Raw genomic sequence first — 57,671 nt, forward strand, 5'->3', positions numbered from 1 at the left:
CCGTTCTCGCCGTAGAGGGGCTTGGGCATGAAGGTGGCGTGCAGCCCGTGCTGCAGGGCGATGGTGCGCACCACGGACCGGAAGGTGGCGATGTTGTCGGCAGTGGTCACGGCGTCGGCGTACTTGAAGTCGATCTCGTGCTGCGACGGCGCCACCTCGTGGTGGGCGGCCTCGATCTCGAAGCCCATCTCCTGCAGCGTCAGGACGATCTCCGCCCGGACCTCCTCGCCCTTGTCCACCGGCGCCAGGTCGAAGTAGCCCGCGTGGTCCAGGGTCACCGGCCGGCCCTGCTCGGCCGACGGCCGCTCGAAGAGGAAGAACTCGGGCTCGGGGCCGACGTTCATCACGTAGCCCATCTCCGCGGCCTCGGCCACGACGCGCTTGAGGACGTACCGGGGGTCGCCCTCGAAGGGCGTGCCGTCCGGGTTGTAGACGTCGCAGATCAGGCGCGCGGTGCGCCGGCCCTCCCGGGTCTTCCAGGGCAGGATGACGAAGGTGGCCGGGTCCGGCCGCAGGTACATGTCCGACTCCTCGATCCGGACGAACCCCTCGATGGACGAGCCGTCGAACATCAGCTCGCCCGCCAGCGCCTTGTCGATCTGCTCCGCCGGGATCTCCACGTGCTTGACCGTGCCCAGGATGTCGGTGAACTGCAGGCTGATGGTGCCGATGTTCATGTCGCGGATGGCGGCCTGGATGTCACCAGGGGACATCTTCTTCATGCCGGTTCCTCCTCTCAGTGGTTGACCCAGCCTTGGGCCGGTCCGGGCGACTAGCGTCCGACGACGGTCCGTTGTGGCGATGCCGTACGACGATCCTTGGTGTGGACCCAACACCCCCCTTCCCCAGGGCGCTCCGCTGCGGCTCCTCCCCTGCTGCCGTCAGCGGCCAGGATGACGCGCATGGTGTGAACGTTGTGCCCCTGTTGCAGGAGCCACCGGATGCGACGCAGCTGCCGAATGTCCCTGGCCGTGAGCAGGCGTTGTCCCGAGGGACTGCGTGCAAGGCGGACCAAGCCCTTGGCCTCGTAGTACCGGATCTGCCGCTGGGTCAGTCCCGTCAGCCGCTCCGCCGCGCCCATGGTATACACGTTCCCTCACCTCCTCGAAACGACAAAGCCCCTGCAGGACGAACCTGCAGGGGCACCGTTGCCCACCGGATCGCCGCCACACCGTCGTGGCAGCCGCGTCAAGATCTGGTGCCAGTATATGAGGCGGCTGGCCCGGTGTCAATGCCTCCGGGCTCTGCCGCGGGCCGCCGCGGCCGCTTGCCGTGCCGCGAAGGCCCGTGGCCCCGGAACCGGCGCCGTGCCCCGACCGCCGCGCTGCGGCGGGACCGCCCCACCCGCGCCCCGTCCGCCCCGCCGCACCAGTTCCGCGCAACCCGCCGCGGACGGCCTGCCGTCCCAGGACCGCTGCGCCCGTTCCGCGACGGCCCGCCGCGCCCGGACCGCTCCGCCCATGCCGCGACCGCCCCACCGTGCAGGGACCGCTTCGCTGTGCCGCCACCGCGCCACCCGTGCCGGGACCGCTCCGCTGACGCCGCCCTCGCCACGGGGGCGCCGGGCCCGGCACCGGCGGCTCCCTGGGCTTTTCGCCGAGGTCCCGTCCTAGGCGTGGACGCGGCCGTTGCCGTTGCCATTGCCGACAACGTCCACGTAGAAGGGAATCAACGTGATCAGCACCCCTTCGCTGTAGACCAGCTCACGCAGGATCTGGTTGGCGGTCCCGTTGTGGAGGTAGGCGTCGAAGGGGTCGTTGGTCACGATGACGGGAACCAGCAGGTTGATCACCGTGCCGGGTTCCTCCGCCAGCCGCCGGTCCAGGTAGGCCCGCAGCGGCTCGACCAGGTTGCGGTAGGGCGACTCCAGGATCTCCAGGGGGATGCCCCCTGTCCGGTCCGGCCGCCACTCCCGGCGCAGCTGCTGGGCGTAGGCCGGGTCGACCGCCACGTGGACGGCGACCACCTCCTGGCCCAGGCGGCGGGCCACCCGGGCCACATGGCGGATCACCGGCGTCAGGGCGCCCACCGTCAGGACCACCAGCATGCGGCCGGGCCGGTCGATGCGCAGCCGCTCCACGTCCAGGGCGGCCACCCGGTCCAGGAAGCGCCGGTAGTAGTTGCGCACGGACAGGAAGTAGCCCACCAGCACCGGGATCAGCAGCACCGCCACCCAGCCGCCCAGGGCGAACTTGGTGATCACCACGACGGCCAGCACGACGGCGCAGGCGACCGCCCCCAGGCCGTTGATCGCCAGGGGCCAGAGGAGGCCCAGCCCGGGCAGGCTGGGCCGGCCGGGTCGACCCCACCGGCGCACCCGGGTCCCGTGGTCATCCCCCACCCCCGCCGTGGCCGCGGCGATTCCCCGGCCGGGGCCGGCGTCCGGGCGCTGCCCTTCGTGAACGGCAGTGGTGGGAGCCGCGGCCGTGGTGGAGACCATGGCCCGGGGCTCCCCGCCCCCCTGCCGGCCGGTCTCCCCGTGACCGGCCGGGCGCGCGATCCCGACGGCGCCGCCCAACCGAAGCGCCGCCTTCCGCCGGCTCCTCGCCGCGGCCCGTTGCTGGGCGGCCGCATCCCGGCGCGCCCGCAGCTCCCGCAGCCAGTGGACGACCATCCCCGTCTGGGACAGGGTGAAGGCGGTGAAGACGCCCACGGCGTAAAGGGGGATCAGCCGGTGGGTGCTGCCGCGGAAGAGGACCAGGAGCAGGCTCGCGGCGGCCGCCAGCAGGATGATGCCCAGGCTGTGCACCAGGGTGTCGCCCAGGTTGGCGAAGCGGCGGGAGACGTAGCCGTCCCGGGCCAGGATCGCCAGCAGGCGCGGGAAACCGGCGAAGGCCGTGTTGGCCGCCAGCAGCAGGATGACCATCGTCGCCACCACGACGGCGTAGTACACCACGCCGCCGCCGAACACGGCCCGCGCCATCTGGCTGAGGACCGTCTCCCCCTCCCGCGGCACCACGTGCAATCCGGTGGCCAGGACCATCAGCCCGGCGAAGAGGACGGCCAGCAGGGTCCGGCCGAGGGCCATCGTCCGGGCCGCGTTGCGGGCCTCGGGCTGGCGGAAGGCTTTGACCCCGTTGGCCACCGCCTCCAGTCCCGTCAGCGTAGCGGTCCCCGACGCGAACGCCCGGAGCAGGAGGAACCAGCTGACGCCGGCCCCCGCCCAGGGGAGATGGGCCAACCGCAGGCCCTGGGCCGGGTCGACCCCCGGATGCCAGGCGCCCCGGGCCAGCTGAACGAGCCCGGTGGCCACCAGCCCGCCCATCACCAGGACGAACCCGTAAACCGGAATGGCCACGGCCGTGCCCGACTCGCGGACGCCGCGCAGGTTCAGCCACATCAGGATGAGCACGGCGATCACGCCCAGGGCCGTCTCGTGACCTCGCAGGGCCGGCACGCCCGCGGCCAGCGAACCCACGCCGGCGGCCACCGACACCGCCACGGTCAGCAGGTAGTCGACCAGCAGGGCGCCGGCGGCAACGAGGCCGGCGATCTCCCCCAGGTTCTCGCGGGCGACGGTGTAGGCCCCGCCGCCGGCGGGGTAGGCGTGAATGATCTGGATGTACGACGACGAGACGATGAGGATCAGCAGCACGATGGCGGCGGCCACGGTGAGCCCGTAGGCCATGCCCGCACTGCCCGCCGCGGCGAGGACGAAGAGGATCTCCTCGGGGCCGTAGCCCACGGAGGAGAGGGCGTCGCTGAAGAACACGGCTAGCCCGGTGAGCACCGGCAGCCGCTCGAGCTGGTCCTCGTCGGTCCGCTTGGGACGCCCGAGAAGCAAGCGCTTGACGCGCCGGATCACCTCCGGCACGGGCGCACGCCCCGCCCCCCGGCGGCGACCGCTCACCGCGGGGCCAGTAGGTTTACCGACCATCGACCCATGCGCCTCCTGCAGCCACGCCTGCGGGGTTAGCTGTCGGGTTCGGGCGGCCGCAGTCGCCCTACCGGCCCCCGGCGGCGGGCGGCCTGCGGATCGGCCGGTTTCCGCGTTGCGCCCGATCCGCGCCGCCGACCGGGGACCAGACTCACCCCGGAAGGTGGGTCCCCCGCTCCCCCTTTTGGGGATTCGGCGTTCCGGCCGAGGCCGTTCGCAGCCCAGCGACCGTCGAACGGCCTCCATGTCCTTGAGTGTGTGGCGCAAGGGCCGAACCTTGTCAATGGGCCGCTTCCTCTTCAATCGGCCGCTTCCTCTCGGGTTAGCGGCCCGGCGCCAGGCTCTCCAAGAGCCGAGCCGCCACCGCCACGGCCGGGTTCGGCGTCCCCTCTTCGGCCGCACCCACCTGGTGGACGGCAATGACCAGCACGTAACGGGGTTCGCCGCCGCCGGCCGGCGCCGCCCACCCGGCAAACCACCGCCAGCGGGCACCGGCCTCGCCGCCGGACACCTGGGCGGTTCCGGTCTTGCCCGCCACCGTCCAGCCCCGGACGCCATCCAGGGCGTGGGCGGTGCCGGTGGGATCGGAAACCACCCGGCGCAACGCGTCGCGAAGGATCCCGGCCGTTGCGGGACTTATGGCGGCTGGGCCCTCACCGCCGGCCGGGCCGGAGCCGGCGGCCGGTTCGTCCCCCTGCGCCCCGCCTGGGGGCAAGGGGTTGAGGACGAGCCGCGGCCGGGCCATGGTGCCGTCGCGGACGAAGGCGGTGTACATGGCGGCCAGCTGCAGCGGGCTCACCTGGACCTCCCCCTGGCCGTAGGCGCTGTCCGCCAGCTGGATCTCGGACCGGATCCCACCTTCCCCCGCCACCTGGCCCGCCCCCACGGGCAGGTCGAAGGGGAACTCCGCCCCCAGCCCGAACCGCGCCAGCCCCTGGAGGAACCGCTCCTCGCCCAGCGCCAGACCGAGCCGGGCGAAGTACACGTTGTCCGACCACACCAGCGCCCGGATCAGGTCGACCCGGCCGGGCGGATGGGGCACCCGGCGGACGTAGTAGTCGCCCCAAGAGGGGTCCTTCTGCCATGCGTCCGGGCTCGGCCCGAAGTCCGTGTCGGGGGTTGCGACCCCCGCCTCCAGGGCGACGGCCGCGGTGAAGGGTTTGAAGGTCGAACCCGGGGGCAGCGGCGCCAGCGCCTTGTGGAACAGGGGAGCCCTGCTGTCGCCCGTCAGCTGTTGCCACTCGCCGGCGGTGATGCCGTCGGCCAGCCGGTTGGGATCGAAGGCGGGCCGGCTGGCCAGGGCCATCACCTCACCGGAGGACGGGTCGAGCACCACCGCGGCGGCCTGGCCGTCGAGCCGCCCGTTGCCCCCCGCCCAGCGGGAATCTCCCAGGATCGCGTCCAGGGACTCCTCAAGGGCCCGCTGCACGTCGAGGTCCAGCGACAAGCGCACGTCACGGCCCGCCTCCGGCTCGCGGCGCACGATTTCCGGGCCTGCCGACCCGTCGGCCCGCTCGATCCAGATCCGGCCGCCGCGGCGTCCCCGGAGCTCGGCCTCCAGGACCCGCTCCAGCCCCTGCTTGCCGATGGCATCCGCCGGGCCGTAGCCGGCCTCCCGCCGCTCGGCGGTGAGTTCCTCGGCGGTGATGGCGCCGATGTAGCCCAGGGTGTGGGCGGCCAGGGCGCCGTGGGGGTACCAGCGGGCCGTCTCGCGGCTGGAGCTGATGAGCACGCCGGGGATCGCCAGCAGCTCCTCCTCCGCCGCTTCCGCCCGGGATTCCGGCCAGGTCACGATGGGGACGAACAGGTCATCCCGGACCCAGGGCTGCGCCAGTTGCTTTTCCACGGCCGCGGGGGGAACGCTCAGCACCTGGGCCAGCCGTTCAGCCGAATCCGGGGCCATCTTGCCCGGGACCAGGCCGATGGCGCGGGCCGGTTCGTCCAGGGCCAGAGGCCGGCCCTGGCGGTCGACCAGGCTGCCCCGGCGCGCGGGCAGGCTCTGGGCCCGCACCTTGTCGCCCTCCTGGAGATCGGGAAAGATCAGGGCCGGTGTCCAGTGGAGGCGCCAGCCCTCCTCCTCCCGCACCAGCCGGGCGGTGTACGACTGGCTGAACTCCCCGGCCAGGGCGGTCTGCCAGCGCACGTCGAAGGCGAGGGTGACCTCCTCCCCCTCCGGGCGAAAGTCGTCGGGCAGGTTGACTCGAGCGGTCAGGCCCGTGCGCTCGATGCCCTCCTCGATTCGGCGGTAGCGGTCGATGAAGTCCTGCTCCGCGATGGCCTCGCGGCTGGCGGCATCGAGGAAAGCATACATACCGGCGTAGTCCTGCTGTTCCCAGGCGTCCAGGTACTGGCGCAGGATGGCGTCGGGACCCGGCGCCCGGCTGCAGCCGGCCAGGGCAAGGACCAGCAGCAGGCACGATGCCCGAAACGCCAGCGGCCACCGTGGCCGGCGCCCTCCGCCGCCCTTGACCTGGTTGGCAGTCATCGCCCGCCCGCGTTGTCCAATCCGCACCGTCCTTTCCCCCCAGGAAACCGTGCCGCCTACCTGTCACCCGCCCTAGGTCGTCCCAGTTGTCGCCAAGCACAGGACCTTAGTCCTGCTCCGGTAAAGGTCCCACCGATTCGAACCAGGCCCGGAGGAAGCGGACGGCCATCACCCCGGTTTCCGCCCGGGTCGCGAGGTCGTCAGGATGGAGGAACCCTTGGCCGTCGCCTCGGACGACCCCGGCCAAAACGGCGGTGGCCAGGGAACGTCGTGCCCACGCGGGAACGGAGGCCCGGTCCTGAAACCGGGCAAGGACCTGTTGCGGATCGACTGGTAAAGAAACCCCCTTGGTTTCCAGGGCCCGCCCCAGCATGACGGCCAGTTGGAGTCGTGTCAGCTGCTCGTTAGCACCAAAGTATCCCGGCCGCAATCCGTGGGTCACGCCCGCCCGGTAGGCGGCGCCCACCCATCCAGCGGCCCAGGTGTGACGGGCATCCCGAAACCCTTCCGCAGCGTCAGGATCGGGGTCGAGCCCCAAGGCACGGCTCAGCATCGCAACAAACTCAAGCCGGGTGATCGGCCGATCCGGGGCAAAACGGGTATTCCAGGGGTCGGTCCCCTGTACGATTCCGTGGGCGTAGGCGGCCTCGATGATGTCCTCGGCCCAATGCCCGGCCATGTCCCGAAATCCAGCTTCCAGGGCAGCAATGACGTATGTGCCCGGATGTTGGGCGGTAAACCGTACCCTATCGTCACTGGCCCAGGACGGCCGTGCTGTCTTGGTACCCTCCGGGCTAATCCTCCACACGGCCACGATATCTTGCTCCCCTGACCATGCCATGGGTGCCGAGAAGTACACCGGCACCGGCCAACGAGCCGGGACAATCTCCTCGCCCCCGGAACCGCGTACCTTCCACCGAACCTCAAACGCACCGCCTGCCGGTCGTAGGCCACTTGGGGGGTCGGCCAACTGAACCTCATCCACCTCGATCGCGAAACGTACGGTCCCTTCGGGCTGTCGATCGAGATATGCCTTAAGTTCGGGGTCCACCTCCGACCAGCGTCCCAGATCAAGAAGGTCCGGCCTGACGGCAAATGCCATATTCTCTACCTGAAGCTGTAGATCCTGACCCCGTTCCCGCAGCAGGTCTTTCACCTGAGGATCAATAAAAATGGTTCGATTCGCCGGGAGTTCAATGACAATTGGTTTCCCAGGTTCCGTATGGTCCTTCAGGGTGGACTCGGAAATCTCAAAGTAGTCTGATGCCGGCGGCCGTGGCGTGACCGCAGGTGGTTCTCCCGGAGTTGGTGGCGGGGGAGTAATGGGCGGCTCGCCGGAAGTTGGAGGCTCAGGGTCAGTCCCAATGACAATCGTCCCCAGGTCCGTCACGACGTTGGACTTAACATCTGCCACGATGTGTTCTTCTTGTCCCGCGTATCGGACAACCCAGTGGTGGTGCCCGACCGGGGCAGTGACGGTAAACTCCCCAAACTCGTTGATAACCCATTGCAACGGGCGCTCGACGCTTTCGCCATCAGCAATATCGACCTTCTCAGCAACCCCTTCGAGTTCGTCGAGACGAAAATCGTTTCTTGGGCCAACGAGTTTTGCTTTCACCGTACCAACAGCATCGACAGGGCGGATCGTGAAAGTATATTCTCCGGAGCTGTCATCCAAATCAATTACATCCCATATCACCATTCGAGCGGACCCAACGATAACAGGAATCTCTACAAGATACCGGCCGGAAGGAAGGGCCAGCTGTCTATCGAAGCTGGGGTTATGAAATGGTTCATTCAGCGTGACCTCCCAGCCCTCCGAAAGGTGAAGAAAAGTTACCGCACCATTCAATTGCGTTCCGTCCGGTGGATCGGACACCTTGACCGCCACCGAACCCCGAATTGGAGGTACGGTCAATTCCGTAACCTGTTCTGTGCCGTCAACATTGACAACGAACCCCTTAAACTCAATGCTCGGGTAAAAATGCTCACGACCCGAGAACTTGTAGATTCCCCTCTCTAGTGCCATTCTGACGGAGAGTGGGGCCCCGAACCGTCGTCTAACCATACGAATGATAACGGCATGATTGGAATCAGCAGAAAGCGAGACTTCCGCCGCGTTCACCTCATCAGACAAATTGACAACCACATTGGCGTCGGTCTCACGAGTTGGGGCGACAGTTTGTATTGAAATATAGTTGGGACGCTCCGGATCTACCACGAGGCCTTCAAACACTTCGCGAAATGAAGCATATTCATACCCCTCGTCGTCCCTGAGAGAGTAGGTCAGATCCAACGTATAGGTTCCCGGCTGAACCAGCAAAAACCGAAACCGCCCATCTTGTTCCGACACTGTAGAACCTTCGATGCTGTACCCCCTTCTCAGGGAGAGAGTGACACCGGGAAAAGGCTCACCAGAAGGCGATAATACGACCCCTTCTAGTACACCAAGTTTGGTTTCCGAAGCCGCTTGCATTGGACCAGGAACCAGCGTAACGACCAAAGCCGACAAAAGAAACAAACTGATGTATTTCAACCGGTTGACTGGCCCTCCCACGTTCCAACCCCTCCGCAACCATGTGGAGATTTCCCGTCGCGATGCTAGTGTACATCACCAGGCATGACAACTCTTGTCATACCCATTGGATGTCGAGGGGTTGCAGGAAAGGCCGCCGAACCGGATGATCCACTCAAACCGCTCTTTTATAGGGTACGAGGCAACCCTCCGCCTGCCCTCACGCCGGGCCCTCGTCCGCCCGGCGGCGCTGGGGCGCGTCCCCGGGGGCCGGTTCGTCCGCATGATTCAGCCCTTGGGCCTGCATCGGGTCGGCGGACCACGCTCCCGCCGGCGCCCCGGCCCCGGCCCCGGCCCCGGACCCGGCGGTTGCCGCAGCCCGCCCAGGCTCCAAGGCACCCTTCGCTGGCACGGGCTCGGTTGCCTCCCCGGGCTCGATCAGGTGGACCGTCTGGGTGGGAAAGGCGAACTCGATGCCTTCCTCGGTGAACCGCCGGTATATGGCCAGGTTGATGGCCTGCTGGATGTCCATGTACAGCACGTAGTCGGGGTCCGTCGCGAAGTAGACGAACTCGAAGATCAGGGCCGAGTCGCCCAGCTGCTTGAAGTGACCGCGGTCGAAGCGCACCTGGGGCTGGGCCTCGATGATCTCCCGGACCAGGCCGGGGATGCGCTCCAGCTTCTCGACGGGGGTTCCATAGGGGACGCCGACGCGGAACTCGACCCGCCGCTCGGTCATCCGCTTCATGTTGCGGATCCGGCTCTTCAAAAGGTCGGCGTTGGCGATGACGATCTCTTCCCCGGTCAGGGCGCGGACCCGGGTCGTCTTGATGCCCACGTGCTGGACGGTGCCGGCGAAGTTGTCGACGACGATGAAATCCCCTACCACGAAGGGCTTGTCGAGGACGATGGAAAGGGATGCGAACAGGTCGCCGAGCACGTTTTGCAGGGCAAGGCCCACGGCGATGCCCGCGATGCCGAGGCCGGCCACCAGGGCGGTGATGTCCATCCCCAGTTGCCGGAGCACTACCAGGATGACGATGGTCCACAGGCCGACCCGGGAGAGAAGCTGGGCCCCGGCCAGGGCCGCCGCCACCTCTTCGTCGTCGCCGCGGGACTCGAAGACCCGCGCCAGAAAGAACCCGATGGCGTAGTTGGCCCACAAAGCGACCTGCAGGATCAGCACGATGGAGGTGATCTGGCGGATCCGGAAGGCGACGGGTTCGGCGATCACCAGGGCCTGCGACCCGGCCCAAACCGCCACCGCCAGCAGGGTGATGATCCCCGTGCGCCGCTGCAAGAGCTCGACGGCGAAGTCGTCCCAAGCGCTGGCGGTCCGCCCGGCCAGCCGGGCCAGCCGGCCTGCCAGCCGGTCCCGCACCAGGATCAGGACGGCCAGCACGGCCAGGCCGATGGCCAGGGCCAGCAGCCAGCGCCAGACAGGGTTGCCCAGGATCGGCCAGCGGGTAAAGGGCGCGGCGGCCATGGCCAAGAGATCCATCTCGCCCATCACGGTGCCACCTCCCCATCCACCATCCTTCGCAACGGTCGCCCGGCGGGCGGGCCTCGGGACCGTGGGAAACGCATCTAAGCAAACCTTTCGCCCGTGGAGCCTCCGTCGCCCGGCACGGCCTCCCGGTAACCGCTGGTGATGGGATAGCGCCGGTCCCGGCCGAAGGCCCGGGCGGTGATCTTGGGCCCGGGTGCCGCCTGGCGGCGCTTGTACTCGCTGCCCGCCACCAGGTGGACGACCCGGCGCACGGCGTCGGCTGGGAGCCCCCGGGCCACCAGGCTGGTGGCGGGCAGGTCCTTCTCGACATAGCCTTCGAGGATGGGGTCGAGCACCGCGTAGGGCGGCAGGCTGTCCTCATCCTTCTGGCCGGGGCGCAGCTCAGCCGTGGGCGCCTTCTCCAGCACCGAGCGGGGGATGACTGGTCCCCCCGGCCAGGTGTTACGATAGGCCGCCAGGCGGTAGACCAGGGTCTTGGGGACGTCTTTGAGGGGCGCGAAGCCGCCGGCCATGTCTCCATAGAGGGTGGCGTAACCCGTGGCCAGCTCGCTCTTGTTCCCCGTGGCCAGGACGAGCCCGCCGAACTTGTTGGCCAGGGCCATGAGCAGGGTGCCGCGGATGCGGGCCTGCAGGTTCTCCTCCGCCACGTCGAAGGGCCGGTCGCCAAAGAGGGGCGCCAGGGCCTGGCGGAAGGCAGCGAAGACCTCCCCGATGGGAATGGTCTCCAGGCCGATCCCCAGGTTCCGCGCCACCGCCTCGGCGTCATCCAGGCTGGCTGCGGAGGTGAAGGGCGACGGCATCCGCACCCCCGTCACCTGTCCGGGGCCCAGGGCGTCGGCCGCCAGGCAGGCCACCAGGGCCGAGTCGATGCCGCCGCTGAGCCCGAGCCACGCCCGCTGGAAGCCGTTCTTGGCGAAGTAGTCCCGCAGCGCCAGCACCAGGGCGGCGTAGACTTCTGCCTCCCCCTCCAGCACCTCGACCCGCCGCTGCGGCAGGGGGGGCTTGGGGCCGGCGACCGGCCCGCCGGCGGCCGCCCCGTCCCCCGAGGTTGCCGGCGGGTCTCCCGGGCCTCCCGGGGCGCCCGGGGCGCCGGCGGGTTCCAGGTCGACCCGCTGGACCCGGGCCGCTTCCTCCGGGCTCGCCGGCATGTGGCGAAAGCGCGGCTCGTGCCAGCGGGCCACCGCCGCCGCGGCCGGGTCGTAATCCCAGAGGATCAGGTCTTCGGCGAAGGGACGGCCCCGGGCCACGATCTCCCCCGCCGGGCTGACCACCAGGCTGTTGCCGTCGAAGACCAGCTCGTCCTGGCCGCCGACCAGGTTCGCGTAGACGATGGCCACCCCGAAATCGGTAGCCCGGGTGACCAGGAGCCCCTCCCGTTCCCGGGGCTTGCCGATGTGATAGGGGGAGGCGGACAGGTTGAGCAGGATCGCCGCCCCACCCGCCAGGGCCTGCTCGCGGATGGGGCCGTGGGGATACCAGAGGTCCTCGCAGATGCTGACGCCCAGGGCGATCCCGCGCAGCCGCAGCACCAGCGCCCGCCGGCCGGGGGCGAAGTAGCGCTCCTCGTCGAAGACGCCGTAGTTGGGCAGGAAGCGCTTGCAGGCCACCGCCCGCACCCGCCCGCCCTGCAGCACCGCCGCCGCGTTGTACAGGTCCCGCTCGCCGTGGACGAACCCGACCAGGGCCACGGGCCCGCCGGCCAGTTCCACCGCCAGCCGGTCCAACTGCCGGCGGGTCGCGTCGACGAACGCGGGGCGGAAGACCAGGTCTTCAGGCGGGTAACCGGTCAGGGCCAGCTCCGGGAACACCACCAGATCGGCCCCGGCCCGGCCGGCTTCGGCGGCAAACCGGGCCAGCTTGCGGGCGTTGCCCTCCAGGTCGCCCACGGTGCTGTTGACCTGGGCGATGGCGATGCGCAAGGGCGCAGCTGCTGGGTCCAAGGCGGTTCCTCCCCGGCGTGGAAACTATGGAAGGAGTTCGCCTGTAGTGTAGACATCCCCTGGGACGGGGTCAACGCGAGGGGCCCGCCCACCCGGGGGCGAGGGTCCGGCGCGCAGACCTGCTGGGGCCGGGAGCCCGCTTCCGGTTCGTTCCAGCCGGGAGGAACCGGGCGGGTTCTTCCTAAAATCTCATGCGACGGTGCGGGACAAACTACCGCCGGTGGCAGCGGTCGACCAGGCCAACCAGCACCGCCGAGAGGGAGGGGATGGGTGATGCGTTACGCCTTGCTGGCGCCGCCGCGGGACGACTTCCTCGGCCGCCTGCTGTCCGGGCTGCGCGGTGTGCTGGACCTGCACGGCCACCAGCCCACGACCGCCGACGACCCCGACCTGGGCCTGGCCATCCAGGTGGCCGACCCGGCGGATCCCCGGCCTTTCCGCCGCCAGTCCCGGGGGACCTTCGTCGTCACCCTGATGGAGGGGGAACCCGGGGACAACCTGCTGCAGCGGGCCTACCCCTATCTGGTCCGCACCCTGTCGAACCTGCTGATCTACGTCATCGACCAGGACGGGCACCGGTCCCTGCACTTCATCACGCCCGAGCTCGGCCACTACCAGATCGCCTACGAGGCCCGCAACGAGGGCGCCTTCTTCGAAGAGGTGTACGAGCGGCTGCGGCCCCTGGCCCAGTCCCGGTTCGTCCTGGACAACGTGTTCGAGCCGGACCTGCCGGAGGCCTTGTGGGACGGGAACGAGACGACCCGGGCCCTGGCCCGGGCCGGGCAGCGCCTGGCCGCCCTGGACCTGCTGCCGGCACCCTTCCCCCTCGAGCAGTACCTCTCGCCGCGGGACCTGCGGCACCTGAAGCTGCTCTACGGGATCGGCGGGTTGAGCTACGGCAACCTCAGCGCCCGCCACGAGGGGAACACCTTCTGGATGAGCGCCAGCGGCATCGACAAGTCGCGCATGGAGGTCGTGGGTCGCGACATCTTGCTGGTCAAGGACTACGATCCCGAACGGCAGGCCATGATCCTGAGCGTGCCGGCCGACCGGGAGCCGCGGCGGGTCTCGGTGGACGCCATCGAGCACTGGATGATCTACCGGGAACACCCGGAGGTCCAGGCCATCATCCACGTCCATGCCTGGATGGACGGCGTGCCCTCCACCGAGGCCAATTACCCCTGCGGCACGTACGAGCTGGCCACGGCCGTGGCGGAGCTGGTGCGGCAGGCGCCGGACCCGGCGGCGGCCGTCATCGGTCTCAAGAACCACGGCCTGACCATCACCGGGCGCTCGCTGGAGGACATCTTCGAGCGCATCGAGGGACGGATCCAGCGGCAGGTGCCGATGAGCTAGGCCGGCCCTGCCTCGCCGGCCCCTGCCGGGAGAGGAGGCCCGCTCCATGAAGGCCCTGGTCTACCGGCTCTCCCTGCCCCGGGTGGCGGTGGCCAAGCTGTTGGGCCACCGCTGGCCCTGGCTGGTGTACGGCCCGGCCGGTCCGGTGTCCTACGCCGACTGGCCCGACCCCACCCTCCCGGGGGACGACTGGGCGGTGGTGGCGCCCCGGCTGGCGGGCCTCTGCGGCTCCGACATCGGGGTCATCGCCGCCCACACGAGCCCTTCGGCCTCGCCCTTCAGCTCCTTCCCGGCGGTGCTGGGCCACGAGGTGGTGGGGGTGATCGCCGAAGCGGGCGCCCGCGTGCCCTGGCCCGCCGGCACCCGGGTGGTGGTCGACCCCTCCATCTCCTGCACCATGCGGGGCCTGTCCCCTTGCCCCCAGTGCCAGCGGGGCTTCCCCTACCTGTGCCAGCACTGCACCGACGGCGACCTGGCCCCCGGGTTTCTGGTGGGCTACTGCCGCGACCTGCCCGGGGGCTGGGGCGAGCGGATGCTGGCCCACCAGAGCCAGCTCCACCCCGTGCCCGACACCCTGTCGGACGAACGGGCCGTCCTGGTCGAACCCCTGGCCATCGCGGCCCACGGCATCCTCCGCCATCCGCCGGCCCCCGGCGACCGGGTCCTGGTGATCGGGGCCGGGACCATCGGCCTGGCCACGGTGGCGGCCCTGCGCCTGCTGGGGTATGACGTCCCCGTCACCGTGGCGGCCCGGCACGGCATGCAGGCTCGCCTGGCCCGGGAGCTGGGGGCCGCCCAGGTGGTCCCTCCCGCCGAGCTGGGCCGGGTCGCCGTGGAGGCCGGCGCCCGGGCCTTCCGGCCCATCCTGGGACGCGACGTGTACCGGGGCGGGTTCGACCTGGTCTACGACTGCGCCGGCACCCGCCGCTCGCTGGATGACGCCCTGCGCCTGGCCCGGGAGGGCGGCACCGTGGTCCTGCTGGGGGCCGCCGGGGAAATCCCCCGGCTGGACTGGACCTTCGTGTGGATGCGGGAGCTGGAGATCGTCGGGGCCGTGGGATACGGCCTCGAGCAGGTGGGCGGCCGCACCGTCCACACCTTCGACCTGGTGCTGGAGGCGCTGGCCGCCCATCCGGATCTGCCCGTCGAGCGGATGGTCACCCACCGCTTCCCCCTCCGCCGCTACCGGGAGGCCTTGAAGGCCGCCCTGGACCGGCGGTCGTCGGGGGCGGTGAAGATCGTCTTCACCCCGAACGAAACCTGACCACCTTCTCGGAATCGGTTCGTACTAGCTCGCGCCCAGCCGGGCCGGGGACGCACCGGCTCGACCGGGGCAGCCGGCCCCTTGGCGGCTCCAGCCCGCTGGAGCAGGCCCAGCCGGTCAAGAGGCCGGCGGCGGCGGCCTTCCGGCTGGTCCGGACGGTGCCGGCCGGCGACGGGCTGCCCCGCCGGCTACGCCCCCGGCTGGGCCGGTGCCCCGGGCGCCTCCCCCGCCCGCCTCCGGGCCAGGGACCGCAGGTAGTCGAGGACGTCGCCGTCGATCACCCGGTCGCCGACCACCCGCTCTTCGAAGTTTTCGTTCATCTGGAAGGTTCGCAGGGCGGACCGGGTGGGCTCGTCGAGGACGCCCGTCAGGGGGCCCTGGTAATACCCGGCCGCCTGCAGTAGCCGCTGGACCTCCCCCACCACCGGCCCTTCGAGGGGAACCTGGCGGGACGGGTCAGGGGTGCCGAAGTAGAGCCGGTGCAGCCGCATCAGGCGGTCCAGTTCCTCGATGGGCTGCAGGTGGTCGTCGACCCGCAGGTCAAGCCAGCGGTCGTTGAAGCCGCCGTAACCGCCCCGGGGCTTGACGACCAGCAGGGCGGCCGACTGCTGCCCCCGGCGGTCGCCACCCGCCGCCTGGGCCGCCCGCAGAGCCTCGATCAGCCGCTCCTCCATGGGCAGCCCCCGGTCGCGGGCCGCCTCGTAGGCCCGCGCCATCTCGTCGACCACCGCCGGCCCGGCCAGGATGTTCCCCTGGCAGGCGTAGCCGTCCCCTACCCGGTGGCCGGCCCACTCGAAGCAGGCCTTTCCGGTGTAGGCCGCCGCCCGCCCCTGGGCGTCGACCACGCCCAGCTGGCGGTGGTCCCGGTCGGGGTCGGCCTCGACGAGCCGCCCGACCACCTCCTCCGCCGGCAGGCCCTGGCGCAGCAGGGCCAGGCCGTCCGGCCCGTAGGCCACGTTGGCCCAGGCCTGGGTCGCCACGGCCCCCGTCCCGGCCTCGGCCCAGGGAACCACCGCCCCCACGGCCAGGAACTTGGACTGGACGCCGATCCCCCAGACCTGGGCCTCGGGGTCGGCCGCCACGATGGAGAAGGTGGCCACCCACGGCGTTCCACCCGGCGTGCGCCGGCTCCGGCCTGCCTTGCTCCGGTCGTGGTCGACCAGCGCCAGGATGTCACCCGCGGCACCGGCCCCGGAGCGACCGGCCCCGGAGCGACCGGCACCGGTCCTTCCCATGCGGTCCTGCATCGCCATCCCCCCTCGTGGGGCGACGCCATCGCCCCGCGCCCGGACGGATCCCCTGACGCCGGGCGTCGGGTGCGCCGGCATCGCCCGTGGTTGCCCCCGGCCCCCGCCGCCTCACCCGGAACAGGAGCCCGAGGCGGGCCACCGGGCCCCCGCCCCGATGGCCGCCGGCCCCATCTCAGTCGGCGGGCATGATGTAGCGCAGGCCCCACGGCTCCCACTGCCGCGCAAAGGCCTCAGCCCGGGCGTAGCCGACCGTGCGGCCGGTTTGCACCCAGTAGCCGTCTTCCCGGGACGGGTGGGGCGCCACGTACATCCGGTACCCGGTCACCCGGGTGAAGGAGGCCGCGGCCTTGGCCGCCTCAGCCCGGGTGCGGTAGTACCCGCCGCCGATGTGGTATCCGGCATGGCGCACGTAATACACGATCCGCCGCACCAGTTCCTGCCCGCTCAGCCCGCGCTCGCCGCCGTTGATCCGCGGGATCTCCATTCCCAGGCCCCATCGCAGGCGCCGGGGCCGTGCCGCAAGACAACCCACGCAAGGGTCTGAATCAAGGGCCGCCTCCGGCATGTCCCGAAGCTCGGGGCATGTCCAGAATGCGAAAACAAGAGCAATACCTCGATATCAAATGATTGGGGACGATTTGGCAAGATAATTCAAGGACAGCGCCCTTGCTTTCTGACGCACTTTGTGGTTAGCCGCACCGCCGGTTTTGACCTTCCCTGACCAACCTGCATACGGTGAGGGTGGAAGGCCGGCCCAGGCCGGGCCCGGGCGGCCGGCGCCGGTCTCCCGCCGAAATCCCAACGGCGAAAGGAGGGCGGTTGCGATGATGGGTGTTCTCGGTTGGGTGGCCGCCATCGTCGTCGGTCTGATCCTTGGTTGGGCCGTGAGCCGCTACGCCATCGGTGGCCGCCAGTTCCCCGGCAACCTGCCCGGCTCGCTGGTCACCGGCGTGGTCGGTGGCGTCCTGGGGGCCTGGATCCCGGGCAACTGGGGCTGGACCCTGGACGGCGCCAACATGATCGCGGCCATCCTGGCGTCGGCGGTCCTCACCTGGCTGGTCGGCTACTTCGGCGGCAAGGAAGAGAGCAAGTCGGCGGGCACGTCCAGCTAATCAGACGCCAGGGCGGCACCGGGAACCCGGGCTCCCGGTGCCGCCTTTTCAGTGCCTGTGTCTGGGTTCCGGTGGAACGGTCCTCAGACAAACGGTGCCGCGGCTTGCCCCGCCCTGTCCTACCGCTTGGTCTCCGGCGCCACGGCCCGGATCGTGTCGATCCACCACACGCCCCGGTCGCCCTTGCGCACCGGCTGGATCAGCAGCACCTCGTACTCGCGCCCATCGTGCTTGACCCGCACCACGGCCCGCCCTTGACCCGAGTCGACCTGGACCAGGGTGAACTCGTCGCTGTACGGGTCGAACCCGTACAGCCCGCCCTGGTGCCGGACGGCGTCCACCGGGTCCAGCCGCCAGAGGTTGGCGCCGCCGTCCACTTCCTCCTGCCACCCCCGCACCAGGTCGGGATCGACGGGCTTGCGGCCGGTCTGGATGGCGCGGGAGCGGACGTCGTGGATCACCCAGATGCCCTGGTCGCCCTGTTCCCGCGGCTGGATCATGTGCAAGGTGTAGTAGCTGTTGCCGTGCCGCACCCGCACCAGGGCCTCGCCCAGGCCGGAGCCCTCGCCCCGGTCCGTCCGGTGCAGGAGCACGTACTCATCCCAACCGTAGAATCCGTAGGTGGTCGCCAGGTAACGGGCCGCCTCCACCGGGTCGGTCAGCCACTGCATCCGCCCCTGGACGACCTCGTCCTGGAAGAAGTTCATCACCGCGTCGTCGATCTCCATCTGCCAAGGCGTCCAGCCGCCGTCCGACCCGGACGAACCGGTCCCTGCGGCGTCGCCGGCGGCCCGGGCCTCCGGCTCGCCCTGCGCGCCGGCGGCGGCCGGTTCGTCCGTCACGGTGGGATCGGGCACGGCGCCTTCAGGCAGCGGGCCGCCGGGGACGATCATCAGCCGCTCCAGGGGCTGGTCGATGGCGATGTGGCCCGCCAGGGTCTCCACGGGCTTCCCCTCGACCAGGATCTGCACGCGCCGGATGCCGGGGATCCCGGTCAGGGTCTGGACGATGGCGTGGATCGTCACACCCTCCCCGTAGCTGCCGCCCGGGTGGTTCTTGATGAACTCCTCGGAGAAGTTCACGTAGGCGGTTTGCTGGCTGTCGTCGACGGAGACGGACAGCACCCGGGTGCCCTTGGGCAGGACGGAGACGAAGGGCGAGTTGGCCGGCGGCTCCAGCAGGTTCTCCAGGGCGATCCGCGCCAGGTCCGCGGTGCGCTGGGGCCGGTCGACGGTGCGGCGCCAGGGCCAGGGATCCAGCAGGCCCGACCGGGAGCCGTAGAACAGGGTGATGGTCACCCGCTCGTCACCGGGGTTGGGGACGATGGCCGGCGTCCCCTCCAGGTCGCTGGATGCCATCGGGAGGCCGCCCTGCCCACCCGAACCGTCCGGGGCGATGACCACCTCGTTGGGACCGCTCCCCACGGCCGGGTGCCCGCAGGCGCTGAGCAGGAGGGCGATCGACAGCAAAAGGACGGGCACGACAGCCTGCGCGCGGCGCCGCTGGGCCCGCCCCGGCCGGTTCGTCCGTCCAAAATGGGGAAAAGCGTCTCCGATGGACACGATGGCCTCCCCTCCAGATGCCATCGTATCGCCCTGGCGTTACGCACCCTTATCAGCAAAGTGTCGGAAAGGTTGCAAAAACGATGTTTCCCTCACCGTTCCGACTCCGGATCCCACGGGTAGACGATCCAGTCGTCGGTCTCCTCGGCATAGAAGTCCGGCCGGCCGGAAACCACCGAGCGCTGGGGCTTGTAGTGCATGACGGCCACGGCGGGACGACCGCCGGCCTCCTCCACCCGGTGGCGCACGGCGGCGACCGTGCGGCCGCTGTCCCAGACGTCGTCGACGATCAACACGCGCTTCCCCTTCAGGTAGGGGTCGGGCGGGAACTGCAAAAAGGTGGGGCGGTCCAGGGTCTCGCCGACCCCGGTGTAGAACATCACGGCGGCGACCAGGATGTTGCGCATGCCGGTCTTCTCGCTGATCAGGCACGCCGGGACCATGCCTCCCCGGGTGATGACCAGCATGGCATCGTACTCCTCGATGCGGATCTGCTGCAGGAGGCGATCGACCAGCTGCTCGATGTCCTGCCAGGTCAGGTATTTCTTCACCGGCTGTCCGATGGCGTCCACCCCCTCGCCGCGCCCAGGACGGGAGCCGGCGCGGCGGCATCGCAAGGCGTCGAAATTGGTTTCATTTTAGCCCATCGGCGGCGGGGCGCGAATCCTCGCCGCCTCCGGCGGCGCCCGCCGGCCCGGGGCTCGCCAGCGGCCATTCGACCACGGGCCAGTACAGGCCGAAGACGCTGCCGCGCCCCACCTGGCTCGCCACGGCCACCACCCCGTCGTGGAGGCGGGCGATCTCCCGCACGATGCTCAACCCCAGCCCGGCACCGGAGGCGTCGCCGCCCCGCGCCCGCGCCCGATCGACCCGGTAGAACCGCTCGAAGAGGTGGGGCAGCTCGTCGGCCGGGATGCCAGGCCCGCGATCGACGACCCACACCCAGGCAACGCGGGCGCTGCGGCGCACCGCCTCGTCGTCGCCCACCACCCGGAAGGCAGGGCCGGCTTCGGGCCCGGTTCCCGCGCCCGGGCTGCCGAGGCCGGCGGGGCTCGGGACGGCGCCGGGGCCGCCCGGGCCGGATTCCGCCGCTCCCGGCGCCGCCGTCCCTTCCGCCGGATCCCCGCCAGCGGCGGGCGCGGCGGGCGGCCGGTTCGGGCTGGCCGTGGAGGAGGTGGGCGGCTGGCCCCGGTCCCCAGCACCGGCGGCCGGCTCGCCGGCGGTGGCCGCGGCCTGGACGGCGCCGGCCTGGAGGGCGCCGGCAGCGGGGGCGGGCCGGGCAGGAGCGGGCTCGCCCGGGCCGGCAGCTGGGGGGCCCCCGGCGCCGTCACCGGCGCCACCGGGGGGCTGGGCCGGGGCGGCCGGTTCGTCCGACCGGGCCAGTTCCGCCGCCATGGCGCGCCCGGCCGAGTCCGGATCGAAGCCCGCCTGCTCGCCGAAGACCACCCGCACCAGGCCCGGGCCCCCGTACTTCATGGCGTTCTCCAGCAGGTTGGTGACGGCCCGCTCCATCTTGGTCCGGTCGACCAGCACCTGGGGGTTGCCGCGCCCCTCCAGCCGGATGCGGCAGCCCAGCCGGCGGGCCTCCGGCTCCAGCCACCCCGCCACCACCGTCACCAGCTCCGCCAGCGGCACGGGCCGCAGGTCGACGGTCTCCTTCTCCCGGTCCAGCCGGGCCAGGGTGAGCAGGCTGGAGGTCAGCCGCGCCAGGCGCTCCACCTGGTCGTCGATGTCGCGGAGGAACTCGCGGTAGTCCTCCAGGGTGGCGTCGGGGTCGTGGATCAGGGCATCGGTCAGGGTCTTCAGGGCGGCCACGGGCGTGCGCAGCTCGTGGGACGCGCTGGCGATGAAGTCGCGCCGGGACTCGTCGATGCGGGCCAGGTGGGCCGCCATGTCGTTGAAGGCCCGGGCCAGCTGGGCCAGCTCGTCCCCGCCCCGGGCCGGCACCCGCTCGTCGAACCGGCCGCGGGCGATGCGCCCCGCCGCCCGGGCCAGCTCCCGCAGCGGCGCCGCCAGGTAGGCACCGAACAGGTAGGCCACGGCTCCGGCCCCCAGGGCGATGAGGGCCCCCAGCTGCACCATGCGCCGGCGGATCTGGTCCACGGCGGCAAAGACGTCGGTCACGTCGGTGGACAGGACCACGGCGCCCGCGACCCGGTCCCCCGCCCCCCGGACCGGGGCCGCGGCGTACATGGCGTAGCGCCCGTCGGGCAGCCGGCGCACGCCGGCCCGGCTGACCCCCTGCAGGGCGCTGACGATCTCGATGTGCTCCAGCCGGTGGCCGACCAGGCTGGCGTCGGTCCCTGCCGCGGTGTCGGCCAGGACGAACCCGGCATCATCCACCGCCAGGAGCCGGCCCAGGTCCTGCAGCCGCAGGGCCGCCACCTGATTCGCCAGCCGCTCCCGGTCGCCTTCGGCGATGGCGTCGCCCAGGCTGCCGGCGAAGAAGGCGGCCGTCGCCAGCGCCCGGGACTGGCGGTCCCGCAGCAGGACCCCCTGGGTGGTGTCGCTGGCCACCTGGACCGTCACGGCCAGGCTGGTCAGGGTCACGGCCAGGAGCGCCAGGATGATCTTCCAGCGCAGGGACAAGGCACCCGTCTCCCGATGGGGACATGGATCGCCGGCCGCCCGGAGGGGCGTCGCCGGCCGGGACCAGAGGAGGCGTCCCGGACGGGGGCTGGAGGGCCCCTGGACCCGCGGCGGGCCCGATCCGGGGCGGACCTGAACGGTGGCCGGTTCCACCCCCTACCGGCCGACCCCGGTCTCGGGCGCGGCCCCCTCGCCGCCCAGGCGGCGGGCGATCTCCTCCGGCTCGGCAAAATAGTAACCCACGCCCCACTTGGTGCGGACGAACACCGGATGGGCAGGGTCGGGCTCCAGCCGCTCCCGCAGGCGCCGCACCGCCACGTCGACGGTGCGGGTGTCGCCGGCGTAATCGTAGCCCCACACCTGCTCCAGCAGTTGCTCCCGGGTGAAGACCCGGCCCGGCCGCTGGGCCAGCACGACCAGGAGGTCGAACTCCCGCGGCGTGAGCTCCACGGCCCGGCCCTGGACCGTCACCCGGTAGCGCGCCCGGTCGATGCGCAGGGGCCCCCGCACCAGGACCTCGCCCTCGGCTTCTTCGGCCCGCGGGGCGGCCCCCGCCGCCTGCGGGCCACCGCCCTCGGGCGTCCCCCGGCCCACGGGCGCGGCAGCCCCGTCCGGGCGGGCGCCGGGCTCCGGCCGGGGGTCTTCGGGCCGGACGCCGGCCCCGGCCCGGCCCGGTGCCGCGGGGGTGCCGACGGCCAGGCCGCCCACCGGCTTCATCCGCCGCAACACCGCCCGGATGCGGGCGATCAGCTCCCGGGGATTGAAGGGCTTGACCACGTAATCGTCGGCGCCCAGCTCGAGGCCGACGATGCGGTCTACGTCCTCGTCGCGGGCGGTCAGCATGATGATCGGCACCTGGGAGGTCTTGCGCACCTCCCGGCACACGGTCAGCCCGTCGATCTCGGGCAGCATGAGATCGAGGATGATGAGGTCGATGCCGCCCGCCGCGAACCGTTCCAGCGCCTGGCGCCCGTCGGTGGCCACCTCCACCTCGAAGCCCGCCTGTTCGAGGCTCCGGCGCAGGCCCTTGACCAGGGCGGCCTCGTCGTCCACCAGCAGGATCCGCTCGGCCACGGCACCGCCTCCTTCCCGTCACCAACGCTAGCGCAGCCGGGCCAGTTCCGGAACCAGCGCGTCCAGGTCGTCCTCCGCGCCGGCCGGGACCGCCGGATGCGCCGGTGGAACCGTCCCCGGGTGCAAGGCGCCGGCCACCGCTCCCGCCACGGCGGCCAGGACCGGCGCGGTCCCGGGGGCCGCCGCCGCGCCGGCCGTCTCGGCCACGGCCCGTTCGACCCCGCCGGCTGCCGCGGCCAGGACCAGCGCGAAGGGGATGGCCCGGCTGGCCTGCCCGTCGGGCTCCCAGCGGCTGCGCAGGATGGCCCCCAGGCCCCCCGGGGGGACGGCGGGCCCGCGGCCGGCCAGGGTCAGGCGCAGGGTGTCCAGGCCGTGGGCCACCGCCGCGGCCGGTTCGTCCCCAGACGCCATGCCGCTTCCCGCGGAAAGGCCGACCGCCAGGGAGGCGGCTTCCCCGGCGCAGTCCAGGGCCCCTTCCGGCCCCTCCCCCTCCACCGCGGCCGCGACGGCGGCGGCCACGGCAGCGGCCGCCGCCAGGGTCGCCGGCGCCGGCGCGGGGCCGTTGAAGTGCGCCGCTGCCGTGCGGACCAGGGTGAGGGCATCCTGGACGAGCCATTCCAGGTCGTCCGGGCGGTTGATCAGGCCGGCCACCACGGCCCACAGGGCGGGTTCCAGCGGCGCGGGGGAATCGGGGCGCGGCGGCGGTCCCGAGGCCCCGGCGACGCGGGCGGATGGATCGCCTGGCGAACGGGGCGCGGCAGCGGAACCCCTCGCGGCCAAGGGGGAAGCCGCGGGCTGCCCGGCGGGCTCCCCCTGGCCGCCGACGGAAGGAGGCCGATCCGCGGCATCGAGGGCCGGTTCGACCCGGCCCTCATGGGCCGCCACCAACCGGGCCAGGGCCAGGAGGCGCCGTCCGGCCGGCCCGGCGGCGGGAGGAGGCGGGGCCTTAAGGCCTGCGGCTCCAGACGGCGCCGCCAGGGCCCTGCGGCCCACCCCCTCTCCCCACAGGGCCGCCCCCAGGGCCGCCCGGATGCGCAGGTTCGTCGACCCTTCCACTGCCGGCCACGTCAACGCTCCATCCCACCTCGCCGCGGCCTTGTCCCCCGGCCGGCAACCGGCCCAGGGGCCACCGCGCCCCGCCGGCGGCACGGGGCCGGGGCTCGCCGGCCGGCGGCGCGGGGCCGGTGCGCGTCGTCGATTGGTGCTCGTCGTCGGTCCTTGTGGGCTTCGCTACGGGGTCGGGCCTTCCTCCCCGCCCCCTTCGCCTTCGCGACCCGCTGCATCCCAGCGGGCCCGGGCCGCCTGGATGGCGCCCCGGGTGAGGGCCGTGGCGTCGGTGGAACGGTCGCCCGGCGGCCGGCCGTAGATCCCCGCCGCCCCCTTGCCCATGGGGAAGGCGTGGGGCCGCAGGGTCGCCTTGAGGCGCGGGCGCGGCCGCAGCTCGGCGGCCGCTTCGAGCCGCCCGCCGGCCGCGATGCCGGCCGCCTCGTCGCGAGCGGCCTGGGCGTCGCCCTGGGCCTGGGCGTCGCCCTGGGCCTGCCCGGCGGGAGTGCCCGGGCCCGTGGCCGGCTGTGCGGCCGTCGTGCCCTGCCCCGGATCGCCACGGCCGCTTGCAGGCTCGCCCCCTGCGGGCTCGCCGCCGGCGTCCCCGGCCGCCGGGCCAGCCGCCGTCAGGGTGGATCCCAGGTTCGCCCGCACGCTGGGGTCCGCATTGGGCCCGGTGGCGACGGACAACGCCGCCTCGGGCGTCAGGGGCACCGGGGCGCCCCCCACCTCCTGCACCAGGGCTGCGTCCTCACGTTGGGCGACAGGCGCGCCATGGCCGCGGACCGCATGAGTCGGGCCGGCCGGCCCGGACGCCTGCTCAGGGGAGGAAGCCGCCTGCCGCGGGGCGCGGGCCTCCCCCGCCGGCGCGGGCGGCGCCGCCACGTCGGCCGCCGGGTCGCCCCGGGTGCTCAAGGGGGCCGGCGCCGGTTCCTCCGCCGCCTCCCAGCGCACCGTCCCCGCCTCCACGCCGGCGGGCTGCGTCCGGGCGATGGGTTTGCCCTGGGAGCTCGGCGAGGGCCGCCGGGTCAGCTGCTGGGCCACCTGCCGGTCGACCCGGCCCTCGGCAGGCTGGTCGGGCGCGTAGGCCACGGCCTGCGGGGCCCCCTGCTCCCCCACGGGCAGCAGCTCCCGGGCCGCCGGCACCCGCCGGACGCCCTGACGCCGGCGGGCGTCGAGATGGCCGGCCTCCTCCAGGGCCTGGCGATCCGGCGCCAGGGGCTCGGCGAAGGCCGCCCGGTGGCTGCCCCGGTTCGGCTTGCCGTAGAAGAGGTCGGGGCGGCGCACCCACAGGGACTGGCGGATGTCGTCCTTCTGGTTGGGTCCCGGCCCGGTGACCGCACCGGTCTCGCCGGCCACGCCGCCGCCGGTTCCACCGCCGGCGCCGGGGCCGCTGGTGCCCAGGCTCCGGGTCCGGTTGGCGCCGGCCCGGCCCGGACCGGGCGTCCGGTCGGCCCCCTCTCCGGCCACCTGGTAGGCCGGCAGGGGGATGGGACCGGTGGGGCGCCCTCCGGCCCGGGCAGCCCGCAGGCTGACAGGCCGGGCCTGGAGCGGCTGGGGGATCAGGCGGCGCGCGGCGCGACCTCCCCCTGGCTCGCGCCCGCCGGCCTCCGCAGGGCTTGCGGCTTCCCCGGTGGGGGCCTGAAGGCCGGGGCGGGCCCCGGCGCCGCCGTGGACCGCGGGGCGTTGGGCCTCTGGATCCTGGCGGGCGTCCCCGCCGGCCCGCTCCCCGCCGCGGCGGATCTCGGCGGCGGGTCGGGGCGCCACGGGGCGGCGGGGCCCCCGGTCGGAACCGTTGCCGCTGGTGGACTTCGCCATGCTCTCCGCTCCTCGACGCAACCCCGAAGGGGCTTGGTGCACGGGGACCGTTGGTCCGCCGTCGTCTGCAAGGAGTATGCCCCTCCGGACCGGCACCGCCGGCGGAGCGACCGGCCGCCGGCGCCACCCCGCCGCCGGGCGGCGGCCCCGGCCTGGACGGCGCGGGCGGGGTGCGGCAGGGGCTGTCGGGTCGCCGGCCCCCAGCGGGCGAGGGCGCGGCGGCACCAGGTGGGGACCGGCCCCGGTGGGGGAACGACGGGCCTGCCCATCCCGGTGGACCGGCTGGCCCCGGAGTGCAGGGGGCGCCGTCCCGGTGAACCCGTTGGCCCCGGCGGCCAGGGGACGCCGTCCCGGTAAACCCGCGGGCCCCGGCGCGCAGGGGACGCCGTCCCGGTGGAGCGGATGGCCCCCGAGTACGGGGGCGGACACCGGGGCCGAGCCGGGGCGCCCGAACACGGGGGCCCGGCCGGTTCGTCCGGCCGGGCCCCGTCGGGGTCCTTGAAGTCTCTGTCGCTGTCGCAGCGGTGTACGCCGCCGGCCGGCGGCCCGCTGCCGGCGGCCGCTCCCGGCCGGGGACCGGCGCCACCGGGCGTAGCGGGCGCGGGCTACTCGGGTCTCGGGCGTTGGTGCCGGCCACGCCTCGGGCGGCCGGTTCATCCCGCGGTGGGGATGCAGACGACCTCGCCGGGCCAGATCCGGTCGGGGTTGGTGATCTGCGGGTTGGCGTTGATCAGGTCCTCCAGCTCGACGCCGAAGCGCTGGGCGATGGCGAACAGGCTGTCGCCCGGCTGGACCACGTACTGGATGCCCGCGCAAGACGCCGGCGCCCGCGGCACGCAGACCACCTGGCCCGGGAGGATCAGGTCGGGGTCGGCCAGCTGGGGGTTGGCGGCGATCATCGCCTCCACGGGCACCCCGTTGCGCTGGCCGATGCTGAAGAGGCTGTCACCGGGCTGGACGACCACCAGCCGGCCGCCGGGACACCCGGGCGGCGCCGAGGGGATGCAGATCCACTGTCCCGGGACGATCTGGTCCGGGTCGACGATCTGGGGGTTCGCCAGGATGACCGCGGCCAGCGGAACGCCATAGCGCTGGGCCAGGAGGAACAGGGTATCCCCCGGTTGCACCTGGACCAGCTGGCCGCCCGGGCACGGCGGGGCGCCCTCGGGCGCGGGGCCACCCTGCGGAGCGGCGGGTGGCTGCTCAACGGGCGTCTCGGCCGGAGCGGGGGCGGTGGAACCGGCCGGACCCGGGGCCGGCCCTTCCGTACCCGCGCTCGTGCCGGGGGCGGGCCCTCCCGTGCCCCCCTCAGGAGGCGTCCCGGGGGCCGGCGCCGGCGGGTTGCCGCCCCGGGTCGGGGCGCCGCCGGCCAGACCGCCGGAGGATGGGGCCGGCGGGTTCCCGCCGCGGGTGGGGGCGCCGCCGGCCAACCCGCCCTGGCCCTCCGGCCCGGCGGGGGCCGGCGGGTTGCCACCCCGGGTCGGCGCCCCGCCCGCGAGACCGCCCTGGTTCGGGTTGCCGTCAGGCATAGGGTCGATCCCTCCTCGCGTCCTCAGTCGCTGGGAGTGCTCCTTTCACCCTACGCCCCGGCTTGCCAGGTGGTTCCCCTGGCGGCGGCCCCGGGCCGGCGCTGCGCCGGCTCGGGCCGTGCCCGGCTCAGGTTGCGCCCGGCTCCGGCCGCGCCCGGATCGGACCGCGCCCAGTTGGAGCCGCGCCCGGTCTTCGGTCCGTGCCCCGGGTCCCCTCACCCGCCCCCCGCCAGCCGCACCAGCAAGGGCGCGACGATCAGCGCCGGAAGGAAGTTGGCCACGGGCAGCCGCTTGATCTCCAGAAGCCCCAGGCCGATCATCACCACCAGGGCCCCGCCGGCCGCCGTCAGCTCGTTGAGCATCGCCTGGTTGATCCAGGGGCTGATGAGCCCCGCCAGGAGGGTCAAGCCGCCCTGCACCCCCAGCACCGTGGCCGCCGACAGGGCGACGCCCACGCCCAGGGCGGGCGCCATGGCCAGGGAGGCGAACCCGTCCAGGGTCGCCTTGACGGCCAGGAGCTGATAGTCGCCGGTGAGCCCGTCCTGGATCGATCCGAGAAAGGTCATGGGCCCGACGCAGAACAGCAGGCTGGCCGCGATGAAGCCGCGGGCGATGGCCCCCTCCCCGCCGCCGGGAAGGCCCGGGCCCGAGGCCGGTTCGGCGGAATCGCGCCGATCGCCGGCCACGGCAACGTCCACGGGCTGGGGCGCCGCCTGGGCGGCGGCTGGTTCCACCGCCGCGGCTGCCCGCGGGCGCGCCCGCCCGGGGGCTGGAGCCCCTTCCACCGCCGCCCCTTCACCGCTCGGCCGCGGCCGGGCCAGGGCCCGTTCCACCGCCCGGCCCAGCTGTTCCAGCCGTCCCTCCAGGTCCAGGGCCGTCCCGACCAGGCCGCCCGCCAGGACCGACCCCAGGACGATCAGGATGTTCCCCGTCGCCCGGGCCATGTCCAGGCCGATCAGGACGGTCACCACCCCCAGGCCGCCCGTCAGGACCTCCCGGGTGCGGGCGGGCAAGCGCGAACCCAGCCACAACCCCAGACCCGACCCCGCCAGCACCGTCAGGACGTTGATCAGGGTTCCCAGTCCCTTCAAGGCCCCTCCTCCCCCGTCGCGCCGGCCGATGGTGCGGCCCATCCTCTTGAATGAAAACAACCTACCACGCGGACGAACCGGCGGCTAGAGGCCCCGCGGCGGCCCGTGGTACCCTTGAAGCGTCAGGCGGGACGTCCCCTGATGGGTTCGTCGAACCCAACATTGTCGCCGGCCGGGCCTGCCTGGGGCGCCGCTCGCCCGTTCGGGCGGGCCGGGCCGGCCACCGGGGCGGTGAGAACATGCCGGCGGAGAAGGTGCCCAGCAAGGCCCACGGGTTCTTCCTCCAGATCGAGCGCTTGCCCGAGGCGCGACTGCGCCTGCTCGTCGCGGCTCTCGCCGGGGTCGCCGTCGTCTTCCTGGTGCTGATGATGCTGGTGCTCGAACACGTCCCCAACCCCTGGCTGCGGGCCCCGCTGGTGCTGATCACGGGCGGGCTGATGAGCGCGGGCGGCATGGGGGCGGGCGTGTTCCTCTACGAGCTGCGCCACCGGCGGTAACCGGCCCTGCGCCGGGTGGCTCCATCCGCAGGTGACCGGCCGCGCGCCGGCGGCGTCTCACCACCGGCCGCTGGTCCTTGGCCGCTGGTCCTGTGCTGCCCCCCACCGGCGCGTCATCGCAGGACGGCTTCCCACCCACCGGCCGGACACCGCAGGACAGCTTCCCACCCGCCGGGCGGTCGCCTCCGCCCACGGATTCCCCCCGGCGCCACGCCCGCGCCGCTTCCACCACGCCGCAACCCGGTTCGTCGGGACCGGGTTGCGGCGTTTCTGCTTCTGGCGTTGACCCGCGCGCCGCCAAAATTTATACTGGTTACAAACATGAACCGGTTATCAATTAATGCGATTGGAACTCAGTTTCAATTGAAGGAGGCATGCCCCGTGGCCGGTTCGTCCGCCGTCCCCAAGCCGCTGACGGAGAGCCCCCGGCGCCCGGAACGGGTCGCCCCCAGCCAGCTGGCGGGAGCCGCTGCACCCGGGGTGCCGGCCGGCGCCACCAAGCCGGAGGAACCAGCCCCGAGGGTACCGGCCCAGCGGCGTGCAGGGCCGGCCGGCGGCAACGAGCCCGGCCGGCCCGCTGAGACCGGCGGACCGGCGGCCTGCCATGGCGCGGCCGACGGCCGGGCCCGGGCCGGTGCGGCGGAGCCGGGCTTCTGGGCCCGGCACCACCTGGCCATCCTGACCGGCCTGACCCTCCTGAGCGTGGTGGCCGGGGCCGTCGCGGAGCGGCTCGGCGCGCCCCCGGTGGTCAGCCTGTTCTTCTACGTGGTCAGCTACCTGGCGGGCGGGACGCCGGCCGCCCTGTCGGGCCTGGCGGCCCTGCGGGAGCGGGTCATCGACGTGGACCTGCTGATGGTCCTGGCCGCCCTGGGCGCCGCCGGCCTCGGCGCGTGGGAAGAGGGCGCCGCGCTGCTCTTCCTCTTCTCCCTGAGCAACGCCCTGCAGTCCTACGCCATGGACCGGACCCGCCAGGCCATCCGCGCCTTGATGGACCTGGCGCCGGAGACGGCCCACCGCCGGCGTCCCGACGGCACCGAAGAAGAGGTGCCGGTGGAGGCGCTGCAGGTCGGCGACCTCATCACCGTGCGGCCGGGGGAGCGCATCCCCATCGACGGGCGGGTGCGGTCGGGCCGCTCCACCGTGGACCAGGCGGCCATCACCGGCGAATCGGCCCCGGTGACCAAGGGCCCCGGCGATGAGGTGTTCGCGGGCACCATGAACCAGCTGGGCGGCCTGGAGGTCGAGGTGACCAAGCCCGCCACCGACACCATGCTGGCGCGGATCGTCGCCCTGGTGCAGGCGGCCCAGGAAGACCGCTCGCGGACCCAGCGGCTCATCGACCGGATCGAGCAGATCTACGCCACCGCGGTGGTGGGCATCGCGGCCCTGGCGGCGGGCCTGCCCCTCCTCTGGGGCGCCGACCCCCGGGAGACGATCTACCGGGCCCTGGTGTTGATGGTGGTCGCCTCCCCCTGTGCCGTGGCCATCAGCGCGCCGGCGCCGGTGCTGTCGGCCGTGGCCAACGCGGCCCGGCGGGGCGTGCTGCTCAAGGGCGGCCGCTACGTGGAGGAACTGGCCTCGGTCAAGGTGGTCGCCTTCGACAAGACGGGCACCCTGACCCGCGGCCAGCCCCAGGTGACCGACGTGATCCCGTTGGGGACCGCCGACCGGCAGGCGGTGTTGCGCGCCGCCGCCACGGCCGAGCGGCTGTCCGAACACCCCCTGGCCCGGGCGATCCTGGCGGCGGCCGCCGCCGAAGGGATCGCCCCTGGCGAGGCGGGCGAGGCCCAGGCGGAGCCCGGCTTCGGCGTCGCGGTCCGTACGGCCGACGGAACGGTGTGGGCGGGGACCGCTGCCTTCGCCCAGCGCCACGGCGCAGACCCGGGCCCGGCCGAACCCCTCCTCGAGCAACTGGCCCGGCAGGGCAAGACCGGGGTGCTGGTCGGCGTGGGGTCGAACCTGCTGGGCTGCGTCGCCCTCCAGGACACGCCGCGCCCCGGGGCGCGGGAGGCGGTGGCCGCCTTGCGGCGGGCGGGGCTGATCCCCGTGATGCTGACGGGCGACCGCCCGGAGGTGGCCCGGGTCACCGCCGCCCAGCTCGGGATCACCGAGGTCCGGGCGGGACTGCTGCCCGAAGACAAGCTGACGGCGGTGGAAGAGCTGGCCCGCACCCTGGGTCCCGTGGCCATGGTGGGCGACGGCGTCAACGACGCCCCGGCCCTGGCCCGGGCGCGGGTCGGCATCGCCATGGGGGCCGCGGGGACCGACGTGGCCCTGGAGACGGCCGACGTGGTGCTGGTCAGCGACGAGATCGAGAAGCTGCCCTTCGTCTTCGACCTGGCCCGGCGGGCCACCCGGACCATCTGGCAGAACCTGACCTTCGCCCTGGGGGTGATCGCCGTCCTGGTCAGCCTCACCCTGGCGGGCCGGCTGGAACTGGCCCTGGGGGTTCTGGGGCACGAGGGCAGCACGGTGCTGGCGATGCTGAACGGCCTGCGCATGCTGGCCGTCCGGCCCGCGGCCGGGTCCTCCGGCGGGAAGGCAGTGCCCGAAGGGGCTTGACCGGGGACGGGCTCTTGACCCCCTTCGAAGGGCCAACCTAAGATCAAAATAGGATCTTTTGAGAGTTGCAACTATTTGAGCCGGATTCGTAGATATTCGTCGACTTTCCCGCCGGATGCGCCCGACCGGGATCGGACGGCCCGCCGGGCCGGAACCACCGGTGAAAGGTTGTGAACGTGATGGCCCTGGCCATGGACGAATTCCGGCGACTTCTGGCCGACCGCGGGTACCGGGTCACGGCCCAGCGTCTGGCCATCTACGAGCTGTTGCAGGAGAACGCCCGCCGGTCGCACCACCCGAGCGCCGAAGAGCTCTACCAGCAGGCCCGGGAGCGCTTCCCCATGATCAGCCCCGCCACGGTGTATAACACCCTGGAGCTGCTGGTGGAGCTCGGCCTGGCCAGCCAGCTGGGCTTCCCGGGCGACGTGCAGCGGTACGACGGCAACCCCCACGCCCACGCCAACGTCCAGTGCATCGACTGCAAGGCGATCTTCGATGTCGACGCGGGCGCCCTGGAAGGCATCGGGCAGCGGGTGGCCGAGCGATCCGAGTTCGTCATCCTGGGCCAGCGGTTCGAGTTCTATGGGATTTGCCCCCGGTGCCGGGAGCGGCGCGCCCGGGACGGCGTGCCCGTGACGGAAGGGGCGGCGGGGTCCGGTACGGACCTCCCGCTGAACGGTGCGAGCGGTGCTGCAGCGGGCGACGGCGTGGAGGGTCCGGGAAGGGCGGCCACGCGCCGCGAAGGCCCGCGCCCTGCCGGAGCCTCCGTGGGGGAGCCGCTGGGGACGGAGGCTGGCGACTGAGCCCTTGGGGTGGGCGTCGTCCAGGGCTGGCGGACAGGAGGAGCCGTGGTGGCATACCAATCCCGCCTGCAACACCCCCGGGTCGACCGCTTGTTCGAGGCAATCCTCTCCCTGGAGACGCTGGAGGAGTGCTACCGCTTCTTCGAGGATCTCTGCACCGTCGGCGAGATCCAGTCCCTGGCGTTGCGGTTCGAGGTGGCCCAGCGCCTGGCCCGGGGCCAGACCTATGAACAGATCCAGAAGGAAACGGGCATGAGCTCCGCCACCATCAGCCGGATCAACCGGTTCCTCCACTATGGTGCCGACGGCTACCGGCTGGTGCTCGACCGCCTGGCAGCCCGCCGCCACCTGGCCGGTCCCGCCTCAACCGGCCCGGCCGCCCCAGCCACCCCAACCGCCCCGGCCACGCCGGGCGCCCCAGCCGCCCCGACTGCTCCGACCGGCCCAGGCGCCGGCCGCGACGCAGCCCCCTCCGCGACGGACTCCTCCCAGGCCAGCCGTCCCCGCAGAGGCCAAACCGTCCCCAAGGCCGCCGAAGCGTCCCCGCAGGACGCGGCCAGGACCGAAGGGTGACGGCAGCGGGCTCGCTGGACCGGCCTGCCCCACCCGGGTCGATCCAGGGCGGGTCAGACCGCGTCCCCGCCGGGCGTGGCCCCGCCGTGTGCGACCTCGCCGGGCGTGGCGCCGCCGGGCGTGACCTCCGTGCCCCGCCCCGTGCCTCCCTCGGGTTTTGCCCCGGGTTTTACCCCGCCCGTGCCCGCCCCCCGCCCCGCCCGCGTTCGTGAGGACCGTTCCTGAGGGCCGGTCACAGGCGCTTTCCGGGCTTCACCGCCGCTTCCGCCGTCCCGGCCGTCCCGGCCGCCCCGACCGGCCCGGCCGGGCGCGCCGCCTCCCGGCCCGCCGTCTGGGTGGCGACGAACAGGCCCACCAGGGTCAGGGCCCCGCCGGCCAGTTCCACCGGCGAGGGAGCCTCCCCGAGGAGGAGCCAGGCCAGCAGCGAGGCCCCCACCGGCTCCCCCAGGATCGACACCGAGACGACGCTGGCGGGCACCCACTCTAGGGCCCAGTTAAGGACCGTATGGCCCCCCAGGGTCGGCACCACCGCCAGGGCGACGAAGAGCAGGAACTCCCGCCACGGATACGGCCCGAAGGGCGTGCCGGTGAGGCCCAGCCCCACGGCGATGACCAGCGCGGCGACCCCGTACACCAGGGTGGTGTAGGGCATGACGGGAAGGACCTGCCGCACCCGCCGCCCGATCAGGATGTAGCCGGCGAAGAACCAGGAGCCGGCCACCGCCAGGAAGTTTCCGTAGAGGGCCCGGCCGCCCGCGGCCAGGTCCGCCCCCCCGGCGCCGCCGAAGGTGACGACGGCCACGCCGCCCAGGGCCAGCAGCGCACCGGCCAGCCGCCGGGCCGGGACCCGCTCCCGCAGCAGCCACGCATCGGCCGCCATCACGTACAGCGGGTGGGACGTCACCAGCAACACCGACGCCGTCACCGAGGTGTACCGCAGCGAGGCGATCCAGGTGAGGAAGTGGCCGGCCAGCAGGATCCCGCTCAACACGCTGGCCCCGAGCAGGCGCGGCGGCAGGCGGCGGATCCGGCCGGCGTCCCGCCAGGCCCAGGGCAGGAGAAACAGGGTCGTCAGGGCCATGCGGTAGAAGGCGATGACGGCGCTGGGCGCCTGGGAGTAACGGATCAGCACCGACGAGAAGGAGATGGCGAGGACGGCCCCGGCCAGGGCCAGCAAGGGCGCCAGCGGGCTCACCGCCCCCTCCCTCCCCGGTCCTCATCCATCCACATCGCGCCCCACCCCCAGCTGGCGCGCCCGCTCCCAGATCCGGGCCGCCGCGTAGAGATCCTGGGCGGCCAGGCCGCAGCTCTTGAAGACCGTCACCTGGTCGGGGTCGACCCGGCCCGGGTGCCCACCGGCCAGCACCTGGCCGAGTTCCACCAGATCCCCGGGTCCCACGGCGCCCGCCTGCAGGGCGTCGATCAGCTCGCCGGCCTCTTCCTCGGCGGCCTCGAGCTGGTCGACGAAGACGGGCCGCGCCCGCCACACCAGGTCCCGGGCCAGTTCCCGCATGCCGGGGCGGAAGCTGCCCACGGCGTTGATGTGGGTTCCCGGCGCCACGTCGCCGGCCGCCAGGAGGGGTTCGGGGCTGGCCGTGGCCGTGCAGATCACGTGGGCGCCCCGGGCGGCCTCGGACGGGCTGGCGGCGACGACCCGCTCGATGCCGGGGCCGAGCCGTTGCCCCAGCCACTCGGCCAGCCGTTCCGCCCGCTCCCGCGTTCGATTGTAAATCCGCACCTGCCGGATGGGCCGGACGGCACACACGGCCAAAACCTGGTAGGGGGCCTGGGCCCCCGCGCCCAGCACGGCCAGCACCGAGGCGTCGTCGCGGGCCAACAGCCGGGTCGCGGCCCCGCTGGCGGCCCCGGTGCGTAGCGCCGTCACCATGGCCCCGTCCATCACGGCCACGGGGCGGCCGGTGGCGCCGTCGATCAGGGTCACCAGGCCGCTGATGGCGGGAAGCCCCCGGGCCGGATTGCCGGGGTAGACGGAGACCATCTTCAGCACGGTGTAGCCCAGGTCGGGGTCATGGGCCGGCATGAACAGGGTGGTCCCGCCGGCCGTGGGCGCATCGACCCCGATCCGCAGGGGCATCTGGACCCGGCCGGCGCTGACGGCGGCAAAGGCCGCCGCCATGGCGTCGGCGGCCTCGGCCATGGGCAGGCAGCGTTCCACCTCGGCCGCGTTCAGCCAGCGGACGGGCACGGTCCTTCCGCCTCCTTCCCGGGCGGGCGATGGGGTGGCTGGGGACCTTGGGGTGGACGGGGGCCTCCCGGCGCTCCGGCCACCGGTCCGGCCGCCCGGGCAGCGGGACGGGCAGCCCGCCCATCCTGGGCCAGCAGGCCCGCCAGCAGCACCAGCGCGGCCCCCGCCCCCTGGCCCGCCGTCAGCGCCTCCCCCAGGACGAACCAGCCCAGCAGGGCCGCCACCACCGGCTCCACGGTGGCGACGATGGAGGCGGTGGAGGCGGGGACCCATTGCAGGCCGGCCGTGTAGAGGCGGTAGGCCAGAAAGGTGGGGCCGACGCCGAGCACCCCCACCCAGGCCCACACCGCCGGCGACCAGGCCAGGTCCAGCAGCCGTGCCGGCGGCAGCGCCGCCAGCAGCACCAGGGCGCCGATGCCCAGGGTGTAGACGACCACCGCGGCCGGGTCCAGGTCGCGCAGGGCGACCTTGCCGAAAATGCTGTAGAGGGCGTAGGTCAGCCCGGAGAGCAGCCCGGCCGCCACCCCGGTCCAGGTGATGCCGGCCGCCGGGTCGGGCGCGCTGACCAGGACGACCCCCCCGAGGGCCACCGCCAGCGCCACCAGGCGCCGCACACCCAGCGCCTCGCCCAGGACGAGCCGGGCCAACAGGGCGACGAAGACGGGCGCCGTGTACAGCAACACGGCCGCCACGGCCACGGGCAGCAGCCGCACCGCCCAGAAGTAGCTCAGGTAGAACAGGCCGACGCTGATGGTCCCGTAGGCGACCAGCAAGGGCCAGCGCCGCCGCGGCACCGCCAGCGGGATCCCCTGCCGCCACGCCACCAGCAAGGCCAGGGCGAAGGCGATGGCCGCCCGGAAGAACACCACCTCGCCGGGCTGCGCGCCGCCGGCGTAGGCCATCCGCGCCACCACGCCCAGCGTGCCCCACAGGGCGGCCGCCCCCAGCACGTACGCCATCCCCCGCAGCGCCACCGTCTAGGACCTCCCCTGCTCGGGCGCCGGCCGGAACCGGGCCGGGCTGAAGAGGGCCAGGTCGGGCCGCGCCTTGCCCTCCACCAGGTCCGCCACCGCCTCCCCGATCACCGGCACGAACTTGAACCCGTGGCCGGAGAAGCCCCCCGCCAGGAGGACGGCCGGGTGGTCCGGGTGTGGCCCCACCAGGAAGTGGAGGTCCGGCGTGTTGGTGTAAAGGCACACCGCCGCCCGTTGCGGTTCGGGGTCCAGCAAGGGCAGCCGCCGGGCCAGCAATCGCTGGACCGGCTCCACGTCCGCCGGGGTCACCTCCCGGGACAGGGCGTCGGGGTCGCCGCGCAGGCCCCCGTGGTGCAGGCCGACCTTGATCCCCTCGCCTTCCAGACCGGGGAGGCCGTAGAGGGCCGGTTCGTCCCCCCGGTCCCAGATGAAGATGGGGAAGTGGTCCTCGAACCAGTCGGGCCGCTCGGCGGGCCGGAACCAGAGGCTGACCTGGCGCTCGACCTCCAGGGGGAAGGTCCCGCCCAGAAGGCCGGGATTCCACGCGCCGGCCGCCAGCACCAGCCGCTCCGCCTGGTACCGGCCCTGGGACGTGCGCACCGACACCGAGCCGTCGCCGGCCACCCAGGATTCCACCGGCTCGCCGAACCGCAGCTCGGCGCCGGCCGCTTCGGCCAGGCGCAGGTGGGCCGCCACCGTCTTCTCGGGGAACAGGACCCCGGCCGCCTCTTCGTACACCGCCACCTCGTGGGGCTCCAGGCGGAAGGCCGGAAACCAGCGGCCCACGTCCTCCGGGCTCAGCATGCGGTAGGAAAGCCCGTGGCGCCGGGCGCTCTCGGTGCTTCCGGCGACGATGGCCGAGTCGGGGGTGCCGATCATCAGGCCCCCCGTCTTGACCAGCAGCGTCTCGCCGGCGTCCCTGGCCAGAGCCTCCCAGAGCTCGTAGGCGCGCAGGAGCAGCGGCACGTAGGCTGGATCCTCGAAATAGGCCTGGCGGATGATCCGGCTGCGACCGTGGGACGAACCGGCATCGTGGGGCGGGGTGAACCGGTCCAGGCCCAGGACCCGCCGGCCTCGCCGGGCCAGGTGGTAGGCGATGGCGCCGCCCATCCCGCCCAGGCCTACGACGATCACGTCATACACGGGACATGCCTCCCTGTCTCCCGGTCCCGCGGCGGCCGGACCCGCCACCATGCCGGCGGGACGCGGCGGGGCCGCCACCGGCATCCCGTCCCGGGCGCCGGGCGGCGGGGCCGCGCAGGGGCGACCACCGCGCAGGCCGGGCCGGATCACGGTGGGGCGGCGAGGTGATCACCGCGCGACCCGGACTGTGCAGCACCCACCGCGCTCCCACACCGGACGGCCGAGCCGCCCCCGGTCCGGCCCGATGCCGGGGTCGCCGCTTGCCGGGCGGCGGGCCCCAGCCTGCGCCCACGCCCCTGGGACCGGCGGGCCCCCGCGGGACCGGTTGCTGAGCATTTCCCCGTTGCAGCCCGGAACCCTTTCCCGCGCGCTAGGAAGCCCGTTCCAGGGTGACCCAGCCGGTTCCACCCGCCGGCTGTCCACCGGTCCCACGGCCCCGCCCCGTGATTCCCGCGGTCCGATGTCGCAACCCATTGCATCCGGTTGCTTTATCGTGTTAAAGTGCTAAAGTGTTAAAGCAATCCACAGCCCGTGGCCGCGGCAACACCGCATCGCCGTGCGAACGGTGCGTGACCTTGAGCCGCACGTGGCCTGAAACCGTGAGCAGGGAGGTCCGCCCTCATGGAGCCTGCCGCCTCGACCGCTCCTTCCACCTGGTGGCCACCCGCACCGGCGTGGCCCGGAGGCGGGGCCGGCGCCGGTGCCGGTGACCGGGCCGAGGAGGCGCGCCGCCAGCTGGCCGCCCTCTTCGGCCGGTGGGGTTACCGCCGGGTGCGCACGCCCTTTTGGGAAGAAGCCCGGGAGGACCTGCTGGACGTCTTCCCGGAGACCGCCCTGTGCCGGTTCGTCGACCCGGCCGGGCGGGTCCTCGCCCTGCGGCCGGACCACACCGTGGCCGTCGCCCGCTGGGCGGCACCGCGCCTCGCCGGCGGCGACCCCTGGCGCCTGTACTACCTGGACCCGGTCTTCCGGCGGGATCCCCGGGACGGGCGGTTCCAGGCGGTGACCCAGGCCGGCGTCGAACTGCTGGGCGCGCCGGCCCCGGCGGGCGATGTGGAGGTCTTGGGCCTGCTGGTGGAAGCCCTGGAGGCGGTGGGCGGCCTGTGGGGGGACCTTGCCTCGCCCCTTGCCGATCCCCCTGCCCCGCCCCCGGATCCCGGGTCCCTGGGCGACGGGGCCGTGGCCCTGGCGTGGCCATGGCGGGGTTCCCCGGCGCCGTCGGTGGGGAGCGGCAGCGGCCTTGTGCCCTTCCCCGTCCGCGTGGCCGTGGGGCACACCGGCGTGCTGCAGGCCTTCCTGGCCGCCTCCGGCCTGGACGAACCGGCGGCTGCCGCCGTGACCGCCGCCCTGGCGCGGCGCGACCGGGTCGCCCTGCGGCGGGCCCTGGAGGCGGGCCTGGGTCCGGACCGGGCCCAGGAGGCCTACCGATTCCTGGCCGGCAGCTTCCCGGTGTCCGAAGCCCTGGAGCACCTGGAGGCGCTGGGGGTGGAACCGGCCGCGGAGCTGGCGGCCACCCTGCGGGCGGCCTGCCGGTTCTTCCCCGGCGCCGCCGGGGCCCTGCGGGTCGAGCCCGGCCTGGTCCGGGACCTGGAGTACTACACGGGCCTGGTGGTGGAGGTGTTCGCCGGCTGGCGGCGCATCGCGGCCGGCGGCCGCTACGACGGCCTGCTGGCCCGGTTCGGGGGACGGGGTCCCGCCGTGGGGCTGGCCTTCGACCTGGAGGCGCTGGTGGAAGCGGCCGGGGCCGCCACGGCCCCCGGGGTCGCCGGGGGCGCGGGGGTCGCCGGGGCCGCCGGTTTCGCGGAGGTCGCCGGATCCGCCCAGGCCGGGGGGCCTGCCGCCGCCCCGGTGGCTGGCGGCATCGGGGCGGTTCCCCACCCGGGGTGGCCCGGCCGGGCCGCCGTCGACTACCTGGTGGCCGGGCCGGCGACGGCCGCCGATCCGCAGCGCCTCTGGCAGGAGGCCCGGCGCCTGCGGGCCCAGGGCGCGTCGGCGGTGGTGATGGCCGAACCGGCCACGGAGGACGAAGCCCTGGCCGCCGCCCGGCGCCTGGGGTGCCTGCGGCTGCTGTGGCTCGACGGCCGCCGCCGCGTCCTGCGCATGGCCTGGCCGCCCGGCCGGTGAGGGCCGCGGGCCGTGGCCTCTGCGGGAGCCCCGGAAGCCCCCGCATTCCCAGGCGTTCCGGCAACTCCGGCATTCCGGGGGCGTCCCGGAACTGGGTGACGGGCGGCCGCTACCGCCGGGCGTCCCGGAAACTGGGGACGGGCGTCCCGGGCCCCTGGCTGGGCGTCCCGGGCCTCGTCGCCAGGCACCTCGGGCCCCCTGGCCGGGCGTCCCCGGCCCCAGGTCGCCGGGCACCCGGGGCCCAGTCGCCGGGGCGCCTCGAGCCGAGGCGTCCCCGGCGAAGGACCGCCCCCGGCAATCCGCAACAGGGAGCGATGGCTGTGATCACCCCGATCCCCCCCTCTTCCACCCCCGGCCCGGCCGCCATGGCGGCGGAGACCATGGCGGCAGAAGCCATGGCGGCGGAGGCCGTGGCGGCCGAACCCCCGACGACGCGGGCGACGCCCGGCCCATCCGGGACGGCCGGTGGGACCGCGATCCCTCCCGGCGGTGGGTTGCCCCCCGGCGGTGGGTTGCCGCCCACGGGTTCCGCCTTCACCGCAGGTCCCTCCGCCACCCCAGCCGGGGGCCCCCGCCCCTTGTCCCCGGGAGCCGCCGCGATCCCGGCCGGGCTGCGGCCCCGGCCGCCCCTCACCCTGGCCCTCCCCAAGGGGCGGATGCTGGCCGAGGTGGCGGCCCTCTGCCGCCAGGCCGGCATCGCGGCGGCGGCCCCCCTGGCGGCCGGCGACGACCCGCCGGCCCTGGTGCTGGACGACCCCGCCGGCGGGGTGCGGCTGCTGCTGGTTCGTCCCGGGGACGTGTGGAGCTACGTGGCCTTCGGCGGGGCGGACCTGGGCATCACCGGCAAGGACGTGCTGGAGGAACAGGCCGGGGACGGCCCCACCGGCTGGCTCGACCCGCCCGGGGTGGTGGAGCTGGCCGATCTGGGCGTCGGGGCCTGCCGAATGGCGGTGGCGGGACCGGCGGCCGGGGCCGCCTGGTGGGCCCGGCGCCGGCTCGAACCGGGCCGGCTGCGGGTGGCGACCAAGTACCCGGCGTGCGCCCGCCGGGCCCTGGGGGGCGGGCCCCTGGAGGTCGAGGTGATCCCGCTGGCGGGGTCGGTGGAACTGGCGCCCCTGGTGGGCCTGGCCGACGTGATCGTCGACCTGGTCGCCACGGGCCGGACCCTCCGGGCCCACGGGCTCGTCGAGTACGAGGTCCTCTTCACCAGCACGGCCCGGCTCATCGCCAACGAGGCGAGCCTGCGCCTGCGGGAGGAGGCCATCCTGCCCCTGGCCGAGCGGCTGGAGGCGGCCTCCCGCCGGTCGCGACCGCCCGCCGGCCCGGTGGCGGCCACCGCCGCCCCTTCCCCCACCCCCGCCGAGGGGAGGCGATCGCCGTGCGCCGGTTGACCGCCGAGCAGCTGCTGGCCGAGCTGGACCGGCGCCGCCCCTTCTCGCCCGAGGTCCGGGCGGCCGCCGAGGCCATCGTCGAGGATGTGCGGCGCCGCGGCGACGAGGCGCTCCTTGAGTACACCCGCCGCTGGGATGCCCCGGACCTGACCCGGGACGAACTGGCCCTGCCGCCGGAGGCTCCGGCCGCGGCCCTCGCCGGCCTGCCCGGCCCGCTGCGGCAGGCCCTGGAGCAGGCGGCGGCCCGGATCGCCGCCTACCACCGCCGGTTCGTCCCGGCCAGCACGACCTGGACCGACGAGGCGGGCAACCGCCTGGGCCGCCTGGTGCATCCCCTGGACCGGGTCGGCCTCTACGTGCCGGGCGGGCGGGCGGCCTACCCCTCCACGGTCCTGATGGCGGCGATCCCGGCCCGGCTGGCGGGCGTCCGGGAGATCGTGCTGGTGACCCCGCCCCGGCCCGACGGGTCGGTGCCGCCGGTGGTGCTGGCGGCTGCGGCGCTGGCCGGGGTCGACCGGGTGATCCGGGTGGGCGGCGCCCAGGCCATCGCCGCCTTGGCCTACGGGACCGAGACGGTGCCGGCCGTCGACAAGATCGCCGGGCCCGGCAACGCCTACGTGACGGCCGCCAAGGCGGCGGTGGCCCACCGGGTGGGGATCGACGCCCTGGCCGGCCCCAGCGAGATCGTCGTCGTGGCCGACGATAGCGCCGACCCCGGCTGGGTAGCCGCCGACCTCCTCGCCCAGGCCGAGCACGATCCCCTGGCGGTCGCCGGCTGCCTGAGTCCCGACCCCGGGTTGCTGGAAGCGGTGGCCGCCGAGCTGGACCGGCAGCTGGCCACGGCACCCCGGGCCGCCGTGGCCGGCGCCGCCCTGGAGCGGGGCTTCCTGGTCGCCACGGCGGACCTGGAGGAGGCCGTCGAGCTGGCGGGGCGGCTGGCTCCCGAGCACCTGAGCCTGCAGGTGCGGGATCCCGAAGGGTGGCTGGGCCGGGTGCGGGCGGCGGGGGCCGTGTTCTTGGGCGGCTGGGCCCCGGTGGCGGCCGGCGACTACGCCGCCGGGACGAACCACATCCTGCCCACGGGCGGGGCCGCCCGGTTCCAGGGGGCCCTGGGTCCGGAGGCCTTCGTGCGGGTGATCCCCTTCTTCGCCGGGCGGCGGGAGGGGGTCGGCGCCTGGGCCCCGGCCGCCCGCACCCTGGCCGAGGCCGAGGGGCTGCCGGCCCACGCCGCCAGCATCCGCTTGCGGGAGGAACGGGCCGCGGCCGGGGCGGCGCCGGGTGGCGGGCGGTCGGCTGAGGCCCGGGTGACACCGGGCGGCGGGCCGGCGGGTGAGGCCGGGACGACGCGGGGCGGCGGACCGGTGCATGAGGCCGGAGCGACGCCGAGCGGCGGACCGGTGCATGAGGCCGGGGCGGGCCGCGGCGTGGGGACCGCAGGTGGCCGGCCGGAAGGTGCGGAGCCGGACGCCACCGGTCCCGGCCCGGCCGGGGCCAGTGCTGGGTCCAGCACGGCCCCCGCCGCGGGGTACACCGTGGCCGACAACCCGGCGCCCATCAAGCTGGACGCCAACGAGGCCGAACCCTGGCCGGACGACCTGCGGCAGCGCCTGGCGGCCGCGCTGGCCGAGGCCCTGGCCGGCGGCGCCCCCCACCGCTACCCCGCCCGGGCCTTGCGGCAAGCGGTCATCGCCCGCATCGCCGCGTACGCCGGGGTGCCGGAGCCGGCGGTGGTGCTGGGCAACGGCTCGGACGAGCTGATCCAGGCCGTGCTGGGGACCCTGGGGCGGCGCTGCATGGCGGCCGTCGCCCCCTCCCCCACCTTCGGCTACTACGCCGCGGCGGCGGAGGCGGCGGGTGTGCCGTACCGGCCGGTGCCGGTTCCTCCCGAACGCGCCGTCGAACTGGAGGACCTGGAACCGGTCCTGGACGCCTTACCAGGCGAAAAACTGGTCTTCCTGTGCCGGCCCAACAACCCCACGGGCCTCAGCTGCTCGCTGGACGTGGTGACCGGCCTGCTCAAGCGGCCGGACGTGTGGCTGGTGGTCGATGAGGCCTACGCCGAGTTCGCCGGCGAGAGCGTCCTCGACGGGAACCGGGTGGCGGGGACCGGGCCGTGGGGGGAGGACCCGGCCGCCGCCCGCCTGATCGTCCTGCGGACCCTCTCCAAGGCCTTCGGCCTGGCCGGGGCCCGGGTGGGCTACGGGGTGGCCGCCCCCGCCGTGGCGGAGGAACTCCGCCGGTGGCTGCAGCCCTACAACCTGGACACCTTCGCCCTGGTGGCGGCCCGGGTCGCCCTGGACCACGCGGCGGTGTTCCGCCAGCGGGCGGAAGCCACCCGGCGCCGCCGCGAGCAACTGCTGGAGCAGCTGCGCCGCCTGCCGGGCCTGGTCCCCCTGCCGTCCCGGGGGAACTTCATCCTGGTGCGGGTCGAACCGGCGGGGGCCCGGGCCGGGGCGGCCGCCGCCCTGCAGGCGTCCCTGGCCAGCCGGGGGATCGCGGTGCGGTCCTTCCCCTGGGAACCGGCCCTGGCGGGGTATCTGCGCATCACCGTGGGCACCGAGGCGGAAAACGAGGCGCTGGTGGCCGCCCTGGCCGCGTTCCTCCAGCAGGGGGGCCGTTCAGGGACCCTAGCGGGCGACTTGGCCCCGGTCCCGCCGGTGCCGGGAGGGATGGCCGATGGCCACTGAAGGCGGCAGCAGCGCCGGGCGCCGCGCCGAGGTGCGGCGGGAGACCCGGGAGACGGCGATCCACTGCCGGGTGGATCTGGAGGGGGTTGACCCGCGCCCGGGGCAGCGGATCGACACCGGCCTCCCCTTCTTCGACCACCTGCTGGCCGCCTGGTCCGTCCACGGCGGCGTCGGCCTGGACCTGGTGGCCCGGGGCGACCTGGAGGTCGACGGCCACCACACGGTGGAAGACACCGGGATCTGCCTGGGCCGCGCCCTGCGCCAGGCCGCCGGCGACTACGGCACCGTGGCCCGGTTCGGCGCCGCCTATGTCCCCATGGACGAGGCCCTGGCCCGGGTGGTGGTCGACGCCAGCGGCCGGCCGTACCTGGTGTGGGCCGTGGAGGTGCCGGCCCGGTCCTTCGGCGCCTTCCACACCGAGCTGGCCGAGGAGTTCTGGCGGGCGGTGGCGATGGAGGCCCGGCTGACCCTCCACGTCGACCTCTTGCGCGGGCGGAACGCCCACCACGGGTTGGAGGCGATCTGGAAGGCGGCGGGCCGGGCCCTGGCCCAGGCCCTGGCCCGCCGGCCGGGAGGCCCCCTGTCCACCAAGGGCGTGCTGGAGTGAACGGGGGCGGCGGGAGGAGGCAGCCGCCTGCCGTGGAGCCGGGGCGGCCGGAGGAGGCGAGGCCATGACGCGGCCCTACGTGGCCATGGTGGATTACGGCACGGGCAACGTCCACAGCCTGGGCAAGGCCCTGGAGCGGGTGGGCTGCCGCACCCGCCTGACCGCCGACCCCGCCGAGCTGGCCGGGGCGGCCGGGATCGTGCTGCCAGGGGTGGGCGCCTTCGGCCCCGCCTGGCGGCGGCTCGAGGCCACGGGCCTGGTCCCTTGCTTGCGGGAGCTGGTGGCGTCCGGGCGGCCCCTGCTGGGCATCTGCCTGGGTATGCAGCTGCTCTTCCAGGGCAGCCGGGAGGATGGGTTCTGGCCCGGCCTGGGCCTGCTGCCCGGGTGGGTCGAGCCCTTCCCGGCCCTGGGCACGCACCCCGGCGGCGCGGCCCCCGGCTCCACCGGCTTGGCCTGCGTCCCCGCCAACGGCCGGCTCAAGGTCCCCCACATGGGGTGGAACCGGGTCGTGGCCCCGCCGGGCAGCCGGCTGCTGGCGGGGCTGGGCGAGACCTTCTACGCCTATTTCGTCCACTCGTACCGGGTGCCGTGGCCGGCAGGCGGCCTGGAACCCCCACGCCCCCCTGCCGCCCTGGCCGGTTCGGTCCATGCGGCCGGGATGCGGGTGGCCGTGTCCGACTACGGCGGTCCCTTCGTCGCCGCCGTGGAAGCCGGCCCCGTCGCCGGCACCCAGTTCCACCCCGAGAAGAGCGGCCCGGTGGGGCTGCAAATCCTGCGGAACTTTGGAGCGATGTGCGGTGCTTGTGATCCCGGCCCTTGACCTGCGCGGCGGCCGCCTGGTCCGCCTCTGGCAGGGCGACTACCGGCGGGAGACGGTCTACGGCGACGACCCGGTGGCGGTGGCCCGCACCTTCGCGGCCCTGGGCGCCCCCCGGCTCCACGTGGTCGACCTGGACGGCGCCCGGGAGGGGCGGCCCGTCCACAGGACGCTGATCCGCCAGCTGGTGGCGGCGGTGCCGGTGCCCGTCCAGGTGGGCGGCGGCATCCGCGACGCCGCCACGGCGGAGGCGTATCTGGAGGACGGTGCGGCGGCGGTGATCTTCGGCACGGTGGCGGTGCGCCGGCCGGAGGTGGTCGCCCAGGTGGCGGCCCGCTACCCCGGCCGCGTGCTGGTCAGCCTTGACCTCAAGGACGGCCGCCCCGCCGTGGAAGGGTGGACGGCCACCGCCGGCCCCCTCTCCGTCCTCGAGGCGCTCCAGGCCGCGGGGGTGACGGAGCTGATCGTCACCGACACGGGACGGGACGGGACCCTGGCCGGGGTCGATCCGGCGGTGTTCCGGCCCTTCCTCCAGGCGGGCTTCCGCGTCATCGCCGCCGGCGGCGTGCGGGATGTGGGTGACGTGGCGCGGCTGCGGCAGGCCGGCCTGGCCGGCGTCATCACCGGCCGGGCCCTCTACGAGGGGACCCTCGACCTGAAGGAGGCCCTGGCCGCGGCTGCGGCCCCGAGGGGGGAGGATCCGCCGTGCTGACCCGCCGGATCATCCCGTGCCTGGACGTGGACGGCGGCCGGGTCGTCAAGGGCATCCACTTCCGGGACCTGCGGGATGCGGGCGACCCGGTGGAACTGGCCCGCCGTTACGACCGGGAGGGCGCCGACGAGCTGGTCTTCCTGGACATCAGCGCCACCGTGGAAGGCCGGGAGACCATGGTGGACGTGGTGCGCCGGGTGGCGGCGGAGGTCTTCATCCCCCTGACCGTGGGCGGCGGCATCCGCGACGGCGATCAGATCGCCCGCCTGCTGGCGGCGGGCGCCGACAAGGTGGCCATCAACAGCGCCGCCGTGGCCCGGCCGGAGCTGGTCGCCGAGGCGGCAGAGCGGTTCGGGCGGCAGTGCATCGTCGTGGCCATCGATGCGGGGAGGAACCCGCCAGGCCCGCCCCGCCCCGGCGGCGATGCCGGTCCCGGCGCTGGGAGCGGCCGGGCTCCCCGCTGGATCGTCTACACCCACGGGGGGCGGAAACCCACCCCCCTTGACGCGGTGGAATGGGCCCGCCGGGTGGCGGCGCTGGGCGCCGGGGAGATCCTGCTGACCAGCATCGACGCCGACGGCACCCGCGACGGGTTCGACCTGGAGCTGACGCGGGCGGTGGCGGGGGCCGTGGACATCCCCGTCATCGCCTCCGGGGGCGCCGGCCGGCCCGACCACTTCGCCGCCGTGCTCACCGAGGGCCGGGCCGATGCGGCCCTGGCCGCCTCGATCCTGCACTGGGGGGAGACCACCATCGCCGAGATCAAGGCGCTGTTGGCCGCCCGCGGCATCCCGGTGCGGCCGGTGGCGTCCCCCAACGTGGCGGAACGCAACGAGGAGGAACGACCGTGAACGCAGACCCCTCCGCGAAAGCCCGGAGCCAGGTCCCCGCGGGCGGGGTGGCGGGAGGCGCGCCCGGGCAGCAGGCCGGACCGCCCAGGGCCGCCGATCCGCCGGGACCTTGCCCCGGCGAGCCAGGCGGCCAAGACCCGCGGGGCAGCGAAGACCTGCGGGGCGGCGAAGCGCCGCAGGACGGCGAACACCCGCGGGGCAGCGAGGAGCCGCGGGACGGCGAGAAGCCGCGGGCCGGCGAGGAACAACGGGGCGCTGGATCGCCGGCGACCCCGGACCCCGGCCCGGCCGGCCTGGCCGCCCTCCGGTTCGACCAGCAGGGTTTGGTCCCGGTGGTCGTGCAGGATCGGACGGCCGGGGAGGTCCTGATGCTGGCCTACGCCAACCGGGAGGCGCTGGCCCGCACCCTGGCCGACGGCAAGGCCTGGTTCTACAGCCGGTCGCGGCAACGGCTGTGGCGCAAGGGCGAGACGTCGGGTCACGAGCTGGCGGTGCACGAGGTGCGGATCGACTGCGACGGCGACGCGGTCCTCTACGTGGTGGAGCCTTCCGGCCCGGCCTGCCACACCGGCGAGCGGAGCTGCTTCCACCGCGATGTCCGGGGCCGCTGGCGGAAGGGCTCCCCGGTCATCCCGCACACGCCTGCGCAGGAAACGGGACCGGCCGGGCCACCGGCGCCGGCCCCGGCAGCGGCCGGGGCGACCGCCGTTCCGGCCCCGGCCCCGGTCCGGGCCCCCGGCGACACCGGCGACACCCCTGACACGGCCGCCGGGGACCGGGGGACGAGCGGGTCCGAACAACCGGCCGCCCCGGCGGGCCACGCCCCCTCCCACCGGCCGGACCGGGACGCCGCCGAGGGGGACGGCCTGGCCTTCCTGTCCCGCCTGGAGGCGGTGATCCGCAGCCGGTGGCGGGAACGCCCCGCCGGATCCTACACCACCGCCCTCTTCGCGGCCGGCCTGCCGCGGATCCTGCAAAAGGTCGGCGAGGAGGCGGTGGAAACGGTGGTGGCGGGCGGCCATCAAGGGCCGGACCGCCTCGTCGAGGAGACCGCCGACCTGGTCTACCACCTGACGGTGCTCCTGGTTGCCCGGGAGGTGGGTTGGGCCGACGTGGTGGCCGAGTTGCGCCGGCGGGCTTCCGCCTCCTGACGACCCCCGCCCGGCCCCCGGCGCCGGACCGGTGTCGCGCTCCCTCCGTCCCGGTCCCGGCCGCCCGGGCCTCACCCCGGCCGGTGGGACCCACCCGTGACTCCCATGGCCCGGCCGGCGCCGTCGCCGGGTGGCCGGTGCCGGAGCCGCCCGCGGGCGACCCATGCCACCGCCCCCGCGGCCGCCACGACCGCCAGGCCAGCCCACGGCACCCAGGGAACGCCCGGCGGGCGGATGGAGACGTGCAAGTCGCCGGGGGGCAGGGAGGCGAAGGTCTTCTCCCACACGCCCTCACCGGCCGGCTCCAGGGCCGGCTCCGTCGCCACCGCCATGCCGCCCGGCGCCAGCACCCGGATCGTGAGGGAGCCAAAGTGGGCCCAGTGGCGGGCCGGCCGGAGCAGGTAGGTGTAATGCCAGATCGGCTTGCCAAGGCGGCGGTTGCACTGGTCGCACCCGGCATAGGGTTGCCGGAAGCGGACCTCCAGACGGCCCCCGCCTCCCGGCTCGATGTCCAGGGAGGCCACCGCCGCCTGGATCGTCCCCGCAGCGTCGACGGGATGCACGGCGTATCGCCGGCCGGTGGCGGGGTCCAGCCAATGGAGCTCGGTTCCCCGCAGTTCCTCCAGCACCGCGGCGGGCGGGTCCGTGACCTCAAGGGGCAGCGACTGCCCCCGCCAGGTGATCACCAGGCCGCGCTCCCCTTCCCCCGCCGCTTCGGGAAGGCCCCCCACCCCGGCCTGGTCGAGGTACAGAAAGGCCACGGTGAGGCGCTGGGCCACCGGGGAGGGATTCTCCAGCTCGTAGGACGCCGTGACCCACGGCAGCCACACGTGTCCATTGGGGCTGGCGCCCCGAAAGTCGAAGGTCAGGGTCTCATGGGCGACGCCCACCGGCGTGTTGTCGTCGGGCACCAGCCCCCCCGCCGGATGGCGGACCTCCTGGACCGGAAGCCCGTTGGCCATGGCCGTTCGGGCAACCAGCGCGATGCCCAGAACCGCCCCCGCGACGATTCCCCGGATCCGCGACGACCGAGCCATCCCCCAGCCCCCCCACCCTCGCCCCAGCATCCCTGGTTGGACACACCGGTGGGCGCACCTGGGCCCTGCGACACGGCCACGATGGCTGCACTGGGGGTCCCTGACGGCGACGCCGCCGGCGGCACCTTCCACGGCCCGGAGCCGCCGAGAAGGACGCTGATCAGGACCCGGGGATGATGAGGGCGCCCTTGCCAGCCCGGCCACCCTGCGATGGCCGCCGGCTGGGGATCTCTTCTCGCTCCGGGGTCATCGTTCCTCCCGGTTCTTCCAAAAAAAGGAAATGGCCTCCCGCTTCCGCACCCCCGCCCCCTAGCCCCGGATCAGGCTCCGCAGCACGAACCCCACGTTGGCGGGGCGCTCGGCCAGGCGGCGCACGAAATACCCGTACCAGTCGCGCCCGTAGGGGATGTAGACCCGCATCTTGTAGCCGCGGTCCCGCATCTGCCGCTGCAGCTGGGGCCGGATGCCGTAGAGCATCTGGAACTCGAACCGGTCCCGGGGGATGCCCCGCTGCTCGATGAATTGCAGGAGCTCCTCGATCAGCCGGTCGTCGTGGGTGGCGATGGCCGCGTAATGCCCCCGCTCCAGGTGCCGCTGCACCAGCTGCCGGTAGTTGCGGTCCACGTCGGCCTTGTCGGGGTAGGCCACCGACGCCGGCTCGTTGTACGCCCCTTTGACGAAGCGGATGTTGGGCTCCAGGTCCGCCAGCGCCTCCAGATCCTTGGCCGAGCGGTACAGGTACGCCTGGAGTACGATCCCCACATCCCGGGTGCCGAAGGTCTCCCGCAGCCGGCGGTAGAGCCGCAGGGTCTTCTCGGTGTAGGGCGAGTCCTCCATCTCGATCCGGACGAACCGGCCCACCGCCGCCGTCCGCTCCAGGATGCGGCGGCAGTTGGCATAGGCCAGCTCTTCGTCCACCTCAAGGCCCATCTGGCTGGGCTTGATCGAGATGTAGGCGTCGATGCCGCGTTCTTCCAGGGCGGCCAGCAGCCGCAGGTATTCCTCGACGGCTTCGGCCGCCGCCTCGGCCCGGGTCACGTGCTCGCCCAGGAATTGGATGGCCAGGGGGAAGCCCTCCTGGTTCAGCTGGCGGGCCACGTCCAGGGCGGACTCCAGATCTTCCCCGGCGACGAAGCGGGACGCGCCCAGGCGCATCCCGTACCGGGTGACAAAGCGGGTCACGGCGGGGTTGCCCGCCACAGCGAAGATCAGCTGGCGGCTCCAGTGGGGTTCGGCCACGGCGACACGCCTCCGGCGTCTAGGATGGACGGTGGGCGGGTGGAACCTGCACCCGCCGGCCCCTCGCAAGGGCCGCCGGACCGGGCGACGGCGGAACCCGAAGCCGGCCGCCGCCCCGGCGGATCACCGCCGATCCGGCAGGCTGCCCTGCCCCAGGGCCAGGCCCCTGCAGGCCTGTCCCGTGCCCACCAAGGCGATTGTACTGCTTTTTTCGCCGGTTCTCGGCTTTCATGCCGGCGTCATGGTGGCAGTGCGGTGGCGGCATGCCGGCGCCACGGCGGGCGCCAGCGTTCCCTTCCATCCCGGGGCCGGCCGGCCGGAGCCGGGGCCGGATCCCAGGCCGGGACGAGGGGCCCGCCGTCCTCCATGCGCCCTCGATTCCTTCAGGAGGACCTCAACAGGACGTCCTCGATGAGCCGCGCCACCCCGTCTTCGCCGTTGGTCGCCGTCACGTAGTCGGCCACCGCCTTGACGTCCGGATGGGCGTTGCCCATGGCCACCCCCAACCCCGCCCAGCGCAGCATCTCGCAGTCGTTGTCGTTGTCCCCCACCGCCACCACCTGTTCGCGGGGGATGCCCAGGTGCGCGGCCAGCCGCTCCAGCCCCGCCGCCTTGTGGGTCCCCGGCGGCAGCAGGTCGAAGCTGCCCGGGCCGGAATGGGTCAGGCGCAGGCTGGCCCCGTACCGCTGGACGATCCGCTGCTCCAGCGGGCGCAAGGTGGCGGCGTCCCCCAGAGCGGAGACCTTGACCGGCGGCTCGGGTGCCCGCTCCACGAACCGTGCCAGTTCGACCCCGGGGACGACGGCCACGTACCGGCGCAGCGCCCAGTAATGGCGCAGGTAGGGAACGGCCAGGGACCGGACCAGGGTCCCCACGGGGGGCCGCCGGCTGCTGGCCAGGGACTGGGGGAATTGAACCACCACGGGGCAACCGGCCGCGATCAGCTCGGCGGTGACGGCGGCGGCCACGTCCCGCGGGAAAGGACGCACGTCGAAGACGGTCCAGGGGCCGCGGCGGGGCAATGCCCCAAGGCGCTCCGGGCCCTTGCCGGCAGGGTCCCCCTCGCCGTCCTGCCCGCCAGGCCCGTTCCCGCCGCCGGCTGGAAGCCCCGCTGGCCCGGCGGCCGGAGCGGAGGCCGACCCGAGGGCCGAACCGGGGACCGGCGCGGCGGTCGTGCCTTGGGCCGGCCCGGGGGCCGGAGCGAGGGGAGGCCCGAAGGCCGGACCGGGGGCCGGAGCGGGGGGCGTGCACTCCTCCGCCCCTTCCTCCGCCCCTTCCCCTTCCGCCGGTCCCCTCTTCCCGGTGGAACCGGCGGACCCGGGGGCCCCCGATGCCGGACGAGCCCCAGGAGGCCCGAACGGGGGCAGCCGGTCCAAGGTGGCCAGGACGGCACCGTCGCTGACCACCAGCGGCCCCTTGAGGCCGAGCTGGCGGGCGTAAACCCACGCCGAGGGAAGAACCCGCCCGGTGGCCAGCACGACCACGATGCCCGCCGCCTGGGCCCGGGCCACCGCCTGGCGCACCCGCGGGGTGATGATCCCCCGCGGGTCGAGGACGGTGCCGTCGAGATCCAGGGCCAGCAGGCGGAACCGCGGCAGGCCGTGGGGGCCAGGAGGCGATGGGGCACCCGCCCGGCTCCCCTCGGGGCCAGGATCCAGCCCCCTCGCGCCCGGTGGCGGAACCGGACCGGGCGGGATCCCCGTCCCGACGGGGGACGCAGGGCCGGGCGGCGGCGCCGTACCGGGTCCAGGCTCGGCGGGCCGCCGCCGGGCCGGTTCGTCAGCCACGGCTTTCGCCCCCGGCACCGCCGTCCGGCCGCGGGCCACGGCGCGAAGGCGGCCGTCCCGCGGCCGGCCCCGCCAGGGCGGGAATGGCCGGGTCGTCGAGCCCCTGGGCTGCCTCCCGGTCCAGGAACCAGGTCACCTTGGGGTGGCGCTGGAGGGCGGAGGCGGGCAGGGCCGGGTCCAGGGGGCCCTGGATGGCCCGTTCCACCGCCGGGGCTTTGGCGGCGCCGGCGGCCAGAACGAAGATCTCCTTGCCCTCCAGGATGGTGGCGATGCCGACGGTCAGGGCCCGGGGCGGGACGGCCTCCGGATCGCCGCCGAAGTCGGGGGCGTTGGCCCGGCGCGTCTCCGGGGTCAGGGTGACGACCCGGGTGCGGGATTGGAAGGGCGAGCCGGGCTCGTTGAACCCGATGTGGCCGTTGCGGCCGATCCCCAGCACCACCAGGTCCAGTCCACCCGCCGCCAGGGCCGCCTCGTAGCGGGCGCACTCCGCCGCCGGATCCGCCGCCCGCCCGTCCAGGCTGTCCACGGCGGGGGCCGGGTCCAGGTGGCGCAGCAGGTGGTCCTCCATGTACCGGCGGAAGGAGCCCGGGTGGTCGGGACCCAGCCCGAGGTACTCGTCCAGCAGGAAGATCCGGGCCCGGTCCCAGCGCAGCCCCTCCCGGCGGGTGAGGTCCACCAGGCGGCGGTAGAGGCCGATGGGCGTGTGTCCCGTGGGCAGGGCCAGGCGCAGGCTGGGCCGGGCGGCCAGCCGGCGGGCGACGGCCTCGGCCGCGGCGGCGCTCATGGCGTCATAGGAGTCGGCGACGCGGATGCGGGGATGCATGGTCGACCCTCCAGATACCGCCCGGTTCTACCGCCCGGTTTCCGCCCGCCAGCCCTGGCGACCCCGGCGGGCACCGGGCGGCTAGGCCGGGCAGGGATCGGGCCGTCAGCGCGGTCCGGCGGTGGCGATCTGCCGGTTCAGCAGGTTCTCCACGGTCAGAGGGTGGGCCGGGGTGTGGACGGGCACCCCTTCCACCCAGGTTGCCACGACGCGCCAGTCCTCGTCCAGGGCGAAGAGGTCGGCGTCCAGCCCGGGGACGATGGCCCCCTTGCGGCCGGCCACCCCTGCGATCCGGGCCGGCACCGCAGACACCATCCGTGCCGCCTCCGGCCAGGGCACCCCGACCTGTTCCACCAGAACCCGCAGGCAGGTCAGCATGGTCGCCGTGCTGCCCGCCAGGGTCCCGTCGGCCAGGCGGCTGGTCCCGTCGGGGCGGACCTCCACCACGAAGGCCCGCAGGTCGTAGCGGCCGGGGGGCAGGAGGGCCGCGGCCACCGCGTCGCTGATCACCGCCAGGCGTTCCGTTCCCTTCAAGCGCCACAGGAGCCGCATGGCCGCCGGGTGGACGTGGACGGCGTCGGCGATGAGCTCGGCATCGAAGGGAAGGTCCATCACCGCCCCCAAAAGGCCCGGCTCCCGGTGGTGCAGGGCGGGCATGGCGTTGTAGACGTGGTTGCCCAGGGTGACCCCGGCGTGGAAGGCGGCTTCTGCCTCGGCGTAACGGGCCTCGCTGTGACCGGCCGCGACGACGATCCCCTCTTGCCGCAGGCGGCGCACCAGGTCGAGGGCGCCGGGCCGCTCGGGCGCCAGGGTGACCCGTCGCACGGTGCCGCGGGCCGACTGCAAGAGCCGCTCCAGCTTGTCGAGGTCGGGGTCGACCATCCACTCGGGCCGCATGGCCCCGGGCTTGCGGGGGTTGAGGAAGGGCCCCTCCAGGTGCAGCCCGAGGGGGCGGGCCCCTGCGCGGCGGGTCACCGCGGCCGATGGGCCCGGATCGCCAGGCGCGATGGACCGGGCCGCGGGCCCTTGCCCGCCCGCATCACCCGGCCCGCCCGGCCCGCCCAGAGGACCGCCCGGGGGATCGCCGAGGGGGCCGCCCAGGGGGCCGCCCCACCCGTGCCGGATGAACGCGCCCCAGAAGGCACAGGCTCGTTCCATGTCGTCCCAGGCGGCCGTGGCCAGGGTCGGCCAGTAGGCCGTGGTCCCGGTGGCCGCCAGGAGGAGCCCGAAGCGCTCCGCCGCTTCGGGGCGCAGGTCGTAGGTGTCCCAGCCCCCCACCCCGTGGATGTGTAGGTCGATCATCCCCGGAAGCAGCCAGGCCTCGCCGAGATCGACGACGGTCTCATCACCGGCGGCGGTCTCATCACCGGCGACGGTCCCACGGGTGGCCGCCGCGCCACCCCGCGCCGGCGCCGGATCCCCGCGCCCCACCTCGACGATGCGCCCGCCGGCGATGCGGACGTAACCGTCCAGGACGCCGCCGGGGACGACGATGCGGCGGCTGCGGAGAATCAGGTGTCCCAACGCCTCCACCGTCCAAAACCTCCCTGTGATCCTCACTGGGCTGGCCGAGGCCGGATGGTCTCCCCGCCTTCACCACCTGCAACCGCCCCTAGGTTCTCCCCGGTCGCATCCGCGGCCGTCGGACGAACCAGTTCCGTTTCGTACCGGTACCGATCCCCTCGGTACCAGGCCTTCACAACCTCCACCGGGTGTCCCCCATCGTCGTAACTGACCCGGGTCAAGAGAAGAAGGGGCGCGCCTTCCGGGACATGCAGCAAGCGAGCCATGTCCGCCGTGGCCACGGCCGCCTCGACGGTCTGCCGGGCCCGATGCAGCCCAATCCCAGCCCGGGTGAAGAACTCATACAGGGAGAAGCTGCTGCGTGGGCTGCCTTTGAACACCTGGCGCACGTGATCGGCAAGCGCCGGCAGCAGCCGGTAAGGAACCTGGACATGCTCCAGGGACAGCGGCTGGTTGTCCGCGTAACGGATCCGGCGAATCGAGGTGACCCGGCGATCAACAACCAAACCGAGGGCTTCGGCTGTACCAGGGTCCGCCTCGACCACCGCCACGGAGAGCAACCTGGACGATGGGACGAGACCCCTTCGCCTCATGTCCTCCGAGAAGCTCGTCAAGAACTGCAAGCCGAGAGGGATCTTGGGTTCCGCGACAAAGCTTCCCTGACCTTGTCGCCGGACGATGACACCTTCCCATGCCAGCTGATTCAGTGCGTGGCGGACCGTCATACGACTTGCACCAAACCGCTCAGCCAATTCTCGCTCGGAGGGGATCCGGTCACCGGGGCGCAGATGCCCCTCGCGGATCTGACGGCGGATCTCGTCCATGATCTCTTGATAAAGGGCCGCCCGATTGCCCCCCAGGACGCCCATCAGTCGAACCCCCCGCGCGAGGTCAGAATCTGTCCACAGGGTCAAATCAGGTTCCGCCAACGGTCCCGGTACATCTGGATGTATCGCTGGTTCGCCTCCTGACCGCCTTCGACGTTCGCACTTACCCAGAATGGGAAGAAGCCGCTGTCGGAAGACTCGTGCGCAGTTTCGGTCGCCGTGTGTGATGCCAAGATGGCCGCCACTTCCGCGACCACCATGTTCCAGATCACGGTGCCGGCGACCGTCGACAGGGGCGCTACCCGTGGTCGGCCCGGCCCGAAATCAAGGGCCGCATCTCCATGGGGACACCCGTTGTCGATGACCCAGTCCGCGATCTCGAAGAGCTTGCGACCACTGGGATGACCGGAAGGCACCTGGCGACTGTGCGCCAGGGACGTGATGGCGACGATCCGCAACCCCCGCTCCCGGGCTGCCAAAGCGACGTCAACGGGTGCCGCGTTCTTCCCTGATTGTGAATGAACAACAAGAATCTCTCCAGGTTTGGCGTCGTGATGCTCGAAGACCAGCCGGCCGAAACCTGGCAAACGCTCCAGAGCGCTGTTCTTGAGAAAGCCTCCATAGACCATGAAGCCCGGATCGAGGACGGCAGCCGTTGGGATCAGCCCTCCGGCTCGGGCGAAGGCCTCCTCGGCAACCAGGTGGGCATGCCCCGCACCGAAGAGATGGACCACACCTCCTCCTTTGACGAGGTCGGCGACGGCACGCGCCACTTCGCGGATCACGGGCATCTGGGTCGTCTCGATGTGGGTCAAGAGTCGCCGGACTTCGGCGAGGTAGCGATCAGCCGACACCTCGTCCACCTCCCCGCAATGAAACGGGCGGCCGGCGCGGACACCGGCCGCCCGCGTTGGATGCGGCAGGGGCATCAACCCCAGATCCATCCAAACAGGGTCTTGAAGACGACGATGAGGATGAACCAGTCCGGGTCCGCCAGCACGGCGAGCTCCGGCGCCGTGTTCGAGAGCATCGCGGCCGCGATGGGCTGGCCGACGGCCAGCAGGACACCGGTCAGCGCTCCTCCAAGCACAGCCCCGCGGAGACCCCCGGTCGCGTTCCCAAACACGCCGGCCGCGCCGCCCGGGAAGAAGAGCGGGATCATCGGCGGAATGATCACAGCCCACCCCAGGGCCCCAAAGACGACCATGAGAACGGCAAAGGCGGCAAACGCCGAGAGGAACCCGATCAACACAGCCGTGGGCGCGAAGTCGAAGACGATCGGGCAGTCGAGGGCCGGGCGCGCACCGGGCACCAGCTTTTCGGCGATCCCACGGAACGCAGGCACGATCTCCGCCAGGATCATGCGCACACCCATCAGCAATACCGCGGTGCCGGCGCCAAACTTAAGGCCCTCCAGCGCGGCGTACACGATGTAATGCATCGCACCGGCCTGCTCCTGCACGGCGCCGCGGCCGGCCGCAATGGCAGCCACGGCCGCCACCAGGGCGACCACGACGCTGGTACTGACCGTGACATCACGGAAGAAGCTCAGATGGCGAGGGAGCTTGAGATTCTCGGTGCTCCGCTCGGGGTTACCGGCCACCTGTCCCACGAGCCCCGCCAGGAAGGCGTTGCTTGACGACGTGTGTCCATAGGCCAGGTCTGAGCTCCCCGTGATGCGGTTCATAAAGCGCTGAACGTACAGGGGCTGCAGCGTCCAGTACAGACCGGCGATGATGGAACCGATCAACACGAGCTGCATCTGCCCAATTTGCGGATTCGCCTCGACCATGACGGCGATCAGCGTCAGGGCGATCCAGAACATCAGGTGGCCCGTCAAGTAGATGTTGCGGGCACGGGTAAAACGGGCCAGCAGGACGTTGAGAAGGAAGCCGAAGGTCATGATCAGGGTGGCGTCGTCACTATACTCGGCCATGAACTGGTCGAGCCCCATTCCCTGCGAAGGGGGCTGCGTGATGCCGAACGCCGCCTGGACGATGGGGGTGAAGTGATTCAGGGCCTCGACCAGGACTCCTGCACCGATGTTGATGATGAGAAAGCCCGCGACAGCCTTGATGGTGCCCTGGACCGTCTCGGAAAAGCTCTTGCGCTGTGCGACGAGGCCGATCAACGCAACGAGACCGATGAGCAGAGCCGGTTGACCGAACAGGTTGTCTGCCAAAAACTTGGCGATGGCCTGCAACGTCATGGTACCCACCCCTCATTTGGCCGGCCGCAGTTAACTTGTAGACCGGCCCGGATGCCCCCGCATCGCTTGAAGCACTAGCTGGCTCTTCCGTCCAGGAACTCTTGCAACCGTTGGCGGATCTCTTCCTTATTCATGAAGTTGCGAACCGGCAAGACCGGCTTGCCGAGATCGCCGAGATCAGCCGCCAGCGATGCCGATGCGATGATCACGTCGACCCGGGCCCCTTTGGCCTGGGTCACGTCCATGTGCTCCACCTCGGCTTCCACGCCCAACTGCCGGCACACATCCTGCACGTTCATCTTCAGCAACAGGCTGGTGCCCATACCCACGCCGCACACCGTGGCGATCCGCAGCACCGTATCCCTCCTTTCCGCGGGTCTGCCCAAGTGGTATATACATGTTGACCACTTTGGTGTTTCGGCGAGCCGGTATGAATTCCTCCCATCCGGCAGGGGGAACGGCGGGCAAGAATCGGGCAGTCCGGCCAGCCAATGGGTATGCTCCCAGGACAGGAACGGCTCCAGACGGGCCGCCGTGCCGGCGGGGGTAGCTGTTTGGACAGGGCATGAAGCGAATGCTGACGTGGTCGTTTCACCGGCGTGCTGCCTTAAGCCTTAGCCGGTGGGTGGCGGCGGGCCCTTGACCGTAGCCCTCGATCGGGAAAAGGTGGGTGCATCCATGAAACGGTGGATCGCGGAAGAAGGAATCGCGCTGGATGTCCAGGCTCGGGATTGGGAGACGGCTGTCGAGGAAGCAGGGCGGTTGCTCGTGGCGATTGGTGCGGCGCAGCCCTCCTACGTGCAGGCGATGGTGGCGACGGTGCGCGAGCTGGGGCCTTACATCGTCATCGCACCTGGGATCGCCCTCCCCCACGCCCGGCCCGACGCAGGTGCGCTGCGCTCGGCCGTGTCCTTCGTCCGGCTACGGCCAGCGGTACCCTTCGGGAATCAGGATCTGGATCCCGTCGATCTGGTTTTCGGCCTTGCGGCCGTCGACGGTGAAGCCCATCTGGAGATGATGGCCGACCTGGCGACGGTCCTTGGCGATGACACTATCGTACAAGCCCTGAGAGCGGCCCGCTCCGCCGGCGACGTCCTCCGCATCCTGAGCG

General features: G+C 73.3%; 46 protein-coding genes and 1 riboswitch (2 of these 47 running past the window's edge). Of the genes, 16 read left to right on the plus strand and 30 right to left on the minus strand.

Translation table 11 applies throughout. From position 1 onward, the window contains the following. The 7 genes from glnA to ACYQ02_RS05025 all read right to left on the minus strand — a co-directional run. Positions 1 to 722, minus strand: the 5' portion of a protein-coding gene (gene glnA, locus ACYQ02_RS04995) for a type I glutamate--ammonia ligase (RefSeq protein ID WP_460039338.1). 613 nt of this gene lie to the left of the window's left edge; 722 of the gene's 1,335 nt are visible here — the first part of the coding sequence; its start codon is at positions 720 to 722; its stop codon lies off the left edge, out of view. A 50-nt stretch (positions 723 to 772) separates the two neighbouring features. Continuing rightward, positions 773 to 1,081, minus strand: coding sequence for a helix-turn-helix domain-containing protein (locus ACYQ02_RS05000; protein ID WP_460039408.1), 309 nt, complete (start codon positions 1,079 to 1,081; stop codon positions 773 to 775). 528 nt (positions 1,082 to 1,609) lie between these two features. Beyond that, on the minus strand, positions 1,610 to 3,814 hold the full coding sequence (locus ACYQ02_RS05005) for an APC family permease (protein ID WP_460039339.1): 2,205 nt from the start codon (positions 3,812 to 3,814) through the stop codon (positions 1,610 to 1,612). Positions 3,815 to 3,886: 72 nt separating this feature from the next. Next, positions 3,887 to 4,085, minus strand: a riboswitch (cyclic di-AMP (ydaO/yuaA leader). Between the two features lie 114 nt (positions 4,086 to 4,199). Next, a complete protein-coding gene (locus tag ACYQ02_RS05010) occupies positions 4,200 to 6,389 on the minus strand; it encodes a penicillin-binding transpeptidase domain-containing protein (protein WP_460039340.1) in 2,190 nt (729 codons plus the stop codon). Positions 6,390 to 6,468: 79 nt separating this feature from the next. After that, positions 6,469 to 8,898, minus strand: coding sequence for an S-layer homology domain-containing protein (locus ACYQ02_RS05015; protein ID WP_460039341.1), 2,430 nt, complete (start codon positions 8,896 to 8,898; stop codon positions 6,469 to 6,471). 199 nt (positions 8,899 to 9,097) lie between these two features. Next, positions 9,098 to 10,387, minus strand: coding sequence for a mechanosensitive ion channel family protein (locus ACYQ02_RS05020; protein WP_460039409.1), 1,290 nt, complete (start codon positions 10,385 to 10,387; stop codon positions 9,098 to 9,100). Between the two features lie 77 nt (positions 10,388 to 10,464). Further along, positions 10,465 to 12,327: an NAD+ synthase gene (locus ACYQ02_RS05025; protein WP_460039342.1), complete on the minus strand. Its 1,863-nt coding sequence runs from the start codon at positions 12,325 to 12,327 to the stop codon at positions 10,465 to 10,467. A gap of 273 nt (positions 12,328 to 12,600) precedes the next feature. Between ACYQ02_RS05025 and ACYQ02_RS05030 the strand changes: the two genes are divergently transcribed. Together ACYQ02_RS05030 and ACYQ02_RS05035 are read left to right on the plus strand one after the other, a co-directional pair. Next, positions 12,601 to 13,683, plus strand: coding sequence for a class II aldolase/adducin family protein (locus ACYQ02_RS05030; RefSeq protein WP_460039410.1), 1,083 nt, complete (start codon positions 12,601 to 12,603; stop codon positions 13,681 to 13,683). A gap of 46 nt (positions 13,684 to 13,729) precedes the next feature. Beyond that, on the plus strand, positions 13,730 to 14,947 hold the full coding sequence (locus ACYQ02_RS05035) for a zinc-dependent alcohol dehydrogenase (RefSeq protein ID WP_460039343.1): 1,218 nt from the start codon (positions 13,730 to 13,732) through the stop codon (positions 14,945 to 14,947). A 188-nt stretch (positions 14,948 to 15,135) separates the two neighbouring features. Here ACYQ02_RS05035 and ACYQ02_RS05040 read toward each other — a convergent pair whose 3' ends face one another. Both ACYQ02_RS05040 and ACYQ02_RS05045 read right to left on the minus strand, forming a co-directional pair. Beyond that, the gene (locus ACYQ02_RS05040; protein WP_460039344.1) at positions 15,136 to 16,194 is read right to left on the minus strand and encodes a DUF1028 domain-containing protein; all 1,059 of its coding nucleotides are present in this window, start codon (positions 16,192 to 16,194) and stop codon (positions 15,136 to 15,138) included. Positions 16,195 to 16,369: 175 nt separating this feature from the next. Beyond that, entirely contained in the window at positions 16,370 to 16,681 is a 312-nt protein-coding gene (locus ACYQ02_RS05045) for a hypothetical protein (RefSeq protein ID WP_460039345.1), read from the minus strand. 340 nt (positions 16,682 to 17,021) lie between these two features. On the opposite strand from ACYQ02_RS05045, the gene ACYQ02_RS05050 reads away from it, so the two are divergent. Then, positions 17,022 to 17,309 (plus strand): hypothetical protein, encoded by a 288-nt coding sequence (locus ACYQ02_RS05050; protein ID WP_460039346.1) that lies wholly within the window; start codon positions 17,022 to 17,024, stop codon positions 17,307 to 17,309. 119 nt (positions 17,310 to 17,428) lie between these two features. On the opposite strand, the gene ACYQ02_RS05055 is transcribed toward ACYQ02_RS05050, so the two are convergent. The 8 genes from ACYQ02_RS05055 to ACYQ02_RS05090 form a co-directional block, all read right to left on the minus strand. Next, complete coding sequence (locus ACYQ02_RS05055) at positions 17,429 to 18,871, minus strand: GerMN domain-containing protein (RefSeq protein ID WP_460039347.1); 1,443 nt, start codon at positions 18,869 to 18,871, stop codon at positions 17,429 to 17,431. A gap of 92 nt (positions 18,872 to 18,963) precedes the next feature. Then, positions 18,964 to 19,443, minus strand: a complete 480-nt coding sequence (locus ACYQ02_RS05060; protein ID WP_460039348.1) for a phosphoribosyltransferase — start codon at positions 19,441 to 19,443, stop codon at positions 18,964 to 18,966. A gap of 61 nt (positions 19,444 to 19,504) precedes the next feature. Further along, a complete protein-coding gene (locus tag ACYQ02_RS05065; RefSeq protein ID WP_460039349.1) occupies positions 19,505 to 21,460 on the minus strand; it encodes a sensor histidine kinase in 1,956 nt (651 codons plus the stop codon). 156 nt (positions 21,461 to 21,616) lie between these two features. After that, a complete protein-coding gene (locus ACYQ02_RS05070; protein WP_460039350.1) occupies positions 21,617 to 22,534 on the minus strand; it encodes a response regulator in 918 nt (305 codons plus the stop codon). A 27-nt stretch (positions 22,535 to 22,561) separates the two neighbouring features. Continuing rightward, the gene (locus ACYQ02_RS05075; protein ID WP_460039351.1) at positions 22,562 to 23,605 is read right to left on the minus strand and encodes a hypothetical protein; all 1,044 of its coding nucleotides are present in this window, start codon (positions 23,603 to 23,605) and stop codon (positions 22,562 to 22,564) included. A gap of 159 nt (positions 23,606 to 23,764) precedes the next feature. Continuing rightward, the gene (locus tag ACYQ02_RS05080; RefSeq protein WP_460039352.1) at positions 23,765 to 25,396 is read right to left on the minus strand and encodes a DNA polymerase III subunit gamma/tau domain-containing protein; all 1,632 of its coding nucleotides are present in this window, start codon (positions 25,394 to 25,396) and stop codon (positions 23,765 to 23,767) included. 653 nt (positions 25,397 to 26,049) lie between these two features. Continuing rightward, the gene (locus ACYQ02_RS05085; protein ID WP_460039353.1) at positions 26,050 to 26,925 is read right to left on the minus strand and encodes a LysM peptidoglycan-binding domain-containing protein; all 876 of its coding nucleotides are present in this window, start codon (positions 26,923 to 26,925) and stop codon (positions 26,050 to 26,052) included. A gap of 215 nt (positions 26,926 to 27,140) precedes the next feature. Then, positions 27,141 to 28,016 (minus strand): DUF554 domain-containing protein, encoded by an 876-nt coding sequence (locus tag ACYQ02_RS05090; protein ID WP_460039354.1) that lies wholly within the window; start codon positions 28,014 to 28,016, stop codon positions 27,141 to 27,143. 239 nt (positions 28,017 to 28,255) lie between these two features. Here ACYQ02_RS05090 and ACYQ02_RS05095 point away from each other — a divergent pair, with 239 nt between their 5' ends. The 4 genes from ACYQ02_RS05095 (at position 28,256) to ACYQ02_RS05110 (ending at position 32,451) form a co-directional block, all read left to right on the plus strand. Next, the gene (locus tag ACYQ02_RS05095; protein ID WP_460039355.1) at positions 28,256 to 28,513 is read left to right on the plus strand and encodes a hypothetical protein; all 258 of its coding nucleotides are present in this window, start codon (positions 28,256 to 28,258) and stop codon (positions 28,511 to 28,513) included. A 381-nt stretch (positions 28,514 to 28,894) separates the two neighbouring features. Next, positions 28,895 to 31,075: a heavy metal translocating P-type ATPase gene (locus ACYQ02_RS05100; protein WP_460039356.1), complete on the plus strand. Its 2,181-nt coding sequence runs from the start codon at positions 28,895 to 28,897 to the stop codon at positions 31,073 to 31,075. 179 nt (positions 31,076 to 31,254) lie between these two features. Then, complete coding sequence (locus ACYQ02_RS05105; protein ID WP_460039357.1) at positions 31,255 to 31,878, plus strand: Fur family transcriptional regulator; 624 nt, start codon at positions 31,255 to 31,257, stop codon at positions 31,876 to 31,878. A 48-nt stretch (positions 31,879 to 31,926) separates the two neighbouring features. Beyond that, complete coding sequence (locus ACYQ02_RS05110) at positions 31,927 to 32,451, plus strand: YerC/YecD family TrpR-related protein (RefSeq protein WP_460039358.1); 525 nt, start codon at positions 31,927 to 31,929, stop codon at positions 32,449 to 32,451. Between the two features lie 232 nt (positions 32,452 to 32,683). On the opposite strand, the gene ACYQ02_RS05115 is transcribed toward ACYQ02_RS05110, so the two are convergent. Genes ACYQ02_RS05115 through solA form a run of 4 tightly spaced genes read right to left on the minus strand, consistent with a single transcriptional unit; the run spans position 32,684 to position 36,774 of the window. Next, positions 32,684 to 33,646 carry a DMT family transporter gene (locus ACYQ02_RS05115; RefSeq protein ID WP_460039359.1) on the minus strand — a complete coding sequence of 321 codons (963 nt, stop codon included), beginning with the start codon at positions 33,644 to 33,646 and terminating at the stop codon, positions 32,684 to 32,686. Between the two features lie 21 nt (positions 33,647 to 33,667). Continuing rightward, positions 33,668 to 34,657: an ornithine cyclodeaminase family protein gene (locus tag ACYQ02_RS05120; protein ID WP_460039360.1), complete on the minus strand. Its 990-nt coding sequence runs from the start codon at positions 34,655 to 34,657 to the stop codon at positions 33,668 to 33,670. After that, complete coding sequence (locus ACYQ02_RS05125) at positions 34,639 to 35,631, minus strand: DMT family transporter (RefSeq protein WP_460039361.1); 993 nt, start codon at positions 35,629 to 35,631, stop codon at positions 34,639 to 34,641. The genes ACYQ02_RS05120 and ACYQ02_RS05125 overlap by 19 nt, the downstream gene beginning before the upstream one ends. Before the next feature lie 3 nt (positions 35,632 to 35,634). Continuing rightward, positions 35,635 to 36,774 carry an N-methyl-L-tryptophan oxidase gene (gene solA, locus ACYQ02_RS05130; RefSeq protein WP_460039362.1) on the minus strand — a complete coding sequence of 380 codons (1,140 nt, stop codon included), beginning with the start codon at positions 36,772 to 36,774 and terminating at the stop codon, positions 35,635 to 35,637. Positions 36,775 to 37,395: 621 nt separating this feature from the next. Between solA and ACYQ02_RS05135 the strand changes: the two genes are divergently transcribed. From ACYQ02_RS05135 to hisI, 8 genes are all read left to right on the plus strand, one after another. After that, positions 37,396 to 38,898, plus strand: a complete 1,503-nt coding sequence (locus ACYQ02_RS05135) for an ATP phosphoribosyltransferase regulatory subunit (RefSeq protein WP_460039363.1) — start codon at positions 37,396 to 37,398, stop codon at positions 38,896 to 38,898. A gap of 578 nt (positions 38,899 to 39,476) precedes the next feature. Continuing rightward, on the plus strand, positions 39,477 to 40,289 hold the full coding sequence (gene hisG, locus ACYQ02_RS05140) for an ATP phosphoribosyltransferase (RefSeq protein WP_460039364.1): 813 nt from the start codon (positions 39,477 to 39,479) through the stop codon (positions 40,287 to 40,289). After that, the gene (hisD, locus tag ACYQ02_RS05145) at positions 40,277 to 42,976 is read left to right on the plus strand and encodes a histidinol dehydrogenase (RefSeq protein ID WP_460039365.1); all 2,700 of its coding nucleotides are present in this window, start codon (positions 40,277 to 40,279) and stop codon (positions 42,974 to 42,976) included. The genes hisG and hisD overlap by 13 nt, the downstream gene beginning before the upstream one ends. Beyond that, positions 42,966 to 43,583 (plus strand): imidazoleglycerol-phosphate dehydratase, encoded by a 618-nt coding sequence (locus ACYQ02_RS05150; protein ID WP_460039366.1) that lies wholly within the window; start codon positions 42,966 to 42,968, stop codon positions 43,581 to 43,583. Before hisD ends, ACYQ02_RS05150 begins: the two co-directional genes overlap by 11 nt. A gap of 64 nt (positions 43,584 to 43,647) precedes the next feature. Next, positions 43,648 to 44,403, plus strand: a complete 756-nt coding sequence (locus ACYQ02_RS05155) for an imidazole glycerol phosphate synthase subunit HisH (protein WP_460039367.1) — start codon at positions 43,648 to 43,650, stop codon at positions 44,401 to 44,403. Beyond that, positions 44,381 to 45,112, plus strand: a complete 732-nt coding sequence (hisA, locus tag ACYQ02_RS05160; RefSeq protein WP_460039368.1) for a 1-(5-phosphoribosyl)-5-[(5-phosphoribosylamino)methylideneamino]imidazole-4-carboxamide isomerase — start codon at positions 44,381 to 44,383, stop codon at positions 45,110 to 45,112. Before ACYQ02_RS05155 ends, hisA begins: the two co-directional genes overlap by 23 nt. Further along, positions 45,106 to 45,963 (plus strand): imidazole glycerol phosphate synthase subunit HisF, encoded by an 858-nt coding sequence (gene hisF, locus ACYQ02_RS05165; protein ID WP_460039369.1) that lies wholly within the window; start codon positions 45,106 to 45,108, stop codon positions 45,961 to 45,963. The genes hisA and hisF overlap by 7 nt, the downstream gene beginning before the upstream one ends. After that, positions 45,960 to 47,114 carry a phosphoribosyl-AMP cyclohydrolase gene (gene hisI / locus ACYQ02_RS05170; RefSeq protein WP_460039370.1) on the plus strand — a complete coding sequence of 385 codons (1,155 nt, stop codon included), beginning with the start codon at positions 45,960 to 45,962 and terminating at the stop codon, positions 47,112 to 47,114. The genes hisF and hisI overlap by 4 nt, the downstream gene beginning before the upstream one ends. Positions 47,115 to 47,185: 71 nt before the next feature. On the opposite strand, the gene ACYQ02_RS05175 is transcribed toward hisI, so the two are convergent. The 9 genes from ACYQ02_RS05175 to ACYQ02_RS05215 form a co-directional block, all read right to left on the minus strand. Beyond that, the gene (locus ACYQ02_RS05175) at positions 47,186 to 48,151 is read right to left on the minus strand and encodes a hypothetical protein (protein WP_460039371.1); all 966 of its coding nucleotides are present in this window, start codon (positions 48,149 to 48,151) and stop codon (positions 47,186 to 47,188) included. A gap of 309 nt (positions 48,152 to 48,460) precedes the next feature. Further along, entirely contained in the window at positions 48,461 to 49,390 is a 930-nt protein-coding gene (locus ACYQ02_RS05180) for a proline dehydrogenase family protein (RefSeq protein ID WP_460039372.1), read from the minus strand. A gap of 383 nt (positions 49,391 to 49,773) precedes the next feature. After that, positions 49,774 to 51,177 (minus strand): HAD-IIB family hydrolase, encoded by a 1,404-nt coding sequence (locus ACYQ02_RS05185; protein WP_460039373.1) that lies wholly within the window; start codon positions 51,175 to 51,177, stop codon positions 49,774 to 49,776. Then, entirely contained in the window at positions 51,170 to 52,000 is an 831-nt protein-coding gene (locus ACYQ02_RS05190) for a glucosamine-6-phosphate deaminase (protein ID WP_460039374.1), read from the minus strand. Before ACYQ02_RS05190 ends, ACYQ02_RS05185 begins: the two co-directional genes overlap by 8 nt. A 105-nt stretch (positions 52,001 to 52,105) precedes the next feature. Continuing rightward, the gene (nagA, locus tag ACYQ02_RS05195; protein ID WP_460039375.1) at positions 52,106 to 53,533 is read right to left on the minus strand and encodes an N-acetylglucosamine-6-phosphate deacetylase; all 1,428 of its coding nucleotides are present in this window, start codon (positions 53,531 to 53,533) and stop codon (positions 52,106 to 52,108) included. 23 nt (positions 53,534 to 53,556) lie between these two features. Further along, positions 53,557 to 54,393, minus strand: a complete 837-nt coding sequence (locus ACYQ02_RS05200; protein ID WP_460039376.1) for a GntR family transcriptional regulator — start codon at positions 54,391 to 54,393, stop codon at positions 53,557 to 53,559. Positions 54,394 to 54,434: 41 nt separating this feature from the next. Continuing rightward, positions 54,435 to 55,205: a sugar isomerase domain-containing protein gene (locus ACYQ02_RS05205; RefSeq protein ID WP_460039377.1), complete on the minus strand. Its 771-nt coding sequence runs from the start codon at positions 55,203 to 55,205 to the stop codon at positions 54,435 to 54,437. 74 nt (positions 55,206 to 55,279) lie between these two features. Then, positions 55,280 to 56,560, minus strand: a complete 1,281-nt coding sequence (ulaA, locus tag ACYQ02_RS05210) for a PTS ascorbate transporter subunit IIC (protein ID WP_460039378.1) — start codon at positions 56,558 to 56,560, stop codon at positions 55,280 to 55,282. A gap of 74 nt (positions 56,561 to 56,634) precedes the next feature. Further along, on the minus strand, positions 56,635 to 56,916 hold the full coding sequence (locus ACYQ02_RS05215) for a PTS sugar transporter subunit IIB (RefSeq protein WP_460039379.1): 282 nt from the start codon (positions 56,914 to 56,916) through the stop codon (positions 56,635 to 56,637). A 322-nt stretch (positions 56,917 to 57,238) separates the two neighbouring features. Here ACYQ02_RS05215 and ACYQ02_RS05220 point away from each other — a divergent pair, with 322 nt between their 5' ends. Beyond that, on the plus strand, positions 57,239 to 57,671 hold the 5' portion of the coding sequence (locus ACYQ02_RS05220; protein ID WP_460039380.1) for a PTS sugar transporter subunit IIA. 38 nt of this gene lie beyond the right edge of the window; only the first 433 of its 471 coding nucleotides appear in the window; it begins with the start codon at positions 57,239 to 57,241; its stop codon lies off the right edge, out of view.

The organism is Thermaerobacter litoralis, assembly GCF_054654595.1.

Coding starts and splice junctions, on each gene's coding strand:
- ACYQ02_RS05000 (WP_460039408.1), bottom strand. CDS start 1,081: ATGGGCGCGGCGGAGCGGCTGACGGGACTGACCCAGCGGCAGATCCGG.
- ACYQ02_RS05020 (WP_460039409.1), bottom strand. CDS start 10,387: ATGGGCGAGATGGATCTCTTGGCCATGGCCGCCGCGCCCTTTACCCGC.
- ACYQ02_RS05030 (WP_460039410.1), top strand. CDS start 12,601: ATGCGTTACGCCTTGCTGGCGCCGCCGCGGGACGACTTCCTCGGCCGC.
- ACYQ02_RS05035 (WP_460039343.1), top strand. CDS start 13,730: ATGAAGGCCCTGGTCTACCGGCTCTCCCTGCCCCGGGTGGCGGTGGCC.
- ACYQ02_RS05040 (WP_460039344.1), bottom strand. CDS start 16,194: ATGCAGGACCGCATGGGAAGGACCGGTGCCGGTCGCTCCGGGGCCGGT.
- ACYQ02_RS05045 (WP_460039345.1), bottom strand. CDS start 16,681: ATGGAGATCCCGCGGATCAACGGCGGCGAGCGCGGGCTGAGCGGGCAG.
- ACYQ02_RS05050 (WP_460039346.1), top strand. CDS start 17,022: ATGATGGGTGTTCTCGGTTGGGTGGCCGCCATCGTCGTCGGTCTGATC.
- ACYQ02_RS05080 (WP_460039352.1), bottom strand. CDS start 25,396: ATGGCGAAGTCCACCAGCGGCAACGGTTCCGACCGGGGGCCCCGCCGC.
- ACYQ02_RS05085 (WP_460039353.1), bottom strand. CDS start 26,925: ATGCCTGACGGCAACCCGAACCAGGGCGGTCTCGCGGGCGGGGCGCCG.
- ACYQ02_RS05095 (WP_460039355.1), top strand. CDS start 28,256: ATGCCGGCGGAGAAGGTGCCCAGCAAGGCCCACGGGTTCTTCCTCCAG.
- ACYQ02_RS05105 (WP_460039357.1), top strand. CDS start 31,255: ATGGCCCTGGCCATGGACGAATTCCGGCGACTTCTGGCCGACCGCGGG.
- ACYQ02_RS05135 (WP_460039363.1), top strand. CDS start 37,396: ATGGAGCCTGCCGCCTCGACCGCTCCTTCCACCTGGTGGCCACCCGCA.
- ACYQ02_RS05150 (WP_460039366.1), top strand. CDS start 42,966: ATGGCCACTGAAGGCGGCAGCAGCGCCGGGCGCCGCGCCGAGGTGCGG.
- ACYQ02_RS05155 (WP_460039367.1), top strand. CDS start 43,648: ATGACGCGGCCCTACGTGGCCATGGTGGATTACGGCACGGGCAACGTC.
- ACYQ02_RS05175 (WP_460039371.1), bottom strand. CDS start 48,151: ATGGCTCGGTCGTCGCGGATCCGGGGAATCGTCGCGGGGGCGGTTCTG.
- ACYQ02_RS05190 (WP_460039374.1), bottom strand. CDS start 52,000: ATGCATCCCCGCATCCGCGTCGCCGACTCCTATGACGCCATGAGCGCC.
- ACYQ02_RS05200 (WP_460039376.1), bottom strand. CDS start 54,393: ATGGGCGTCCTGGGGGGCAATCGGGCGGCCCTTTATCAAGAGATCATG.
- ulaA (WP_460039378.1), bottom strand. CDS start 56,560: ATGACGTTGCAGGCCATCGCCAAGTTTTTGGCAGACAACCTGTTCGGT.